We start from the raw sequence: 57671 nt of genomic DNA on the forward strand, positions 1-57671 counted from the left end.
AGAACCAATAAATAAATGGTAAATGCTGGCGAAATACTGCTTCTATCTGTTTTTAAAGGTTTTTCAGTAAAATGGCTTTAAATGCGCTACTTGTCTCGTCCTTCTATTGCACCGGATTATGCAGTTCAGAAAAGATATGGGCGGTTGGTTCGCTTATCAACTCCAAAGCTGGTTCATGTAGCTTAATGGAAGGAAGTGTAAGGTTAAGGGCATCGGCGGTATTAGGTCCAACTATTCCGTCGCTGCCTTCCAACCCGAAATTGGTGGCTTGAAAATTGAGAACTGCCATCAAGGTTCTGGGCCCGAAGTCCTTATCAAGATTGCCTTCATAGAATTTCTTCTCGCGCAGCTTTTCCTGGAGTTTGAGTACCACCTCTCCTTTTGAGCCATACCGGAGGCGCATGGTCAAAGATTTAGATTCATTAAGGGCTACTTTTTGGGCATCGCGCCCTTCCAGCAAAAGGTAAGGAAAACTGTTCTGTTCAAGCGCGTAGGCATTTGCCTGGAAAACCTTCCAGGCACCGGTACTAGGCAGGTTTTTCCTGCTCTTGCATTTTGGGTAACCCACCACCACCTGACAACCGGCACTGGAATAACCGTCGCTCACGCCCATACTCCAGGCACTATGCAGGTTATCGAAGGGGCACATAAATTCTACCCGGTCGTTGACGTCGAAATCCAGATCATCGGTGGTGCGCCGGATGGGAAGTTTGTTTACCTGCCTGAACGCCTCGTGCCCCGACTTGCTTCCGGCATGGTGCACGCCTTTGCGGTAATCGTTGTAAAAGCCGGTTAACAGCTGATTGGCCCCTACTCCGTTCCGGGCCCTCGCCTTGGAGACAAACGCCTGGCTGGGCACGGTACTTCCCGGGAAAACCGCAATTCCTTTGCCCGGCACCCATTGACCCAGCGTACATCGGGGATTGATGTAATTGAGGTTGGTGACCTGAAGCAGGTGCTTGTTACTGAACGAATAATCATCCAGGTCTATGGGTAAGCACCCCCGCAAACCGAAGAACACCATTCCCTTCAGGGGCACCTCTATACTGTTCTGCTCAAAAAGTCGCACCAGATGCTCTTCTCTAAACTCAAACATGGCCGTATGTTTTAAAGGTGTTTTTAGAAAATTAGCCTATAAATGGAAGGTGCCGTTTACCCAATCCTGAACAAAGGCCTTCCCGTTCTCAAACATAATCTGCCGTACTACCTGTTTTACCTTGTCGTCATCAATCTCGCTCCGGCTGGTAGAAGGCAGCAGCGAAGGACCTCCGTTTTCATTGCGGTAAGCTTTCTCGGCGATAGGGAGCCATTTTAGGAGTACTTTTTCTAAGTCAGGCATTTTTGAGGCATCCCGGCAGATTTTCACCGGGTCTATGAGCCCGTCAAAATCACTACCGATGCAGATGTGTTGCCAAGGGTCGGTCATCTTGGGGCTAATCTCTTCTTTGTTGCTTTTTGCTACTGAGACAATGTGCAGCAGGTTGAAGCACAAACTCAGCGGGTGGCGTTCTTCTTTGGTGGGCACCAGCCAGGACTCCATAGTCTCCATGCCCTCCAGCGGTTCAGGAGACAATCCCCTTACCTGCACGTCCGGGAAAAATGTCTTGAAATCGGGCACCGACAGGTATTCTGACTGCTCTTTGGAACTCATGCCAATCTTCGCCTGGAAGCCCAAAATTCGAACGTCCAGAGATACTCCTATGAGTCCGCCAGACCGCAGCACTTCAATAATGTCTTCGTCCATGAGGTTAATGCTCCAAGGATTGAACGTGAACTCACTGTTCAGCCCAGAGCCCCAATCACCCGCTTTTCTGCGCCGGGTCATCACTTCAACGGCCCTAATGCCAGACTGGTTAAACGCTGCAGTTTCCGTCATGCTGTCCACCCACTCAGGCAGAGAATAACCCGTAACGCCTACATGGGAAGCGATGATGGGAATGTTTTCGTTTTGGGGATTCTGTTTTCTGTAGGCATAAAAGTCCTGCCTGGATTTCAGGCCCATGTGCTTGATGTCTATCAGGATAGGGGTTGGCTTACCTCCTACCACCATGGTATAGGCGGCATCAATGACCTCTTTGCCTAAGGGCGTGATGCCGTTGCCCACCGGGTAGAAAGCGCCGTGTTTCAGCATCTTCATCCCGAAGGCGTGGGTAGCCAAAGGTTGTTCTATGATGTGCGACAGGTGGGTGAGCGTGATGTAGAAAAGGTCCATGCCCTCCTCCCAGAGCGCCTGCTGCAGCCTTTGTAGACTGGAGGTGACGGTGGCAGTATCTGGTTTGCAGAAATCATCATAAATGGCGCCCAGGGAACCGTTGCCGTTGATGGGTTGGGTGTCATAGAGGTTGGGCTTGGCTACTTTGAGGCGCGACAGGTTATGCCCGCCTTCCATGCCCAGGGCGATGAAGAACTTGGATTCATCAATCTGCGTCGGGCTTTTGCGGGTCAGAAACTGGATGTAGGGCACTTTGGCTAGGCTTCGGTACAAATCCAATTCCTTGATGAACATCCGGTAGTAAGACACCTCGCCTAACCGGATGTTCTTCAGGTACCGCTGGTCCATGGGCCGGGTCCAGCTAGACCGCAGTAGTTTTGCTATAAATCCCTCACTATCAGCAATACCGTGCTCCATGGCCACCACATTGGCAATGCCCAGACGTACCCCCCCCTTGGTCATCTGCTCCAGCGAACACTGACTTTCCAGGATATGCAGGACCTCTTCATCCACCACATCCATGAGGTCATTTTTCAGGTCCATGGGTTTGGTGAGTTCTACTGCCGCCCGGCCAGATGGGTAATTTTCTTCATAGCGGGTTATGAACTGCTTAAAAACCGGGTGAAAATGAAAGTCGAAGTAAGAAGTCTGGGCCATGGCTGCAAGGGTTGTTAGCGTCTGAAACTCTCAAAGTAGTCGTTAAGAATCTGTTTGCTCTTCAGGCTGCTGGCGGAAGCGGTTGACTCCAGCATCCCGTTATACTGGCTTTTAAGGAGAGCATTATAGGCAGTTTTGCCCCGGCCGGTCAGGTTGGCAAACTCCATTGTTTCATGATGGCCAGGCATGGACTTCCGTTTCAAGGTATTCCAAAAGAAATGAATGGCTTCGCGCACGCCTAGGTCTGCCTTGGCGGGTACGTTCTTGCCTTGGTAGGCATTGATTAATTCTTTAGGTTGAGGCAGCTCTACCTGTAGAAGGGCCTCAATATCCAGAATACCGGCCCCGTACATAGAATACATCTTCACTTTCCAGCTGGCTGGTTTACGGGCGCTTTTCCGTAAACAGTACCGAAACGCTTCTACTACCTGCCATTTCTGAGGATACAATGCCCTTAACTTTTCAACGTGAAGCGCTTTCCAGAGGGTAGCCGCAGATGCAACGTGCGGGGTGGCGTAACTGGTACCATCACCGTAGGCCATGATTTCCTGCCCGTCTTTGTCCAGGAACGGCACGTACACCGATTCACCTGGGGCGGCAATGTCAACGGCCTCGCCGTAGCTGGTACCAACCCAGGGTTTCTCATCAGGGTTGGTGGCGGCAACCGCGATGGTGCCTGGGTAAATGGCCGGGGCTACCACTACTTCTACCTCATTTCCGGCGGCACACACCCAAATCACCCCACTTTCATAGGCTATCTGGGCCACTTTCCCCATCATGGGCCGCGGGTAACTGCCCATACACATGAATATAACATCGGCACCGTTATTCACGGCGTGGGTTACCGCATCTACAATGTCTTTGGCCCGACCCAGCAACAGTACGCTTTTGGCCACCCGGTACGGAATGAGCTTCACCAAGGGTTTGTCTGTGTCATGCAGAATACCGGGGTTTCCGTCATACTCATACTCTGGCTTAATCCTTCCGCCTACTACCAGACTGGCCGTGCGGGTACCGTGGCTGGGCATCTTGAATCCCCATTTGGCTTGCTCATCGCGGGCATCGGAGTCATGGTCCACGAAGTCCATGTCCCACTGTAAGTCATAAGACTCTTTGACCTTTGAGTGGGTAGAGTATCCAGTGTCTAGTTGTACCAGCTTTATATTTTGGATGTTCTTTTTAACGGCGCTCCAGCGGCCATCTTCCTGGGCAATTCCATTAAAATTTACGGCTCGCCAGTTCCACCTTCTTACCCCCTCCAAATCATTGGCGGCAATTTGTTCTTTCGCCCACTGCGCATTTTTCCACTGCTCCAGAAACTCGTGCTCGTTCCACTTGGCGGAACCATCTGTGTAGACAAAGTCTAAAATAGATTCCTGGCCCTGCGGCATCCCGCTAGGGTTTGTGGAAGAAGTTGCCAGGTCTGAATAAACGGGCAGGTCTGGGGTACAGGCATCAATGTGGGGCATGGCCTCCAGAGCCGCCGCCATCTCCCAGGCTGTCTTGTCTGACTTTACGCTGAGGTAGAAAAAGCGCCGTTGGTCTGCATCTGAGGCGTAGGGGAAAATAGGTTCACTGCGGCTGAGTTCTGGCACCAAGGTATTGGCATTTTGCTTCCAATCGTCCTGCAAGGCTTCAATGGCCGAAAGCTCCACCTCAAATTGTTGCAGGCTGCCAGGCAGTTCTTTCTCTGGTAAAGGGGTTGTCATGGATGTTGGAGTTGGAGTGGAAGAATGAGATTGAACTTCAGTTGGCGCAGAGGGCTGGCTTTCCAGAATCTGGTGCCGGTACTTTTCCATGGATTTGGGCAGTTCCATGTTCCGGACGGCCTGTATGATGCTGCTGACCCGCACGCCTTCGTTCCCGAGCCAATCAATGACATCGTCTGGGTCGCCGGGTTCTACCAGGGTGCCGTTCTTGCGGAGCCATTGGCCCTGGTTGTTTCTTCGGGGAACGCCGCTGTGGTGCAAGGCCACTATTTCACCGGTTCCCAGTCCCACTACCATGCCTCCTGAAGACCCGGGCAAGGTATCTGACTCGTAGATGAGGAAATTATCGGTGAGGGTAAGCATCCGGATGTCTTTCAAAACCACTTTCTTGTAGTCTCCGCCGGGGTGCTGGACCACAATGCAGTTTTCTCCTTCTATGATTTTTCCGGTGGCCCCATCTAACCGCGCAGGAGTGAAAGACGAGAGAGGAATATTGTCTTCAGAGGTATCGGCTACCGCCACAATGGTAAAATCCAGTCCGCTGTTGGGGACCTCCGCTTTTTTCTGGATGGGAGAGGTCAGGTAAAAAATGTCTGGCCGAAGGGCGAAAGTGACCGGGTCTGAAGCCTGGGTGGCCCCTAATTCATACCGGAACTGGATTAATGATTTTCGGGCAATTTCTGCATCGGGCAGCACATGGTTGTTGGTAATGATGAGGTTGGGCGTGATCAAGAAACCGGTTCCGTATCCCGAGGCTCCGAAAGGACTCTTGATTATGATCCGGCAAACCGAGTCAGCGAGGTTCACGATCTTCCTGAGGATAAACACGTCCTGAAAATTAGGCACCCCATTGATCCGCTCCAGGGCTAGGTCAAGAGGTACTCCTTCCCGTTGAATCCGTTTAGAAAGGCGGTGGGCCTCCTCCGGTACCTGGATGTCTACCAACGATACCTGCCCTTTCCGGTTATGGTAAATTCCGTTCTTTATCCGCTCAATTTCCTTTAAAGAGGCCGTATAACGATCAGAAGCATAGTTGGCGATATCGGTCTGGTTCAGTTCCATAGGTTAGAGGTTGGTGTACTTCCCCGCCAACAAGGCTCTTCCGTTTTAAAGGGGTTTTTCAGAAATGAGGTCTAAAGCAACGTTCCTGTTTTCTTGAATAAATTAAGACTGACCATTCTCGCGCTTAATAGGTATAATCTGATCAAACATCAGATTGGCGATTCCTTCTCCTCTACCCGCCTGCTTGCGCCTGCCTACCCATAGATACGTTTTGCCATTGAGCCAGCGGGTACGCTGAAAGTTCCTCCTGATGATCACTCCTGCCCGGGGAATTTCTTCTTCCTCAATAAAGAAAACCGGTTTCGTTTCTGACACGATCCGACTGATAGGTCGGGTGCCCTGGGGCATTCGAGCTCGCTGTAGCCTAATCTCCCGTGCCACTTCGCCTGCGGCCGTTTCTTTCTGCACGGGTATGAAAGGGATCCAGTTATCGGGCACGGTGTTGCCCAGTACATACCTGATCTGGGCTTCGGTTTCAAAGGGGGTGAACTCGGCCAAATCCGGCACATGCCGCTTCAGCATCCTTCCGGAACCAGCCTCTGAGGATACCACCTGCTCAATGGCCCACACCATGTTGGACATCTCATCCCTGATGAAGTTTACTTTCTCCAGATCCTCGCCTTCCAGCAATTTTCCCACCGATGGAGCCATGTAAAAGACGCTCTCGTTTTGGGTGGAGTTCTGCCTTTCGGTCTGGTGGAAAACGGCAAATTCCTGCCAGTTCATCTCGGGGTCTTTGATGGAGGGCGCCACATGCATATACTGGCCAAAAACATCTTTCACCACAATGCCTTCTATCTGGCAGATGGTGTTAATGTCCAGTTCATAGGGAAGAATAAACCAGTCATTGGAATAGGTTAACCCGTACTCGGCCAGGAGCAAGTTGAGCAATGCAGTAGGCGACGCTTCAATCTTCCCGAAGTCGGTGGCTTGGTCTTCCATCTGCCACAAGCGGGGGTGCGGCATGCCGCTGAATTTAAGCGGATTTGGGATAAACGTCTGTAAAACGTCCTCGCCGGTGGTGGGTTCCTCCCGGTTTCTGTTGCTCTGGATTAATTCCTGATCGAAGTCTTTCCAGTCCAGGTGGCCCGAGCAGTACTGGTCAGCGACCAGCCGTATGCCGTTTTCCTGGTGATTGCTTTCCAGGGAGAAACTGTACTCCAGGTGTTCCGGTACCCAGGCAGACTGGTTCTTGGCAGGTTGCTGGTACAACGTCGCAAACCATTTGGTGAACGCATCGGCTACCTCCAGGAACGCAGGACGGTGGGCTTCCTCAATTTGGGCCTCACCGGAAATCCAGTCCGGAAAAGTACCCTTCTTTATGTCCTGGTGGATTTTAAAGCCGTCGGGTAGCAGGCCTTGAATTCCTTTGGTGAAAAACCTTCCTTCTTCATCATCCAGCAGTGCCTCCCCTTCCAAAGGATATTTTTCCAGCATCAGGGCCTGGTACTTCTTCAGTTTTTTGGATTTCAGAAGCATCAAAAGGTGCCTTCCCATTTGGGCCTTCAGAAACATGGTGGGGGGCAAACTCTCCTGCTCAATCAAGGTTTCCAAGGGGAATTTGTGATCATAGGGAATCCGCTCCCCGCTCTTAAGGACGATGTCCTTCGGTTTGGTGTGCTTTCCTAAAATAGAGGCCTGAAACGGAGTGCCGGCATCCTCAGCCTGGAACTCGCCAAACTGCCACTGCCGGCAAAGGGTCCAGAGGGGGTCTCTCATTTCCATGCGGAGGCTGTGTCCGAAATCCTTGGAGCGGGGACTTCCTTCCAACCGGTTGTAATTACTGATCAGGGGGAAGAGAAACTTCTCCGCCTCTAATTTCACTTTAGAAATGGGGACTAAAGGAGATGGCATGGTACGTTACTTTATAGGTGGAAAGCTGCAGAAATCAGGGCCTGAAAGCCCGGTAGAGTTCAAAATTCTGTTGCCCGATGTACTCCAGGAAGTGGTCGTTGGAGGTGAGGTAATCCAGGGAAACATTCGCTTCTTTCACGTCAAAGCGGGCCACGGTCATAGGCAACAGGTTTTCCATGCCGGGATCATCCATCAGCTGAGAAGGCTCCACCGCGCGGGTTTTGGCCCGGGAAAGCGTATCGTTCAAGATGCCTAGTAACACATCCCAGTTCCATTTGGGAGCTCCGGTGGGTTCTACGGCTAGCAACAAGGCATTGGGGGCCGAGGCGTTGGGCTGGTCATAGTTGAAGGCGATGCCGGAGATCTCCTTTTCGTTGGGAATTGCCTCGGTCCATTCATCAATCAGCAGGGCCGACTGTAGTTCTTCTACCTTCAGGGCTTTGGTTCCGTGAATGGCCATGGCAATGGTATCATCCATGATGTCGAACTTCTCGCCGGTTTTCTCATTGATTTCCGGAAACTCCACTGCCAGCCAGCTGTTGACTTCCAAGGGTGGGAACTGGGCTGCCGTAAAAAGGGTGTCGGACTCTGCCTGGGCTTCTGACAGCATTCGCACATGCTCCAGGTGCTTCATGTTCTGCCGTACGGCCGCCACTGATTCTAACCAGGTCTCCACGGAAAGTTCGTTTGTGGTGCCGTGTAGGGTATTGATGTGGCGCAGGAGCTGATCTCCCCCGTCGCTCAGTACTTCGGATACATCAGCTGGATTCAGGTACCTGAAACGGGGAATCACCAGGAAGTCATCGCCCAAAAGTGCTTTTGCCGCTTCCGTTAACCTGGTGACCTGGGTGTTGGGGTTCGTCTCGGCGTCTGCCTTGGTGATTTTATCCTTGGCGGTTTTAAGCTTCTGATCCATGCTCTTCCAAACCCCGGCCGCAGCGGTCAACAAATCCACCTGGCGGGCTTCAGGGGTGTAGCCGGAATTTTCTACAAACGTTGTTTTGATGCCGTACAAAGAAGCCTGTGACAGGAGTTGTTTCAGTTGCCGGCTACCGGTCTCCGAAACGGTGAGTTTTTCCAGGATGCCTCTTTCCGCCCCTTTTTCGTAAAACAGGTCAAAAACCTTCTGGAAAGTTGCTGCCTGCGCTCCTGATTCAGCGTTTTCATCCGGCGCTGTTTCATTGATTGTTTTCAGCACCTGAGTAAGGCTTTCGAGACTGACGCTTACCCTGGCCTTCAGATCTGCTACCTCCCATCCATACAGCAAAGCTGGGTCCTTGATTTCGGTTTTGCTACGCGGGGAGAAATCCTTTGCACTGGCCGCCCTTGCGCTGGTGAGCAGAACCCGTAAGGATCTGATCAAAGGAATGGCTTGGGCAAAGGTTCTTTTACCGGAGGCGGTTTCGGGCTCAAAACTGATTTTCAACCTGCTTTTTTCCGGTACCGGAGTGTTGTTGAGGTATACCTGTTCAATCCTGGCTTCCAGTTCCCTGGCCCCTGTCTGTAAATCTGTTCCTACGGCATAAACCAAATCAATGGGTTGCAGTCCAAGAGCCGCCAAGGAAATGCTTTCTGTCTTGGAAACCACCCCTTCCTCGTCTACCAGGGAGGCAGTTGCTATAATTTGAGTGGGATTTCCTATCATGGTGCCTAACCAATGGTTTAGCCCCGGCTCCATAGTAGAACGCTGACTTGGGTTCTCGGGCCATTTTCCGCCACCAGAGGCAGAAACTCCAGAATCGAAATGCATGGTGACCCGGTTGGTAAAGGAAAGATGGGTGGTGCGGGGTGTTTTATGGAATTCAAGTTCAGGAGGCATCTCCGCATTTTTCACGGCATTGAGCAAGGCTGCGGTTCGGTCTGTTTTACCTTGGGTGGCTTGGTAGGCGGTTTCTGAGACCATGAGGTCATTCAGGGCATCCAGGGTATCTTCCAGCCTGTTCTTCTCTTTGAGCACCAGAGCAAGGTGACCTGAGTGGGTGACCACAGCGGCAATTTGCGCCTCCTTGGCCAAGACTATTTTAAGCCCGTTTACCACAGAATAAGCCGGAACCGTCTCCTGGGCCTCAGTGCCTTGTTGCGGAATGGAGGCATGGTTGATGGGGAATGCCTCCCGAAGCGACAGGATGTATTGGTTGAGGTTGTCAGCGGGGTTTAAGCTGGTCACGTCATGCAGGGCGCGTTCAAACTGGTAACCCAGCAAAGTCTCCAGTGATTGGTTATTCTGAATGCCCTCATACACGAAAATTGCCCTTCTGACCCGTTCAGACGAGAGGTTGATGGCAAAATTACCCGGATCAGTTTTAGTGGCGTGGTTCTGGTAACCGGCCAGCAACAGCCCGGCCGCGGTAGCATGGTTGAGGGACGGCGTCTGCACGAACCCGGCGTTGGAGGGAACATGGTAGACCGGTTCGCCTCCGGTAGGTTTTAGGGCTTCGGGCACTTCAACCGCGTTTTTCTCTGCTACCCGCAGGTTCTCCACCCACCCGTAGGCGCCTATGTAAATGCCATCAGGTGCTACTGCCCTGTTGTTTTGCAGCCGTTTATGGAACAGGCCGGTCACCCAGGCATCTAAGCGGTACGTGCACAGGTCTAGATGGTCTGCGAGGTGTTTATGTAATTTTAAGGTGGGAAGTTGGGCTAGCAACTTCATGGCCTCCTGCATCTCGTTGACTATTCTGCCCTCTACGGCTCTGTTCCCCGGCTCCAGTAAATAGTCTCCAATAGGGAAGGCTACCTGCAGTTTGTCTGGGGCAATGATGGATGGGGTTCCCTGCAATACTTCCCAACTGGTGATGTCCTTGTACTCGGTACTGAAGTTGAACAAGCTTTTCTCAAAGGCAGCCTTTCTTACGGGAATATCCGCTTTATGGAAGTAATCCTCGGTGGCGGTTTGTAGTTCCTGCAAAATTGCGTGCCGAAGCATCAGGTAAAGGATACTATTAGGAGGGCGCGTTCCCAGGTTATGTACGTAGAGGTCATTTACCTTTTTGGCTTGGGCCAGCCATCCAATGAAGTTTACATTTCCGTCCCCGATTTTGTCCAGATAACGGTCGGCTGCGGGAAGAATGCCGTCCACCAATTTTTCATAGGGAATGGAGTTCAGGTATTTATAGAAGTTAAGGAAGGTAATCATGGAATCATTCTCTCCATCAGACTTCACATGCCCCAAGGTATGAAGGAAAGCCGCGGTGACATTTTGCTTGGCTTTAATTGCTTCCTCAAATCTGATCCCGTTGAACGAGGATAGAACAAGGTCTGGCAAATGGCCCAACCGTTGGCTGAAAGTCACGGAACCGGCGTCCAGCCCCAGGATCTCCAGTATGGTCTCTGAAGGGTCTCCTCCTCTGCCCACGTGCGCTACGCTGGAGGCAGTAATGGCATTCCATTTTTGCTGTAGTTTCTTTAAAACGCTTACTAAACCCTGGTCAAAAACCTCATTCGGGTTTTCCTGCCAAGCTGTGAAATCACTTGTCAGCAGCATGGAATACGGCTGGTCTCCAACCCTAAAAGCAGGCAGGGAACCGGCTGCTGTCACATGGCCCGTAAAGAAATACCGCAACAGGGTCTGCTCACGCTTGGTTAAAACAGGTGAGGCAAGCACTTCCATAAAGTACCCGATGGTGGCCGAGTACAGGGCTTTGTTCATGGCGGTCGCTTCAAACCACTCCCGCTCCGAGGCATGGTTAACCTCCTGGAAAAAAGAGGAATTAAGGCCCAAAGCTTTTGCTAGCTGAGTTGCATCCGTATTCTCCGCTTGGTTGTTCCCTTCTTGTTCCGGGCCAGCGTAATACCCTTTGGGCAGGTAATTCTCATTCTTGGTGTAAGCCGATCCGCGGGCTTGGGTGTTGTTGGTGGCGCTTCCTTGCGGCAGGATACTGAATCCTTTTCTGGAGTACAGGTGGTTTTCAAGTAACCCTTCCAGCATTTCCTGGCTGTCCTGCGGTTTTGAGGAGGAAAGCAGCCCCATCACGAGGATGCGCTCTATCTTCCCGCGCCGGAAGTGCTCAGGCTTCACCGGAATCTTGAGGCCCAGTCCTTGCTCCACCGCTTTGTCAAAATCTGCCAGCCATGCAAAGCTCTGATCCAGTTCAATGGCATTCCCCGTTTTCTTAAAGGCATTTTCGGCAAGGAAAGGATCAGGGCCGAGGAAAACCGTGTCCGGGACTACTGCTCCTACAAAGGAATCCACTACTTCATCACCATTGAGGAGGTGAACGACAAATTTATCCGGTAAGAGTTGGGTACGGGGCGCCATAGTCCAGGCATGGGTTTTGGTCTGGTCTATTTTTCTGAACTGCACCTCTGTCTCTTCTCCCGCCAGGTCAGGGGACCAGTTCAAGGGTTGGGTCTGCTTTGCAATCCAAATCGCGCGTTGGGTGCCCACTGGCTTTGAAAACGTTCCCCACGCCTCTTTTTTCAGTTCCTCGCGTTTCTCTCCGCCCTCGCGGTTGGCCTTCACCAAGCTCTTCCAGTACTGCCTTCCCGCGGTTACCTCATTGTCCGTCAGCAAAGGTTCATGGGTGTGGATATGGATGTCATCTGGGTAGATCCTTACCCAAAGCTCCAAGGCCCCGGTGGGAACGGTCACAAACCTGGTTTCGATCCGGATTGGTAAAAACAGCACCGGAACTCCGCCCTCCATTTCGGCGGCCACCAGTTTGTATTCATTCTCATCATACAATGTTTTAATGGCACCTTGGAGGTTGGTTTTCGCATTTTGATAAGCTTCGTTAGAAGCCTTTAACTGTTCCTGGATGGAGGCAAGCGTGGTGGGGTTCTCTGTTTTTTGCAGAAACGATTTGTCCAGGTACAACTGGCTGGAGGCCAGGTCCAGCTCTTTCCGGGCGTTGGCAATGTGCTGAAGGTTTTCGTCAATGGTAGCCATAGTCTGGAATTAGCGATTCATGGAAAAATGGATATGTTCCAGGAGGGTCATAAACTTGGATTTGTCTACCACCTCCGGAACTTCTACGTCCAGCATTTCAGTAGCATGAATGGCTACCATCACCGGCTTTTGAAATAGAATTGAAGCCATATCTGCGGAGCTTTTGCCCCAGGTTCCGGTTTTAGGGTCATTGGGGGCCGAGAAGTTCCCGCCAGGTTTTCCAGTATTACCGGGAACCACATCCGGGCTTAGGAACTTAATTTCCTGATCCCCAAAATTCTCCCAGGAAAGGTCGTTCCAGGTGAATTCTCCTGGTTTATTGGGTTCATAGGTGACATCCATGCCAAACCGAGGCTCACCCGGTACTTCGGCCAGAATAAAGAACCAACCATGATTATCGGAGAAGTCGGTGGTAGGTTCCAGTCCTGCGGCTTCCTCAATGGTCAAATCAAAACCGAGTAGTTTGATATCCGGTCCAATCTCGGCCTGGTACAAGGGAAACTTCACTTCTTTCTTGTAGGCATCCGGGGTGAGTTCGGTGTGGATGATTTTCTTCTCCTCCTTGGTGAAGGCTTTCTGCGCGTAGATAACCGTATTAGGGAATTTCTTCAACAAATCCCCTCGGATGACAAAGACCAGCTGTTCGGCATCTCCTTCCGCATCCCGGGCATTGTGCCGGCCCAGCAAGCTTTCTGCCGGCCAGGTATGGATGGGTTTGATGTCTTTCAGGCTGTCTGCGTCTTTGGGGGTAGTGTCTGGTGTTACAAAGCCGCTCACATCCCAGAATTGCCGGAAGTAACTTCCCCGCATATCGGTGGGGTACTCCCGCCACAGCAATTCTCTTCCCATCTCGTAGTTCAGCCCCATGAGATAGGCTTCAATGAACTTTTGGTTCGTTTTCAGAAGTGAGAGGGTGTTGTTGGGGATCAGGTGCAGGTTAGGAAGCAGGAACTCCTTGTCTAGATCTACTAAATACTTGTAGGAAGCCTCTGGAATATCTGGGTACGCCATGGCCTCTATGAATTCCTCCTCCGGCTTTTTGATGATTCCTTCCGGAAACCTGATTCGGGCATCTCTCAGTTTCTTGTAAGACATGGCAGGATTCAGGGCGTTTTTGACCTGGTTTTCCAAAGTGGCCACCTCCAGGATTGGAGCCTGTACTTTTGTCTCCTGAAACTGATATCTGATATTGGTACTCTGGTAGGCCTTTGTGACAGCATTGGAAAAAGCGGCTTTATCTAACTTGTTAATGACCACAGACGTGGCCAGAATGGGCGCGCCTCCTCCTCTTATAGGTCCAACGGCCCCTCCTCCCCGGGCTGGAGTTTCAACCCTGACGGTTCTATCTGCCGCCCCTCTCGCCCCGCCTCCTATGTTTAACGGATTAGCCTGTCTTCCTCTGGTTGGTCTGTCTCTGTCTGTTCTTAAGATATTCGGATTAGACGGCTCTTCATTTTCCCCGGTAGGTCGGGTGATAGGAACATCCAGGGTATCTCTGATGATGATGGGTCTGAAAGGGCCTTTCCAGTTTTTTACCTCGGGCAATCCTCCTTTGTAGTTGGAGATGTTGTAGGCATAGTTTTCTTCAAGGTTAGATTGCCTGCTCCACACGGTCATAGAATCAAGGTTGGTGGGCGGTTCAAAAACGGTAAGGTCGTTTAAAACCTCAATTCCCTTGTAGGTTTGCTTTGCATCGGTTGAAAGGCCGTTCACCTTATTCATTCGCTGTACCAAAGTAGAATTGGCCTTGATGAAACTCTCGGTTCCAAGCCCTTTGGCTAGGGAGGTTTTGTTTCTGGTGATACGCCGGAAGCTTCCTTCAAAGACCGCCTGGGGAAGAAGGCTTTGCTCAATGTTCCGTTTCACGGTAAGAGGCCCGGCTAAAATCCTGGCGGCAAGTGGCTGGGCAAAGCTTAAAAGATCCTCAGAGGTCCTTTTATCCACTGTTTTCCGGTACATGATCCTTGAAACGGTGGCGTTGAACTGGAAAAAACGCATCTTCTTATTCGCCTCCAGCACCTCGTTCAACTGCTTCCAGGCCCGGTCCATGAATTTCTCCTGGTTGTCTTGCACTACCCTAGCCCCGAAACCAGCGGGCACTCGGGTGCGGGGATCCCGGTTCAGGTCATTGTACCAGGCATCTGAATTGGTGTCTGCCTCAGGAATCGCTTTTTTGCCAGGAGAATCGGGGTCCATTTTCATGGCGTGGTACATCCCGTAATAAGGAATGGACACGTAGGGGTCTTCATCAGGGTTTTCCTGCTGAAAGAGGTTCAGGTTTAGCAGTTTTTCTACTTCTTCAAAGAAAGGCTGCGGAGTGTCTGGCGGAGGAAAATCGGTTGATTTGGCATTGGGGGCTTTCATGGCTCCTTCCAGCATCATGATTTGGGGAACAGGTGGGGAAACCTCTTCTTCTTTATCTGCTTGGGGAAACCCAGGTTTGGAGCAATCCATGGGCCGCAAACCAACCCGCTCATCCATGATACGAGGTTCCAGTTGCTTTACCAGGAATTCAAAATCAAAATTCTGGCCGGTCCTGAAATGCCACCGATAATAGATGGGAAGTTCTCCGTCTTTGGAGGGCCAGGAAACCTGCTGGGCCTTAATTCCGGCTGTTGGCTGGCCCAGTCCTATCAGCCTACCGGTTTCGTAACTAGGAACCAGAAAGGCATGGTAAAGTACATTGGGCTCCAGTTTTCGGGAACAAAGAATTCTGCTGTACACTCCGTCAGGATCTCGTTTGGCGTCTTCCTCCAGGTCATCTATGAACGTCTCAAAGGCGGTTTCTTCATGAGCCAGGTTAGAGTGCATGTGGGCCCATAAATGCAACTGATCAGCAGGCGGAAGGTTCGTCTGGTCCAGGACTTTGATGGAGGGCAGTGGTTGTCTTCTGGAAGTATCCTCAAATTCTCCTTCTTTTAGAACCACCAACGCCAACCAGGGTCTAAGATGATCCTTATTGGCTCCTGCCGGTGACGCGGGGGTGTATCTCCAGGGGAAGTCTTCGTCATAGAATTCAATGTAGGGCAGCAGGTTAGGTTCATAGTCAGAGATGCCCAGCAAAGGCTCCGTCCGGATGATCATGCTGTTCCGGATTCCGGTCACGTCTCCAGGGCCAATCATCAGGAAATTCTTTGTAAGCTCTGGGTCCTCTTCCATTCCGTTGACCTGTACATTTATGGAGATTTCGGCCCTTTCCACGTTGGTACCGGCTGTTGTTCCCAAAGTGTCTACTTCTTTTATATTCCTAGCGATCCCCCTGCGCGCCCAGGAAAGGAACTGGTATTTACCGAAACTCATAATTTCTGGGGTAAGGAGTTTAAAGTGCGAGTTCGAAACTTTCTACAACCTGAATTTTATCAGCTAGTGCAGGATTGCCCTTCACAAGGGAACTGACATACTCTTTGGCTTCTGCCAGGGTGCTGGCCCTATATCCACCTGCCATATCGGTTAGGGTAGATGTATCGGCAATGGCAAACCCAACAGGGTTCACCTCCACTTTGGCAGGGCTGTTGAGCGGACGGGTTTTGGTTTTAAGCCAACCAAGGTCAGATTTGGCCGCCGCCGATTGTCTGACCATATGTTTGAAGGCAAGGTCACCGATGGCGAAAAGTGCCCGGTCATCATCCTGGGTGTAATTTAACTCATAATCCATGACTACCGGATTCAGGTGGGGAATGGCCGTCAACAGTTTTCCGCTGTCTTTGAGTTTGAACCCGCTGTCCAGCATTTCAAAGGACTTGCGCGAGAGCTTTTCGCTTTCACTTAGTTTGGTGAAATGCCCCGGTGCAAACATCTCCTTCTCCGTGTCCTTGGCCTGCTCTTCCTGGTCAATCAAAATTTTGGAAATGGTAAATTGATCTTCTTTCAGCGGGAGTAAACTGCCATACTGTTCTATCTTGTAATTAAGCGGAATGGCCCGCTGGCTGAACCGCAACTCACCGTAAGGATACAGCACCAGCGGAGGGTTTTCCTCTTCCTCAAAACTTCGGTGCGACACTGCTTGGTGCTGCGTTTCGGGGAGTTCAGCCCGCCAGTTCCTGATGTCCTTCAGTTCACTTTTCACCTTACCTAACAGGTCTTCGGTGGACTTACCTATCTCAGTAGGACTGTCTCCCCAGGTGGCATCAAAGCCGATGGTGATATCAAAGAACAGCAGCCCATAGGTTACCTCTCCTTCCACATGCCAAGGGGTAGCCCCAGAGAGAACCCCTTTGAAATGAATGCCTTGAAGAATAGTGGAGTTTTTCCGGATGGCCAGGGTTGCCTCCAGGGCAATGGAGAAACTGAATGGGTCAAAAATGAAAATGGCATCGAAGGCTAGCAATCCGTACAGGTTGAATCCCATGGGCCCGTAAGCCAATAACTCCAGTTTAGCCCCAAACTGCAGGGAGTTGGTAGTGATGGCGAAATAGCACTCTATGGTAAGCCGCGGATTGTTGCCACTTAGCAAAGAAAGCCCAATCCGGGCCATATCCCGGAAGGCGGAAGGCAACGTTGGAACGTTGGGGTAATCCCGGAAATCCGGGTGGAACCCACCAACGCTGATGGCAAAAACGCTTTGATTTCCCCAGGCCACAGCAAATGCCATACTGCCCGTCAGCGGAAAACCAACCAGCATGGAGTCAAAAAGCTGGGCCTCGAAATAGATGAACTGGTTCTGGAAGTCTACTACACCCAGGAAATTAACTTGGAGTTTGAGCAGAGCCGCTTCTTCGGTGGGGAGTTTGGTGCTGATGACGCCCAAAATCAGAATCTTGGGATCTGGTATCTCCAGCATAAGGCCTAGTTCAATTTTAATGAGGGCGGGCGTTCCCCAGCCTATCTTCGCCATCAGGCCAATTAAAAACTGACCTTCCCGAATGGGGAAAATCTGTTTCAGGTCGCTGATGATCCTGGGTACGTTTCCAATCACATCCTCAGGGAACAGCACACTTTTGATGGCATTGGTCCGGAGCCCTAACCGGAGGGGCTCTACCTGTACGGTTCGGTTAAGCCCTAACAAGCCCCCCACCCCTAATAAGGTGAAACCAAAACCCAGTTGCAGGGGAGAAAACTCGGCGGTGATGATCACCATCATGGAAAAGCCTTTGGAGCCATCTGGCATGATGGTGTTGATCAACCCTACCGCTTTCAGGGTGAAGATTTCCTTGAACTGTAACTCCAGGGACCCAAAGTACTCGCCCCGGGGCTCATCTATGTACAGGAAGCCGCCCCCTTTGATCACCTCCGCGTTGACTTTGACCCCTACTCCGTTGGGCATTTTGATGCTGGGAAAAAGGTCATAGCCGGCAAGGCCGCCGTTATCGGCTCGTTTTTCCATTTCCAGGTTTATTCCCAGGCGGCTCACGGCCAAGGTCAGCACCGGTCCGAATTTCAGCCAAAAGTCCAGTGACGTTTCCAGCACCATTTTATCAAAACTGCCCTGAACCCCGGTCTTTACATTGAGCACCTCCAGCCCCATGACATTGCCAAGGTTCTTATGTAAAGGCAACCGCAGGTCAATAGCGTTTAGGATCATTTTGGCCAAACCGGCAACTAAACCGTCCTCGCCCTCTCCACTGGAAGCGGCTCCCCCGCCGTCGGCGCCCTCCCTGGAAAGCGCCGAAGTTGTGGTGCCTGTTTTGGCAGGTGTGCCGGCGCTGCTATCCCCGAAAAAGAAGTTGCGCTTAAGTGAATAGCCAAAAGAGAGCGGTATTTTCTCTTCTATTTTCTCGGGAAGTTTGTCAAAAGGGAAACCGGTGAGGCCGCCCCTTCCAAAGAAAAAAGGCATCTCTGATTTGAAATACAGGACAAAGTCATCTGGGGTAATCTTGAAGCCCAGACCATACGTACCAAAGCCGATTTTAACCGCGGGTTGGTTGAACAGAGACCACATGGACGGTTTGCTGCGTTCATGCTTGAATTCAACGCCTATCTTGTTGTTGCCTCCTAATCCTTTATCGGGCAGGTTGCCAATCCGGAAGATTCCTTCTCCGGCAGCGTCAAATGTCACGGATTTACCCTCGCTTACCGGAAGATTGTAATCCAAATCCCCAGATTGGTTCACCACCAGAGAAAGGCCGCCATGGTCACCGGGAACCCAGGTGAGGGTATTGTAGAGCGTCGTTTCTGCTTTTTCTGCCGGAATGATGGTGATGGAATAACTGAGGGTACGGTCTGTGATATTGTCTGCCACCGGCGTAGTAGAGGTTTTCACGCCCTCAAACCCGTACCAGGATTCTATCTGCACGTTTTCAATCCCGTATTTCTCCAAAACCAGCTTATCCAGAACAAAGAAGCCTGAGCCAAGCAGCAGAAAGATGCAATCTGAAACGGTTTTCGCATCTTCCTCGGTGGCAAACTTGTCAAACCCTTGGCCCAACCGCTTGAAATACCCGATGAGAATGTCTTTGACAAACTTAACGGAGCCTCCTTCCGCCGCCGTTTGCCGCCCCAGAACACTGATCAATTGAATGACGCTGTGGAACGTAGGTTTCCGTCTTCTTATGTAATCAATGACCAGGATATTGGTGAACGTATCCAAGGCTTCTGAACCGGCAAACTCGGGGTCGTCTTCTGAAGCGGCCGCAGCCCTGAAAAAGCCTTCCAGGCTCAGCATCAGGTGGGTCAGGTTGGCCATGGCATCTGCTAATTGGATGGCATCTACCTCTTTTTCTTCCTTCGCGATGTACCTGTCCAGGCTTTCGGTGGAAGTTGCTTCGGGGCTTTGGCCGGTGTCCTGCAACCCGAGGCTATTCAGGAATTCGGTGCGGGAGGCTGGGTCCTCCAACAACTTGATTCCGGGGGAGAGAATATCTTTTACGGTCCCGAGGATGGATTGGAAAAGGTCTTTGTCTTGCGTCTCTTCAGCCATGGCCGTAGAAATTATACCAGTTGAGGTCTCTTGGTCTCGTCTCCAATGGCTTTTAAAGAAACCATGTGCTTGATGTGCGCCCCGACTTTTCTTTCTGCCGGCTCCCGGTGTCCTTTTTTGAATAGGAATTCATGGTTGACTTTCCAGCTATCGCCGTCTGCCTCAAAGGTGATTTTACTCACGTTAGATGGCCAGACAAGCCTTCTGGAAACCCCGCTGGTGAAGGTATCCAGGTGCCGCTGCACAATTTTCTGGTATCCGGTTTTAAGTGACTCCTGGTTTGTTGCGTCTATGTCGGTTTTGATATGTTCGTCAGGCCTTTCCCTTTCGTCGGCTAAAAACCGTAGCCTCCAACGGTAGTCGGGCTCTACATTGACATTCGCGCCGGGCTGCCAACCCGCCGTAGGGATTACCGCTCTATCCTGCCTTAATCGATTCCTGTTCCGGATGCTTACGTTCCCGGTGACGGATAAAACTTTGCTTTTCCAGCCTAGTTTTTCCAAATCTGCCCCAATTCCGGTAAAGATTTTCTGGATGATGGCGGATTTGAAAAAAGCCAGATTTTCCATCCAGATGTTTTTGGTAGCGCTGGAGGTTAGCTGCAGAATTCTGCTGGAGGGGGTAGCGTCTGTTCCTTTCCAGTAATCCAACACCGCGGTGGAGCCAAAATGAACGTCACCTGACAACAAAATGACCTTTTTATAGGTGTTCAACCGCTCAATCAGGCGCTCAAAAGCGGGCACATTGAACGCCCAGGATTCCAAATCAAATTCAATTTCTCCGGCAACGATCCCCACCTCAGGACCCGAAGTATCTTTTATACCCACCACTGCGGCCGCGGCCGGTTGGATGAGTTCCTCAAAACTGGCCAACCCCAGCACCGGAACCGGAGAAACCACCATCACAAAAGGAGCCTCGGGATCAGGCAGGGTCTCAGGCAACTGGAGTTTGAGCTCGTCTTCGGGAATTAAGCCAGGGGGTGCGTTCAAGGAGGCGTATTCCCGGCTTGTTCTGGTGTTGAGGACATAGGTTTGAACCGGACCCGTAGGGAAGTTATAGTGCCACTTCACTTTGGAGGCTTCACTTCCCATTCCTAAAAGAACTTCCATGGGTTCAATGACCTCACTCCTTAGGGTTTGCAGCCCTGTTTGTTTGGCTACCCGGTCGCAGTATTCCGTTGCAAGTCTAAGGAACTTTGTTCTCTCGCTTAGCGCGGAGGCATCTTCCCCCGTTTCTTCAATGGCTTTGTATTCAGCGGGTACATTTCCCCAGTCCTGGAAGACGGCGTAAGCCATTAAGCCGTTTCTGATGATATCTCGCCCCAAGGGTTTAGAGTACACCTGGTTTTTCCAGCGCTGGGTTAGGTTCCAGTCATCGGTTATTTCATGGTCATCGAAGATCATGTAGCAGGGTACATTGGCCATTACCCGGCTTACCTGAGGTAACGCTTTCGCAAAGTTGGCCACCTCCCTGAGTTCACGTTCCAGTCGGTTTCTGATTCTGGTTAGCCAGGAATTGAATTTTTCTTCAGGGGCACTTCCTTGAAGGATTTCGGTTAGCTCCTTATTGTAGACGTATTTTTTTGCCTCTCCCATCAAGTTGTCTCCATCCTTCATCAAAAAGAGAAGGTTCGGGTCATCCGCCACCCCGGATCCTTCCAGGAGGTCTTTGGCTACACTGCCGATTTTCTCTTTGGTAGGTTCTTTAATGATTTCGGCAATTCTTCGGTAAAAATCCTCGTTCCAGGACCTTAAACTCCAGGAGTTCAGATATACTCCGGCGAACTCCTCAAAACTCATGAGATGGCATCCGGCCGCCCCGCTGGTGAAACCGGCATAGGTATTGAGCAAATGCTGCCGAAGGAACGGTGGGAAAGTGACATGTTCTACCGGAAGTTCTTCTGTTTCACTGGTGTTATCTTCCCTTATAGCAATGGTTTCTTCCCCTACCCTTGACATTCCTCCCTGGGTTCCGGCGTACCGCAACAAGATTCCCGCTACGTCATCGGCATAGATCTGGTCACCGGTCAGGAGAAGTTGCTGGGGTCTGTTTTTAATTTTGGGAGTGGTTTCCTTGTTGTATTCCTCCAGAATGGAATCCAGGTAAGCCAGGGCATCGTCGCCTTGCCCATGCATTTTCCGGCAAGACGCCTGAGCGATGAAAAGCTCCTCGGGTTTATCTGAGGGAATGGCGAACGAAGGAAGTACGTTGGTTTTGTAGCCTAATGCTTTATTAGGCAATTTAGGAGACTCGGCATCTTCCAGCAGCCCTTCGGTGCGTAAATCTCCCTTCTCAGAAGCCTCCTGCATGTTCTCGATCAGGAGGTTATAGCTGTAGGTTTTTCCGGCTTGCAGAGGAATGGTACCAATCTCTGCAGTGACGAGGGCTACCCAGAGATTCTTCCCGAACTGAACGGTAAGAGCTGCATTTTTGACGGTTTCAATAAGGGTTGCACTGGTGGTGGACCCAGTCTCCCCGGCGGCTTCAACCTCTACATGATCTCCGTCATATAAATTGAGCGTACAATGGAAATTACTGGAACAGGCCAGCCAAACCGAAACAGATTTTTTTTCGGTTCTCCGTAGAATAGGACCGGCAATGATTCTCGGAACTGACATAGAAACTTTTTAGGGGTTGCGGGTGGATGAAGTACAGAAGACTGGTTTCTACCTTTCGCGAGGCGTTTTTGGATCAAAACACCTGTACCGTTTCAGCCGAATCGCATCGAAAACCTACTGTTTCACCTGTAGCAATTCCCCGAGGTTTCTAAGTCGGTTTTCAGTTACCGACCTTTATTATTAGATGTGAAGAGTGAAGTAAGTAAAATGTTGGGTATTAAGCAATACTTAATAAGTATTAAAACCTGAAAACCTTATAAAATACTTAGGTATTATATCGCATATCCATTCCCTTAGAAGCAAACCCAAATCTTCAAATGCCAAAAACACCTTCTACATCCAGGTAATCTCTGATTCTTTTGGATTTTTGAAGACTACTATGTTAAATAGATAACCAGATCAGCCCAGAACTGGAAGAATTCATAAACCTGAATGAAACTTTGAAAGCATTTCGCTGGAAAGTTCTTCTCGTGGTTTGCAGGTGTTTTCATCAAAACAGCCACAAAACACCTAAAGGCAAGATTGACCGGTATTTTTCAAAAGGCCGTGACACATGGTAGAGTTTGCGTAATTTTGAGGCTTCGTTTTGTCACAGACTTACCCTAGCGCATATTTACATGAAATTTGACACCGCCTCGCTTACACGACTTTCCATTCACCATGTGGGCAACAAAGGATTGGAACAGAAAGTAACCTTGTCAGAGAATGAGTTCGATTTTGGCGATGGCCTCACCCAAAAATTAGAGAAGTTCTTCCTGGGGAAATTCGTGCAGGCGCACGAGCGGTTCAAATTCAGCCACCCGTCTTCGTTGCAGTTTAATGAAGTCTACAGCTACGCCGAGAACATCTTCGCCGACAAAGAGGCTTTCCATGAGAACACCCGCAACATTGCGCGCCATCTTTTTGAGAACACCACTCACCCGAAAATAAAACCCGGCGAGCTGTACGTGTGCCATTTCATCAACTGTGAGATTGAGGAACGCGTGGTGGAAGCCGTTGGCATCTTCAAAACCGAGGTCAAAAGCGGGTATTTTGATGTGACCCGCAAAAACCGCGACTTCTCCATGACCTACCTGGAGGGCATTGACAGCAACAAGTTTGACAAGGGTTGCCTCATCTTCAACACCAAACCCGAGGAAGGATTTCTGGTGGCCATTATGGACAACCAGAACCGCGGCGAGGAAGCCAAATACTGGAGTGAAAATTTCCTGGGCCTCACTCAGATCAACAACGAGTTCCATCAGACCAATCACCTGCTCAACCTCACCAAAGAATTCATCTCTGAGCGAATGTCTGAGGAGTTTGAGGTAGAGAAAACCGACCAGATTGTGCTCTTGAACCGATCGGTGGAATACTTCAACAAACATGAGACCTTTGACAAGGAGGAGTTCGTCACCGAGGTATTCGGGCAACCCGATCTTATTGAGTCCTTCAACAACTATGACACCGAATATCGCCAGAATTATGACATTGAACTGGAAGACAGCTTTGACATCTCACCACAGGCCGTGAAGAAGCAGGCGCGGGTATTCAAGAGCGTGCTCAAGCTGGACAAGAACTTTCACGTATACATCCACGGAAACAAAGACATGATTGAAAAAGGCGTAGACGAAGATGGCCGCAAATACTACAAACTTTATTTTGAGGACGAGGAGTAATCGGGTTTAAGGCTTCTTTTCAGAAAACAGGCCAAAAACAATGAAACTCCTCACTCCTGCTTGGCAGAAGCATTCAGGAACACCTTGTTACCGCCTCTACTTAACCCAAATTCAAAGCTTCCACGTTATTCCGTTTACTGTCTCTTTTTGGTTAATCTTACCCTATGCAACTGTTTATTTATTCAGACCTGGATTCACAGGGTCAACGTTATTTAGAAGAAAATCTACCTCAAGGCGTAATTCCCTATTTCAGTAACGGCTCCTCAGAAGAGGAAAATAAAGGGGCTTTTACCCAAACCGAAGTTATTTTCGGGAACCCTCCCTCCTCTTGGTTTTCTCTGGACAACTCCGCCTTAAAATTCTGGCAACTTGATTCAGCCGGTTTTGACCAATACCAACAACTGCAGGTGAACGCGATTGTCTCCAACATGGGCGACTTCTTTGCCGAAGCCTGTGCCGAAACCATGGTAGCCGGAATCCTTGCTTTTTACCGCGGCTTACCGGAACTGATGCGTATTCAGCAAAAGAGTGAATGGAAAGGAAAGGCGGTACGGTTCACCCTGGAACGGCTGGGACAAAAATCAGCGATTGTGTTAGGGGCCGGTACCATCGGCAAAGCGGTAAAGAGGATGCTTGAAGGCTTCGGAACGGAAGTGAAAATGATGGCCCGGACAAACCCAGCCGCCCATATCCACTCCAGTGAAGAACTGTTTCAGCTTTTGCCCCTAACAGACCTGGTCATCAATACCCTTCCCGGCAACCTAGATAGATATGTATCGGCGGAATTCCTGGAACAGATGAAAAAAGGCAGCCTGTACGCAAACGTGGGTCGCGGTAACACCACCGATGAAGAAGCCTTGATAGCTGCCCTGAAATCGGGGCATTTGGCGGGAGCGGTTTTGGATGTCACCCAGGTTGAACCGTTGCCTAAAGAAAGCCCGCTTTGGGGTTTGGAGAACGTCATCCTCACCCAGCACACCGGCGGCGGACAAGCCCAGGAAACGCAAGGTAAAATTGACCGGTTCCTCTCCAATCTACAACATTACATATCCGGGCAGCAAGTAGCAGATCAGATTACACTAGGTCAGGGGTATTAGTCACCTAAAGACAGACCCTTGGTTAAGCTGCTTTTCAGAAAACAAGCCCTAAAACACATCCTGATTGTTTCGTAGTTGAAGTAGAAGTAAGCGTGGGTAAATGTTTCGTTCACCAAGATACCTACTTTCACAAAGCTTAACTTAAACAAAAGCGCCAGATTCTAATCAAAGAACCTGGCGCTCTCAAGTTTATAAAAGAACAGCTTTTAGCTCAATAACGGTTTTGGTGCCGCAGAAACTAAGGAAGATTGCTGGTACTCTGCGCTGTCATATTCCTCGTCGTTGCTTTCCAGAAGCGTACTGGCTACGGCCAGGGCAATGGCAATCACCAACGCTGGCCAGAACCCCCTTACCTCAAAGTTTTTAAGCAGTTTGTCTACCAGTTTGATGATGATGGCGGTCACCACCAGTCGTACCACAAACTGCAGAAAGAACAAGGTTACCAGGTTTAAAGGGAATCTGAGAAGCAACCCGATGGTGGCATTCAGGATTCCTACCAAAAAGGCTACCCACAGGGCCGTCCAGAAACTCTTAATATGTACCTGGGGCATCAGGTAAGACAACAGCATCAGAACCCCGGCACTCACGAGAAGGTTGATTAAAAAATCCATTCGTTTTTCATAGTTAGGTAGAACAGTACATTTGAATTTCCAGAACCATTGGGATTCTGGTTTTGCAGATATACTGTGAAAATTGGATTTAGGTTAAAGCGCGCGCGAAAATGTCTGGATCAGGTCTGTTTTGAGTTGTTGCCACTCATCAGTACCTTTTATCGGAAACCGCTGATTTACTTCTAGTTCTAACCCCGCGTATTGTTCGTTTGTATAGTTTTTTCTGACTTGGGTGATGAAACCGTCGGCGGTGCCTTTGTAAGGATAATTGTACCTAATCTTGAGGTCCGGGGAAACCATTTGCATCTGTTGGCGCCATCGGGCGGCTAAAAGTTGCTCCCGTTCCCGTTTGGGGTCATACAACAGCCCCACGTCGGCTTTGCGCACTTTCCCGTTAAGCTCGGGGGTGAAACTGTGTACCGAAACATGTACTACCGTAAAATCATGTTGCACCCAATCGGCAATCTGAGCTTCGGCTTTCTGGCGGTAAGGGTAATAGTGTTCGGCCAGCACCTTCTCTGCCTGGGTGGTAGTGAGGGGCTGCATAAATTCCGAGAAGAGCTTTGGATGGTGCAGCGACCTGTTTAATTCCACTACCAGGCGGCTGGTGGTACTGTAGATAGAAAAGTCTGCGATGGAAGAGAATTGCTGGTAAAGGTCTAGGGCGCCAATGTCATAACCCCGATGCGTGTTCAGTACTTGTTTGGCATTCTTGAAGGCTGTAGAATAACCTGCAGGGACTTTATTCCCGCCGTGCTCACACGTCACGATCACCTTCAACCTTTCGTCCTTCACGGCTCATAGACTTTATTTAAAGCTAAGCAGGTGGCCAGTTGTTTATATACGGTTTTGATCTCTTCTGAGGAAGGCGTATTCCCTAAAATTTTTAACATTCGTTTAGAAAGTGGCCCTTTTCGAAGCAAAGTCTCTAAACATTGCCTCATTTGAGGAGAAAAGCAGGCTTCTTTTTGCACGTTTTGCCAAAAATGAGCCCAAATCTCCTGCAGGGTAACCGAGGCCCAAGGCAAACCCAGAAGCTTTAGATATCCAGCATCAGTCACCACCGTTTCTGGGCCGTTTTTCAAAGAAGACCTGAAAACCGAGGCCAGCATGGAAGTCTCCGCTTTCTGCTGATCCTCATAGCTACTCCACTTCTCTGCCACCAGATACTTCAGCACCTCCGTGACCAGCGCGACAATGGAAATATCCGCCAGGGGACATTCCTGGTTGTCAATAATCCTGATCTCAATGGCTCCCCTGCTGAACCGGGCAATGGCCCCGCGGGAATTCAAAAATTCCTCCTGCAGGTCTCCGGCGGGATCATACGGGGCGATGGCCTGGAACATCGGCTGGAAAATACGGGCATCGTACTCCGCTTGGAAGAAAACCGCCTCGGGGATTACCTCGCCTGCAATGAGCGGGATTTTCTGTTGGTTTGTGCGGTACACCTCCAGCCGTGTGTCGAGAAGACCAGTAACTTTCCCGTCCAGGACCGGGGAAGCGGCGCTCAAGGCAGGAATCAAAGGTAGCACCAGTCGGATGGCGGCATGCAGGCGTCCAAACTCTTCATCATTACTGAACGGAAGGTTCAGGTGCGTGCTCTGTAGATTAGACCATCCATGGCCTTGGCAATTAAAGATGCGGTTATAGGCTTCGTAGATTTCGCTGGCTTCGTGGGGCCACAGTTTTGTTTCAGAGAAAGGGTCCATGAAGGGATGCGCACCCGTAGGCAGCAACATGGCATTGAACGGCTCCAATAAGGCGTTTACCCGAAGAACCTCGGCATGGAATTGTTCGGCTAATTGCGGGAGTTCCTTCGCGGGGCCATTGGTTTTGAGTTCCAGCACGTGCAATACCAACTCATTAGACCAGGCCATGGAACCGCGTTCCACATCTGAGGTAATCTCCCCGGCCTCGGCCTTCAGGACTTCGTCAGCGATGGGTTTTACCTGAAGGGTGTCCTGGTCTACAATCATGTATTCCATTTCCACGCCAAAGCCTTCAAACAAACGTAGTTTATGCGATTCGCTCATGGCCGTTTAAGTTCTTTTGGTTGTCAATTCGCCGTTTGATGGATTTCAGAATCGTCATGTACAGGTCCTTCTTCAGGATACGGTCCTCCACGCCATGGTCTATGTTGGGATTATCGTTCACCTCAATCACATAAGCCTTTCCCTCTATTTCTTTTACATCCACGCCATAAAGCCCATCCCCGATCAGGTTTGCTGCTTTCAGGGCAGTGTGCAGCACAAAGAAGGGAACCTCCTCAAACGGAACCGTTTCAAAATTGCCGGTCACATCTTTCTTTTTGCCTTCCCAGTTGTAGATCTGCCAGTGGTCTTTAGCCATGAAATATTTGCAGGCATAAAGCGGCTGTTTGTCCAGGACTCCAATGCGCCAATCAAATTCGGTAGGTATGAACTCCTGCCCGATGATCAGGTCAGATTCTGAAAGCATCTCCTGCAATTGATCGGCTAGCTCTTCCTCGGTTTTCACCTTCACTACGCCTTGTGAGAAGGAGGAATCAGGCTTCTTTAGCACACAGGGCAATCCCAGTTCCTGAACCACTTTGCAGCAATTATCGCGGTGAATAATCATGCTTTTGGGGATGTTCACCTTGGCCTTGGAAAGCAGCTCGGCTAAGTACACCTTATTGGTGCACCGGAGAATGGATACCGGGTCATCAATCACTACCAGTCCCTCGGCATGGGCCCGGCGGGCAAACCGATAGGTGTGGTGGTTTACCGAGGTGGTTTCCCTGATAAACAAGGCATCAAACTCAGAAAGGCGGCGGTAATCTTCTTTGGTGATTAGTTCAGTATAAAAGCCCAGACTCTCGGCGGCATCTATGAAATTCTGGATGGCTTTGTCATTGGAAGGCGGATCACTATCGGCGTGATTCACCAGAATGGCCAGGTCATAAATTTTTTTGTTCGTCCGGATATTGGAGAACCGGTTTCGGGCAAAATAGGCCTTCGCGAAATTGTACAGGTCCCGGAGGTGGTGTTCGGGCACCTCATTCACCGGAATTGGATTGATGCTTTCCAACATCCATTCTTTGTTGTACACGAACTGGGCGCGGAGCAAGGGAGCCTGGAACAGGTCATGCAGTTGCTTGCTCAGCTTTTCGTACTGTTTGGCCACGTTCTGCCCAAAGTAAATGCTTAAGGTAAAATTCCTGGATTTTAGCTTAGACAAACTCTTCTGGATGGTCTCGTTGATCTCATCGGTGATGGCCCGCACAATGGTCTGGGATTTCAGGTCCTGGATGGTGGTCACGTTGGGAATGGCCCGGTGCCCCCGGGCTTCGGCCAGAAGCGAGACGTAATAGCCGCTGCTCTGGTATTTGTAAGACCGGCACAGGTTGAAGATACGGGCGCTCTTGATTTCAGTGTAAGCAGGATCTGTGAGATACCGTTGCGCGTCTACTACTTCTACATCCTCAATGTCTAAATCCCAGTCTTTGGGATTATTGACCACTACTAGTTTGCGCATGAAGGTTGGTCTGTTCTTGGATATGTTTGGTCTTTTCCTGCGGTTCAATGGCCAGCAGGTTGGCGTCATAGGTGACAATGCCCAGCATAATGGAGTTGATTAGCCGGGAAATAGGCACATTGTAATAATTGTTCCCGAAAAGGGGGTTTTCCTGGTACGGATCGGCCACGATCACGTGCTCCTTTTCCTGTTCATTGTCAAACCCCGCAAGTACCACAAAATGCCCCAGGGCCTCACCCCGGACATCGTCATAAATGGCCTCGCCCCGTTCGTTGGTGCGCTCCCTGGCGCAATTATAAAGGTAAGTGGCACTGAGCCCAGTCAGGAGCGGAATTCCGCGGGAAAAGTAATGGTCCAGTAAGCTGAGGGTTAGGTCTTTGTGAAGGATCTCGCCCCCCAGTTCCAGAAATTCAATGTACGCGTGGGTAGCCACGTGCAGTTTGGCATCTGATTTATAGATGAGCTGTTCCCGAAGGTTGGAAATCAACTTATCCTTACCCAGTTTAAACCAGGTAGGGTCGAAAACATGCAGGTTATATGTGTAGATGCGGGCTTTGTAACCCCGGCGCAAGGCATGGCACCCCAACATGACCGCTAGTGTACCACCTTCCTCCAGAAAGGAAACCTCAGAGATAACCTGCTCCAGCGGCACCACATCCTGAAAATACTGGTACACCGCATGCAGACTGGTAGGTCCGCAGGTGGAGTCATCCGGCTGGGTTAGTATTTTAAGGGAATTGAGTAAAGTAACTGGAAGCACTTTCTGGTCTTTTTTGTGCTTCTTATACGTGTTTTTACCAGTGAGTTACCTTATTATAAAGTATATTGTAGAAACAAGAAGGGCTGGCGCTTCTTTGAAATTAAGGTAAACCCCTCTTTCATAACTATTTCAAGTTTCACCCTTAAGCCTTTTTTTTATTTTAAGACCTGTGCAATTCATGTTTTGATTAATATATTTGGCTTTATATACCAGACTCACACGTTTTCCTTAACCTAAAAGGATTTGAAAAAGGATAGCCCCCTCCGCACGATTATTATTGATGATGATGAACTAAGCCGGATGATTCTGGAGCGTCATATCAAAGCCACCCCCACCCTTGACCTGGTGCAAACTTTCTGTTCCAGTGTTGAAGGTTTGGCCTGGCTTCTCAAGAATGACCATATAGATGTTCTTTTCCTTGATGTGGAGATGCCGGAAATGACGGGACTTGAATTACTCAAGACCCTACCCCATAAACCGCAAACCATCCTGATCACTTCCCACAAAGACTTTGCTTTACAGGCCTTTGAACTACAGGTAGCCGATTACCTTTTGAAACCGGTTGACTTTACCCGTTTTACCCAGGCAGTACTCAATGTTTCCAAGAAACTGGAAAACAACCACACTCCTGCGCAGCCTACGTCACCCGATGAGCTGTTTGTTAAAGTTGACAACAAGATCATCAAGCTGAACCTGAACAACGTCTCGTTCATAGAGGCCCGCGGCGATTATGTGGTCATCAACACAGATTCTAAAAAGCACATCGTCTACACCACCATGAGCGGCATTGAACAGAAACTTCCCCAAGACCAGTTTTTGCGCATTCACCGTTCCTTCATCATCAACCTGAAAAAGATTGAGCTCATTGAAGATGACTCGGTTTTGATGCAGGACAAGTACATTCCTATTGGCGGTTCTTACCAATCTAAATTCTACGGCCGCATCAACAAGCTTTAGGAGAAAGCCAGATATCAAAAACTCCCCTTTTAGGCTCTTTTCTGAAAAAGATCCTAAAAGGGGAGTTTTTGATATGAAAACCAATAGAAAGTAGTCACTTGAACATACGTTCAATCAATGATCAAGTTGAACGTCTAGTTCTAGGTCTAAAAGAAAGGTCCAACGCGAAACCTCTTCCCAGAACATCCTGGTTACAGGTTTGGCTTTGTTTGCTGAACATGGATTACCCGCTACCTTAAACAACTCAGAAGTTACCCTTTAGATCTATGGATTGAGGGATTTAAAAGTCAGTATCTCCTTTTTTAAGGATGCCTTTCTCCACTGAACTATCCATAAGCGCAATGGCGAAATCAAAAATGGATTGGGAACCCTTTTGCATCCCTACCGTTTTTTCCATTACCCTCTCGTAGGACACATTATACTCCATCCAGGTACCTCCTTCATTGGATACATTCTGCAGGAGAGGCTCCAAACGGTCCATGACGCGGGCAAATTTTGCTTCGGGTGTTTCTCCAGCTTCGAACTCTTCCCAGATATGCAGAAACTCTTCCCCTTGTTTTTGGGGCAACAACCCGAAAATCCTTTCGGCCGCTTTACGTTCTGCTTCGGTGTTGGTATGGTTGAGTACCGTGTCAAATAAAAAGGTATCACCGGCATCAATCTCTACCAGATCATGTATCAGCAGCATCTTCAATACCTTAAGCACATCCACGGGTTCATTGGAATGCTCTGCTAACACCAGGGCCATCATGGCCAGATGCCAACTGTGTTCCGCATCATTTTCGTGGCGGTCGCTATTGAAAAGGCGGGTTTTACGGGTGATAAACTTCAGCTTGTCTATCTCGTGGATGAAAGCAATTTGCTGGAGCAGTATATCAAAAGAGGCCATACTCAAATGGAAAGTAAAGAGTAAGAGTATTAAACAGATTGTTTGAAATTAGGGAGTGTCCAACTCTTTTAAAAATTCTAGCCCCTGAGGCCATGCACCAAAACCCGCTTCCTTATTAATGTGGCCCGCTGCCCCGATGCTCAGGAAGCGGCTTCCCCAATGCAGGGCCAGTGATTCGGCTCGTTCTAAAGCCATATAAGGATCATCAGAACTAGCCACTAGTATAGAACTGAAAGGCAGTTTTTGGTGGGGAATAGGCGTGAATCCGGTGGTACCCTTCGGGAAAAAAGGAGTTTCGGTGTCGCTGGGGGCAACAAGCAATGCTCCTTTGATGCTCCTTTTGTATTTAGCGGCCCAAAACGCAATGGTGATACAGGCCAGGCTATGCCCCACCAAAATAAGGTTTTCAGGATTGTGCTTGATCACCGCAGCATCCAAGGTCTCTACCCAATCTTCCCGATTTGGGGTTTCCCAATCTTTCTGATGAATCCTGGCAAAGTTAAAGTGCTTTTCCCAAAGCGATTGCCAATGGTCCTCCTTAGAATTGCCCAGTCCGGGAACGATAAGAATGGTAGAAGTGAAGTCCATGGCCTGTAATTTTAACTACTCCCGCGGTTTGTGGCGGCTTTCCAGCACCTGCACCACTTCAGCAAGGGAAAGCCCGCTTGCCTCCAGCAACACAAGTAAATGAAAAAGCAGATCGGCGGCCTCGCCTTTCATGGTCTCGGTTTTACCAGCCACGGCGTCAATAACCACCTCAACCGCTTCTTCTCCTACTTTTTGGGCCATTTTGTTTAAACCCTTGTCAAACAGGAAATTGGTGTAAGAACCTTCAATGGGGTTTTTCCGGCGTTCTTTGATGGTTTGTTCTAGTTTAGAGATAAACTGAAGGGCCTGCTCAGTAGGGGTAAAATTCTGGAAGCTTCTCAGGTGGTAAGAGGCGCTGTCTCCTTCGGTGTCAAAGCAGGTTTCGGTGTTGCGGTGACAGGCCGGACCGGTTGGATCAACCAATACTAACAGAGTGTCCTGGTCGCAGTCCAGTTCCATGTTCACTACCTTCAACGTATTGCCCGAGGTCTCCCCTTTGGTCCAGAGCCGGTTTTTGGAACGCGAAAAGAAGGTCACCAATCCGGTTTTCTGGGTTTGCTCAAATGCTTCCTGGTTCATGTAGCCCAACATCAGGACCTTCCCGGAAGTGGCGTTCTGTACGATGGCAGGAACCAGCCCTTCGCCTTTCTGAAAATCTATGCTTAGCATCTGATATCAATTTTATGTTGCGCTAAAAATTGCTTTAGGTCCGGAATGGGTACCTCCTGGAAATGGAAGATACTGGCGGCTAAAGCGGCATCGGCGCCTACCTCAAACACATCCAGGAAATGTTGCCGATTACCCGCACCACCTGAGGCTATGACCGGCACAATCACGTTACGGGAGATCTCGCCCGTGATGTCCAGGGCAAAGCCGCCTTTGGTGCCGTCGTTGCTCATGGAGGTAAGTAGAATTTCACCAGCCCCCCGTTGCACCACTTCCTTTGCCCAGTCCAAAGCCCCTAAGCCGGTATCTATCGTGCCCGCTTTGCTGAATACCTTCCATCCCTCAGGGGTGTGTTTAGTGTCAATGGCTACGGTCACACATTGGCTCCCAAACCGGTTCGCCAACTCAGAAATCAATTCTGGCCGGTGAATAGCCGATGAGTTCACTGAGACTTTATCGGCTCCGTTCTGCAACAGCACCTCCACATCTTCCACGGCACTGATACCCCCTCCTACGGTGAACGGAATATCAATGTGGCGAGCCACTTCCCGCACCAACTCGCGCAGGGTTTTGCGTTTCTCATTGGTGGCGGTGATGTCCAGGAAAACCAGTTCATCGGCGCCTTGTTTCGCGTACAGCGCGGCCAATTCAACCGGATCACCGGCATCCTTGATATCTTCAAACCGAACCCCTTTCACAGTACGTCCGTTCCGGATATCAAGACAAGGTATTATTCGTTTTGTAAGCATGTTATAAATGCTGGTATTTAGATTTTAGAAGCCAAACGGCTACTCCTTACGGATGAATTAAACAGCCTTTGTTGTTGTCCTATGATTGCCGCTTTTAACTTGGTTTTCAGAAAACAGGCCATAAACGGAAATGTACGGAACTACATTCCGCTATCCTTTCACAACTTTTTCCTAGCAAGACCCTTTAGGAGAACAAAAGAAAAGAAGGCATTCTTTTTACTACCTAGTTTCTAATTCTATCTGACTTCCTTCACCAATTCCTCCAGGGAGATCGTGCCTTCATAGATGGCTTTGCCGATGATGGCGCCGTACAAACCAGCCTGCCTCAACTGCCGAACCTCTTCTATGGTGGTTACGCCTCCGCTGGCGATGAACTGAAGGTCCGGAAACTTTTTCAGTAACTCCTTATATACCTCCAGTGAGGAACCCTGCAGTTTCCCGTCCTTACTTACATCGGTGCAGATGAACGTTTTAGCCCCCATCTGGGCAAAAGAGCTCAAAAACGATTCCAGAGTTAAGTCACTCTGCTCGGCCCAGGCATTAATGGCGATGCGGTTGTCTTTGAAATCCGCGCCGATGATGATGCGATCGGCCCCGTATTCTTTCAGCCACTTCTGAACCGTCTTAGGCTCGCGCACCGCAATGCTGCCCGCGGTGATTTGCTGGGCTCCGGCATCAAACGCCTGCCGAACGGCTTCTGAGCTTTGCAGCCCTCCGCCGTAGTCAATGTGAAGTTTGGTTTCACGGGCGATTCTGGCAAGTACGGGCAAATTCACGGGCTCCTTGGCGCGGGCTCCATCCAAATCCACCAAATGCAAACGTCGAAGACCGAGGCCTTCAAACTGCTTTGCTACTTCTACCGGATCTGAATGGTAGGTGGTTTGTTGGGCGAAGTCGCCTTCTGTGAGACGCACACACTGGCCGCCAATAAGGTCAATAGCCGGGATGATTTCCATGGCTTACAGGTTTAGAAAGTTTTGGAGAATGTGCGCTCCCGCCGGGCCGCTTTTTTCGGTATGGAACTGCACCGCGTAGAAGTTCTTGTACTGCAAGGCCGCGCTGAATGGCTCTGGATAAGAGCTTTGTGCGATGGTGTGCTCCGTAACCGGGGCATAATAGCTGTGCACGAAGTAAGCGTACTCATCTTCCTGGATGCCACTGAATAAACCACTCTTAAGATGATGCAGGTTGTTCCAGCCCATATGCGGAACTTTCACCGCAGCCTCAAACTTTTTCACCTGTACCGGAATAATGCCCAGCATTGGGGTATCGCCCTCCTCAGAGTGTTGACACAGCAACTGCATGCCCAGGCAAACTCCCAAAAACGGTTGGGTAAGGGTTGGCAGTAGTTGATCCAGGTTATTGGCTTTCAGCGCACGCATGGCCGAAGAAGCCTCACCAACACCCGGGAAAATCACCTTATCAGCTGATTTAATTTCCTCGGCATTGGCCGTAACGGTGGCATGAGCGCCCAGGCGTTCTAAGGCGAACAGCACACTCTGCACATTTCCGGCTTTGTAATCTACGATGACGATTTTCATTACAGAACGCCTTTGGTGCTGGGAATTTCCATTTTGTTCACGTCGCGAACCAGGGCCATTTTGATGGATTTGGCTACCGCTTTGAAGATGGCTTCTATTTTATGGTGTTCGTTTTCACCCTCGGCTTTGATGTTGAGGTTGGCCTTAGAGGTGTCTGAAAACGACTTGAAGAAGTGCAGGAACATCTCAGTAGGCATATCACCCACTTTCTCCCGGGTAAACTTAGCATCCCAAACCAACCAAGGCCTACCCGAAAAGTCAATGGCAGCATGCACCAGAGCATCGTCCATGGGCAGCAGAAAGCCGTAACGATTTATACCACGCTTATCCCCGATTGCCTGTGCAAAAGCTTCTCCTAGGGCTAAGGCCGTATCTTCAATGGTGTGGTGTTCATCAATGTGTAGGTCGCCCTTTACCTGAATGCGCATGTCAACGCCCGAGTGGCGGGCCAGTTGGTCCAGCATGTGGTCAAAGAAGCCCAACCCGGTCTGCATGTCAGATTTTCCTTCGCCGTCCAGGTTAATTTCTACACTGATTTGCGTCTCATTGGTGTTCCGCTGGATGGTTGCGGTTCGGGCCGGGAGGCGCAGGTAATTGTAAATCTCGTCCCAGTCAGTTGAGGTAAACGTGGCCTCCTCATTGGCTACTTCCTGTAACAAGATGCTCTTAGCACCAAGGTTCTTCGCCATCTGAACATCCGTCATACGGTCCCCGATTACGTAGGAGTTCGCCAAATCATAGTCGCCTGTCAGGTATTGGCCCAGCATACCCAGGCGCGGCTTCCGGTTAGGACTGTTCTCGTGTTCAAAGCTGCGGTCAATGTGGATGTGCGCGAAGGTGATGCCTTCCCCCTCTAAGATCTCCAACATCTTGTTTTGGTACGGCCAGAAGGTATCCTCCGGGTAAGAATCTGTGCCGAGGCCGTCCTGGTTGGTAACCATAACGAACTCATAATCCAGCTCTGAATATATTTTGAAGAGGTTCCGGATGACCTTCGGGTAAAAAGAAAACTTCTCAAAGGAGTCTACCTGGTAATCGGTAGGTGGTTCCAGGAGAATGGTACCGTCACGGTCAATAAATAAAACTTTTTTCATGTTGTATGTTAGTAGCAGGCAACCCGGAGCCTAAGGCTAAAGGACCTTTTATTTGTTTATCCGGCCACAAGTAAAAACTGGAGCCAATTTTTTGAGGTTGTTAATAGCCAATTTTCAGAAAACAACCGTTAAACGCCATTATACCAGATTAGCCTGCGCAGCGAAGGTCTGCAAGGATTCTAAAAGATGGTCATTCTCTGCCGGGGTACCGATGGTAATGCGCAAACAGTTGGCACAACCCGGCTGGGTTGAACGGTTCCGAACTACCACCCCGCGGTCCAACAAATACCCGTACAGTTCATTGGCATTTGGCACCTGTACCAGCACGAAGTTAGCATCTGAGGGATAAACTTTCTCAATCAGGGGAAGCGATGCAAAAGCCTCTACCAAACGGGCACGCTCTTGAACAATAACCTGCAGCATATCCGCTAGTTGAGCCGTTTTGTCTAAAGCGGCACTTACCAGTTCCTGGGTGACCACGTTAATGTTGTAAGGTGGCTTTATTTTGTTTAGGTACCCGATGATCTCAGGTGAAGCAAAGGCCATTCCTAACCGTAGGCCAGCCATTCCCCATGCCTTGGAAAGTGTTTGCAGGACTATCAGGTTAGGGAATTCATCTAATCTGGTGCTCCAGCTTGGGCTTTGAGTAAAATCGATGTAGGCCTCGTCTACCACAACCAACCCGTTAAATGATTTAATCAGCTTCTCTACCGTGGCAGATTCCAGCAGATTACCCGTGGGGTTGTTGGGGGAACACAGAAACAGGATCTTGGTACGCTCGTTCTGTTTTTCGGCTATTTTCTCGAAAACAGGTTGAAAATGCTCGTCTAAAGGTACCCGCTGAATAGCTACGTTGTGGATGTTAGCACTCACCTCATACATGCCGTAAGTGGGTGGCAATAACAGCACCTCGTCACGGCCGGGTTCACACACCAGGCGCACCAGCAAATCGATGGCTTCATCAGAGCCGTTGCCAATGAAGATCTGCTCCGGCCGTACGCCTTTAAGTGTAGCTAGCTTTTCCTTGATGGTTTTCTGGTACGGGTCTGGGTAACGGTTGTAATCCACGCCCCCGGCCAGGCTGCCCAGGTTGTTCTCATTGGCGTCTAAGTACACGCTGGCTTCCCCTTCAAACTCATCTCTAGCCGATGAATACGGCTTCAGAGATAAGAGGTGCGGACGGATGAAAGTTTCTAAAGAAAACATTGGCTTAAGTGCTAATTTGGTCATGTGCTGATGTACAAATTCACTCATCAACGCACTTCTATATTTTTATTTGAATAAACAGCTTCTTCTCTTTTTTGTCATCCTAAAAGAATCTTGTGAGCGAGCAATATTAGCGTTTACTACAAGGCTTTTCTCGTTCGCCCACAAGATTCTTTTCAGGATGACAAAGAGGGGTTCATTTTCCTCAACCTAACAGTTACCGCGTTCTTGTGTGCGTGCAACCCTTCGGCTTCCGCCATGGTTTCAACGGCTGGTCCAATGCGCTCTAATCCTTCACGGGTTAATTGCTGGAACGTGATCTTTTTCACGAAGCTATCCAGAGAAACACCGCTGTAGTTACGGGCATAACCGTTGGTAGGCAAGGTGTGGTTAGTCCCTGACGCATAGTCACCTACAGACTCCGGGCTAAAGTGGCCCATGAAGACCGAACCAGCCTGGATTACCTGCTCAGCCAACGGCTCTGGTTGATCTACCGAAAGAATCAAGTGCTCCGGCGCATACAGGTTTGAGAAGTGGATGGCTTCCTCCAGCGTAGGCAATACGACTCCAATGCTGTTGTTCAGGGCTTGTTCTGCAACTGTTTGGCGCGGGAGTTGGGCAACTTGTTGGGCTACGGCAGCCTGTACGTTTTGGAGTTGCTTTTCAGAATTCGTCACGAAAACAACCTGTGAGTCGGGGCCGTGTTCGGCTTGAGAAAGCAAGTCAGCGGCTACAAAATTGGCATCGGCAGAATCATCAGCGATGACGAGCACCTCAGAAGGACCCGCGGGCATGTCAATGGCTACTCCCATCTGTGTCACCATTTGTTTGGCCGCCGTCACATATTGGTTTCCAGGCCCGAAGATTTTGTCTACTGCGGGCACAGTCTCTGTCCCGAAAGCCAAAGCCGCTATGGCTTGGGCGCCACCTGCTTTCAGAATACGTTTAATGCCCAGGCGGTTGGCGGTATAAAGGATAGTGCCATTTATGGTTCCATCAGCGGAGGGCGGGGTAGCCAGAATGATTTCACGGCACCCGGCAATCTGAGCCGGTATTCCCAGCATCAGGAGGGTGGAAAACAATGGGGCCGTGCCACCTGGAATGTACAAACCTACTTTCTGGATGCCTACTGATTTCCGCCAGCAGGTCACGCCAGGCATGGTTTCTACTTGCTTTACCTGCTCTTGCTGCGCATTATGGAACCGATATATGTTGTTGTAAGCTAATTCTATAGCGGCTTTTAATTCTTCAGATACCTGCGGTAAGGCGGCTGTGATTTCTTCCGGTGAAACCCACACGTTTTGCAGGGCTGCCTTGTCAAATTTAACCGCAAGTTCCATTAGTGCCGAATCACCGCGTTGTTGCACCAGGTCAAAGGTTTGCTGAACCCCAGCCCGTAATTGGTCTAGTTTCTGGACGGGACGTTGGGTTAGTGCCCCCCATTCCGCTTGATCAGGATATAAATAGATCTTCATCTCAGCCAATCATCTTTTCAATTGGAACCACCAGAATACCCTCGGCACCGGCTTCTTTCAGTTTCTGGATGATGTCCCAGAAATCATCTTCGTTGACAACTGAGTGCAGCGAACTCCAACCTTCTTCGGCTAACGGGATGATGGTTGGGGATTTGATGCCGGGCAACAGCTTCTTGATCTCGGGGATGGCCGAATTAGGAGCGTTCAGCACCACGTATTTTGATTTCTGGGCCTTCTGCACCGCCTCCATCCGGAACAAGAGCTGCTGGAGCAAGCGGTTTTTCTCCTGGCCCAGGTTTTGGTTCGCAATTAAGACGGCCTCAGATTTAAACACGGTTTCTACTTCGCGTAGACCGTTGCTGATCAAGGTGGAACCGGAGGAGACAATGTCGCAAACAGCATCAGCTAAGCCAATGCTGGGTGCAATCTCCACCGAACCGCTGATGGTATGGATATCGGCCTCCACTCCTTTAGAGGTCAGGAACTCCTGAAGCAGGTTGGGGTAAGAGGTGGCAATGCTTTTGCCTTGAAGGGTGGTGACATCCTGGTACTCGGCTCCTTTGGAAACCGCCAGCGACAGGCGGCATTTGCTAAAGCCCAGGTTCTTCACCGATAGTTTCTGCAGGCCCTCCTCCACTAACACGTTCTGACCAACAATACCAATATCGGCTACGCCGTCGGCCACATAGCCGGGAATGTCATCGTCGCGAAGGAACAGAATTTCAAGGGGGAAGTTGGTGGCTTCGGTTTTCAGTTTAGATGACGTACTGATAAACGAGATGCCGCACTCACGGATAAGTTTCAAAGAGTCCTCAGAAAGGCGCCCGGATTTCTGGATGGCTAACCGGATCATAATGTATACTGGTGCTTTAGAAAGCGTGAAGTGAAAAACAAAGATAGTAGCTGAAACACTGATCTCTTAGAAAAGCGACGGCTTAAATGGGGCCCAGCCCCGAACGGACGATATAATGATATGATTCCTCCTAGGAGGAATGATGGAAAAGATGGCAATGCACCCCGTGCACCGCGGTTGCGGCGTTAGAATGGGAAAAATTTTTGTAGGTGCTGCTCATAATGTAGACCAAAGGTAGTACGTTCTCTCCAATAACAAACAGGAACGGCATCTTTTTTGATTTGTTTTGTTTCAGGAAAAATGCAATATTTGTAATTTACAATACAAACATAGAAAAAGGCTATTTTAAAATAAATGCCCCCTTTTTAGATGTAGTGCCTTTTTTTAAGAATTCTGGTTCCTGTTTTTAAAGCACCATTACAATATGCGTAAATACCTGATTGCGGCTGTATTCCTGTTGATTTCTGTTGCGGCTTTCTCCCAAACCATGCTGAAACTGCCTCAGGTAAGTCCCAGAGCAAATCTTACCTATACCATAGGCGTAACAGATATCACCGTCAACTACGGGGCCCCCGGCGTAAAGAACCGCGAGGTTTGGGGTAAACTGGTTCCTTACGGAAAGGTTTGGCGGGCTGGCGCCAACGAGGCCACCACTATTAAATTCAGCACTGATGTTCGGATCTCCCAGGAGAATATCCCGGCCGGAACCTACCTACTGTATGTCTTACCGGTGGATTCCTCAAACTGGACCTTTATCTTAAGCAAGCAAAAAGGGCTTTGGGGTTCCGATGGATATGATGAAAAGCAAGACCTAGTACGGCTTCCTTTCAGCCCGAAAGCTTCCTCTTTTCACGAAACGCTTCAGTATTCCATCCAGGATATAACTCCAAACAGCGGCCGTCTGGTGTTGAACTGGGCAAACAAACAACTGGAGGTTCCTATCAGGGTAGATTCCCATAGCCAGACAATGAAACTGATAAAAGAATCTCTTCAGGCCGCAAAGCCCACTGATTGGACGGTTCTAGCTCAGGCCGTCAATTACCTTATTCAGCAGAATCTAGACCATGAGCAAGCCCTGCAATGGGTTAATAAATCCATTAGTATTGAAGAGAACTTCTACAACACCTGGCTCAAGGCCAAATTGCTGGCCCAGAAAAACGAATATGCTGAAGCCCTGGAACTGAACAAGAAAGCCCAGCGGCTGGGAAAGCAATCAAAAGAATCTTATCAGGCATACGCTACTGAAATTGAAGACGCTGCCGTGCTTTGGAAAGAGAAGCGTTTTGCCACCAATTAACTTAAAATACGCTTAAAACATAAACAAAGAGGCCGCCTTAATAAGCGGCCTCTTTGTTTTAGGAGGAAAGAAAGGGGACCTGATACAGCTTCTTGAGTCTCGTTCTTATCTTTCCGTTTACAGGCTAATTTCTATAATCTGGCAATAAAACGGAGGTTGATCAACCTACCTGTTAAGTAATTTGGAACGGCGTAGGTGATTCCATTCAAATCCCTGACGTAGTTATAAGAAACCACATTGTTAGCGGAAATCAAATTCAGGACCTCCAGGCTCAGCCACAAACTTTTAAGACCTACTTTGTTGGTGTTCTCGGTTCCTCTGATAGTAATCAGCTTTGAGAAGCCAATATCTACCCGTTTGTAGGACGGCCCGGGAAAACCGGTTCTAAGGCTGAGGTTCCCCGGCGGGCTAAAAGGTAGGCCGGTACTGAACACCATGTTCAGGTACATGCGTAAGGTGGGGTTATTCGGCAGGTGGTCCTGGAAGAAAACACCGAGGTTCAATAACTGGTCGGTAGGTCTCCGGATATACCCACGCGGTTCTTTTTTTACGACCTGTCCCGTTGCGGGGTCTCGGGTGATGGTTGAATCGCCCTTTAGGTTCTCCCGGGTCCTTAACAGTCCCAAACTAAACCATGACTCTTCTCCTTTGATGAATTCACCGTTCACCCGCACATCTATCCCCATGGCATAAGCGTTTGCTTGTATTTGGGGCAGGTACCTGATGCGCATGTTGTCCTGGTCATAAGGAATCACCGAAGGCAGGTATTTGTAATAAGCTTCGGCGGTAAGCTTGAAAGGCCTACCCCACTTTTTAAACCGGTATTCGGTTCCCGTGATAAAGTGCCATGATTGCTGATTAGAGAGATCAGTTACCAGGTTGCCTTGTGCATTACGCAACTCTCTATAAAGGGGGGCCTGAACGTATAGACCCGTGGCCATTTTAAATGACCAGTCGGGCAGGCGGGGAAACTGGACGGCGTACTGCAACCGGGGACTGATGGAAAGTTGTTTGTTCACCGACCAATAGTGAAATCGAACCCCATACGTCAGGGTCTTTAGACTATCCAGGTTCCATTGGTGCTGGGCAAATGCTTGGTAGCGCCAGGAAGCAAGGTCCTGTTGGTTTTGGAGACTGGAGAGGTTGTAGACGTAATCTGAGGAATCCTGAAAGGAGTATTCGTTCAGGACGTCGGTAATGTTCTCCCGCCCGCCTTTAACCCCGGCACTGAACTGATTTTTTGGGGAAGGTGTCCAGGTAGTCCTGAATTCCAGGGTTTGTAAGGCTGCCCTTAACCGGTTTCGGGAGTATTCATATCTAGTGCCTAAGCCTCGTTCGCCGGCACACCGGTTGAAGGGTGAAACGCCCGGTACAGGCAAGGCATCACAAAACCGGTAACCCGATTCTAAATCCCGGAACTCACGTTCCTGGCTGTAAAGTCCCGAGTAGATGACTTCGGTGCGCAAATCAGAGTTGAAATCATGCTGCAGTCTGAGTCCGCCCTGGTACGTGGTGTAGCGCATCTGCTCCTGTCCATCATACCCCACCAATAGCTGCATCATTTGAAACTGATTCCCGAAAGTAGTTTCACGGGTTTCGGGCCTTACCTGGTAATTGTTGTATGCCAGGTTCCCTAGGAAGCTGAGCTGGGTTTTCGGTTCAAGCCCCGATGCGCGATGGGTTTTAGAGGATAAGTCATAGGTGAGATACGTCTGCACATCGGCGAACTTGGGTCGATAATCACCCTCCACTTCCAGGCTGTTCAGCACGTAGGCAGCCGTTTTGTAGCGGGTTCCCACTAGAAAACCCAGCCTGCCATTAGCCCCGGTTCCCTCGGCATGTACTGAACCTCCGGTGAGGCTTCCAGATACAGTTCCCGCAAATTTGGTGGGGGCTCGGTATTGGATGTCCAGGACGGACGATAGCTTATCGCCGTACTTAGGTTGCCAACCGCCCGAGGAGAAGGTGACGCCTTCCACCAGGTCGGGGTTTACAAAGCTAAGCCCTTCCTGCTGTCCGCTGATGTTTAGGAAAGGCCGGTACACCTCTATCCCGTTTACGTAGACCAGGTTTTCATCAAAACTGCCGCCCCGCACCGAATAACTGGAGGAGAGTTCATTGTTGCTGGTGACCCCTGGAAGCGTAAGCAGGATTTTGTTGAACTCCTGAAAAGGGGAAGGCAGGGTTTGGGTAAGGCGTGGATCCAGCCGGGTAATGCTGACCACTTCGCGGGTATCATTCAGGTTTCGGCCCCTGATCTTAACTTCAGTTAACTGGCTGCTTTCTTCCATTAATTCAACAGTCACAAACCGGTTCTCTTGCGGCAAAAGCTGTACTTCCTCTCTTTTAGTCTGATACCCGATATAGCTGACCACTAACTCATAACGGATATTGGGTTCAAGCTTCATTGTAAACCTACCCCGGGTATCTGAGGCGGTGGAAATCCCTTTGCCTTGAAGGGAAATAGTAGCGCCAATTAAGGGTTTTTGCTGGGCATCCTGAACCACACCCTGGAGAAAGGCTTGCTGCGCTATGGCTTGAAAATTCAATAAGAGCAGCAACGCCAACCCCCACAAACCAAAGCTCTTGCCCATATAACGTTAAAAGGAAAGTTGTTTCAGATCCTGAATGGTTTGCACCGGATCCTTAGAATTGAACACGAAAGAACCCGCCACCAACACATCGGCCCCGGCGGAAAGTAACAAAGGTGCATTTTCAAGGTTTACTCCCCCATCAATCTCAATCAAACACCTAGATTCTCTTTCCTGAATCATTGATTTTAATTCTTTGATCTTCTGATAGGTGTGAGGAATGAATTTTTGCCCCCCAAAACCAGGGTTCACCGACATAAGACAAACCAGATCTATGTCCTGGATCACATCTGCTAACAAAGCAACCGGGGTATGCGGGTTCAATGCTACTCCAGTTTTGGCGCCTGCGGCTTTTATCTGCTGAAGCGTCCTGTGCAGGTGCGGACATGCTTCATAATGAACGGTGATATTTTCAGCGCCAGCCTCCCGAAACTGCTCAATGTAGCGTTCCGGCTGCTCGATCATCAAATGCACGTCCAAAGGCTTTTGAGCCACTTTTTGAATGGCATGCACCACCGGAAACCCAAAGGAGATATTAGGAACAAAACGTCCGTCCATCACATCTACGTGAATCCAATCTGTGGCGCTTTGGTTAAGCATTTCAACATCATGGTCCATCTGGCCAAAATTGGCAGCCAGAACTGAAGGGGCTATTAAATGTGGCATTGGAAAGAGATTTTCTAATAGTACAAAGCAACGGTTTCTTGCTGCAAAAAGCAATTTGAAGTGATCTTCGAAGAATTAACCAGCAAAAAGATGTCTGTTTTAAAGTCGTTTTCGCAAAAACTTGCCAAAACCTTCTTCCATGTTAAAGTTTGATGTAAGTTGATTTAGTACTAAAAGGTTATTCTTAAGGGTGAAAAGAAAACATTTATGAAACACTTAAATTTGTTTTGAAGCTTTTACTTAAATCGGCTGTAAAAACAAGACCTCGCCATGGAGATCATAGCGAGGTCATTGATTTGTTTAGATATAAGTTTATTCCGTTTTACCAGAACTCTCCAGGACTTCAATCTTTTCGGTACCGTTGACAATAAAACCGGTTCCAACCTCACAGATACCTACATCACTTGTATTACAATAATCGAAAGAAACTAAACTCCTTTTTATTGGACCTAAATTGAAAGATAAAATTTCAGACTGTTCTCTCAAGTCATATAATTTTTCAAAATCCTCTTGGATGACAGTTAGGGTATTATCATAGGTAGTTCCATTTTCAAAAATAGTCTTACCTAAATCGGAATAGGTCAAATAAACATAGTCATATGTTACGGCATCTACAAAACCATTTGTCACAAATGAATACCCTTTTTTAACTGGGAAAACCATTTTAACAAATGTTTGGTTGTTTTCCTGGATCCGGAGATCTGAAGAAGACATAGAAATCAGTTTAACACCGCTTACCACCCAACTGGCTTCTGGGTTAGACCGCCGGCTTAGTTCCACACGGTACCATTCACGGCCGGTCTGGTCGGTAATGGTGCCATCTATCCGTTCGCGGGACTGGTACGTGGTGGTTTGGGTAATCACGTTCAGGGTGTACTTGTTCTCGGTGACATTGAAGATCCAGTAATTACCAATGGCTAAAGGATAGTACTGGTAGCCCAGACTATCAGGGTCTCTGGTAATTTCCTCATCTCCGCAGGAAGAAAGCAGGCTGGTCAACAAGACCACAAAGAGCAAGATTCTTTTCATAAAACGTACGTACTTCTTAGTCTACTATAAAGCTGGTTTCAATCCAGCCGCCGCCAATTACATCGTCTCCTTCGTAGAAAACGGCAGCCTGGCCGGGGGCAATGGCATTCACACCTGCATGAAACTTCACCAGCATTTTATCGCCCACCTGTTCAATGATGGCAGGGGTACCAGGATCGTTGTACCGAACTTTGGTAATGGTTTCGGTGGGAAGTCCGTGCAGGTTCTCGTATTTCACCATGCTAAGTTTGCCTACGTTCATGCCATTTTTTGCCAACTGCTCGTAATTCCCTAGCACTACCCTATTCGTTTCTTTCTCGATGCGGGTTACAAATGCCGGATAACCCAATGCTACGCCTAAGCCTTTGCGCTGCCCGATGGTGTAGAACGGGTAGCCTTCGTGTTTGCCTACCACGGTGCCATCTTCCAGCACAAACTCACCACCGGCAACTTCGGCCTGCAGGGTTGGCACTCTTCTTTTCAGGAATCCCCGGTAATCATTGTCTGGGATAAAGCAGATTTCATAAGACTCGGCTTTCTTCACCAAGGCATCGAACCCACGGTCCATGGCCATTTGCCGGATCTCGGTTTTATGCAGTTGACCCAGCGGGAAAATGGTACGGCTCAGGCTTTCCTGTGAAATCCCCCAAAGGGCATACGACTGGTCTTTGTGGTGGTCTTTTCCTTTGGAAATCACAAAACGGCCGTTCTCCTCACGGATGTTGGCATAGTGTCCGGTAGCAATAAAATCGCAACCTAGTTTATCAGCGCGGCGCAACAAGGCATCCCATTTGATGTGGGTGTTACACAGCACGCACGGGTTTGGCGTACGTCCGGCAATATATTCATCGGTGAAGTGGTTGATGACGTAATCCCCGAACTCTTCCCGGATGTCAATGATATAGTGCGGGAACCCTAGTTGCACCGCAATGTCGCGGGCATCGTTGATAGAATCAAGGCTGCAGCAGCCCGTTTCCTTTTTACTTCCGCCGGAACTGGAGTAGTCCCAGGTTTTCATGGTCATGCCCACTACTTCGTATCCCTGCTCGTGCAACAACACTGCTGCAACGGAGGAATCAATGCCGCCACTCATAGCGACGAGTACTCTTCCTTTTGAACTCATTTTTTCTAAAATAAAACGGGATTCACAGTCCCGCCGAAAAACAATGTGCAAATATAGTGAATTCCAAGCGCTTTTGCTCCCGTTGAGCATCAGGCACTTAAGGATTGTACCTTTTCAAACCCTAGGGCTGAAAAATAAGTTTAATGTGAATACGATGGCGTTTATGGGAAGAAAACCGCTTTTTTTACCTCCTCTTTAGGCTGCCTAAGTGAAACAGATTACTTTTGGCCCGGAAACCTGCTTTTTAGCACTGTTTCCCAGAAAACAAGCAAAAAACACGCATGGCACTAAACACAATTGTTCTTGTCAATCAGATTACCAATTTAAGTGATGCCCGTTATTGCGCCGGAATGGGCGTAGAAATGCTGGGCTTTTCGTTACAGCAGGGCCAAGCGAATCACCTCACTCCGGCGGCCTTCAAAGAAATCTCAGGATGGGTTTCAGGGGTGAAACTAGTGGGCGAAGTCACCAATTTACCAATTCAGGAATTAGAGGAGCTTCTCTTAGAATACAAGGTAGACATGCTTCAATTGAACAGCCTCTACTTCATAGAAGAGATGGATGATTTGCCATTGCCTATTATTTTGCGGGTGCTCATTGATAAAGACACCGTGGAGGAAAACCTGATCAGTACCCTGGAGACTTACCATCAGCATGTAGAGTATTTCCTGATTGATTCAGAAGACTTCTCCTTTATCGACGATACCAACCTCCGTTTTCTGCGGGATATTTCTAAAAAGTACCCAATCCTCTTAGGCTTCGGGCTCACCAAAGACAACACCCGCCAAGCTTTAGACAAAATACACCCTGCAGGCATCGCCCTGAAAGGCGGGCAGGAAATCAGACCAGGCTTCAAGAACTTCGATGAACTGGAAGAGATCTTTGAACAGTTAGAAGATTAGGGTAAGGTGCAAATTGTTAAATGTGCTGATTTTATTGATAATTTATAATAGGTAAGCCCCCTTAGGGTTCGCAGCATTTCATCTATTGACCAACTTTTTCAAAAAAAGCGGAATCCCTTTTGGGCTTGTTTTTCAGAAAACAGGCTCAAAAGGGATTCCGCTTTTAATTTAGGTCTAAGGTATTTCAGAAGGTTAAGCGAACTAGAGCAAATTTCCTAATAAGAAATTTATCATTCAGCACATTTACAAATAAGCACATTAAAAAACGTACTGAAGGTACTTGATAGGCACGCCTAGATCCAGGTACTTTTTCTCGAAGGTAGTGTAGATGCCCATGGTGTGCTCCTGCAAGTCGGACTCGTATAAATCCTTAGTAAATAATAAATTAGACGAAGTACGTTCCTGCAGAACTTCCAAAGAATAATCAAACAGGAGCTCACTGTCTGTTTTAAGGTGGAGTTTACCGCCAGGCTTCAGGATGCGTTCGTACATCTGCAGGAAGCGAGGAGAAGTAAGCCGTCGTTTGATGTCTCGTTTACGGGGTTGAGGATCGGGGAAGGTGATCCAGAGCTCGTCTACTTCGTTCTCCCCGAAATGCTGGTCCAGATTCTCCAGGAAGATGCGCAGGAACCCAACGTTGTACAAACCGGCTTCCTCAGCCAGGGAACTCCCCTTCCAGATTCGGTTCCCTTTAATATCAATTCCAATGTAATTGTTGTGGGGGAACATTTGGGCCATGCCCACAGTGTATTCGCCTTTGCCGCATCCTACTTCCAAAATGAGGGGTTGCTCCTTTAGAAAGAAGTCGCGGTTCCAGTGCCCCTTCAATTTTTCAAAATTCTCTTTTCCCGGTTCCACCACGTTAGCCCGGGTGGCGTTTACCGCAAATTTTTCTAGTTTACCTCTGCCCATCAATTATAGTTCGGGAATTTCTGCGACCACAAAGGTACTACCGCCAATGAAAATTACCTCATCTTCCTGGGCAAAGGCTTTAGCGGCCAAAATAGCATCTTCTACCGTGGGATAAGCAGCGCCTTTCAGGCCGGCAAACTGCGCCTCCTCCCAAAGTTTCTGGACCGGTAATGCCCTAGGTATTTGGGCCTCGCAGAAGTAGTATCGGTAACTCACGGGCAATAGCCGCAACACACTCTGGATGTCTTTGTCATTGACCGCCCCGAAAACAAAGTGAACTTGCCGAGGCTGCAAAGCCAGTAACTGCTTCACCACCTCCCGCAAGCCATCTACATTGTGCCCGGTATCACAGATCGTCAACGGATTCTGTCCTAAAATCTGCCACCGCCCTTTAAGACCGGTTAACTCCTGTACTTTCCGTAATCCTTGCCGCAGGTGTTCTTCTGATATGGTGAAACCTTGCTTTCTCAATTGATCAATAGTGGCCAAAACACCCGGCAAATTGAACCGTTGGTAACTGCCCAATAGGGAAAGTTCCAGTTGATCTTGGTACAGGGCATTTCCTTTGTAGACAGCGTAGTAAGAAGCAAGGCCGGAGCTTTCCTGAAGCTCCACTTTATAGGTTTGATCGGCGAATAAAAGGGAACTTCCTGTTTCAAGGCTCTTTTGGGTAAATACCCCCGAAACGGCTTTCTGGGTTAAGCTGATGACGGCGGGAACACCAGATTTGATGATCCCGGCTTTCTCTCCGGCAATCTCCTGCACCGTGTTACCTAAAAGCGCCTGATGGTCTAAGCCGATGTTAGTAATTAAAGAAACCAGCGGGGTAATGATATTGGTGGAATCTAAGCGCCCGCCCAACCCTACTTCAATAATGGCAATGTCAACCTGCTCTTCCACGAAATGGTCAAAAGCTAAGGCAACCGTCATTTCAAAGAAGGATGGTTTCACCTCCTCAAATAAAGCTTGGTGCTGCTGGGTGAAGGAAGCGACTTTCTCGCGGGAAATCATTTGGCCGTTTACACGAATGCGTTCGGTAAATTCCTTCAGGTGCGGAGAAGTGTACAGACCCGTTTTGTAACCTGCTGCCTGCAGAACGGCGGCAAGCATGGAAGAGGAACTTCCCTTGCCGTTGGTGCCGCCCACATGAACGGTTTTAAACTTGTGCTGGGGGTTGTCTAAGGCGCTGGTCAGGGCAATGATATTGTCCAGGGTCTTCGTAAAAGCAGCGTTGCCGATGCGGTGAAACATCGGCAACTGCTGGTATAGGTATTCCAAGGCTTGTTCGTACGTCACGAAGGTTGTCTTTAGTTTGATCTGATGATAAAGGTGATGGTTCCGGTGGCTCCGTTGGCCGAGTTGCCATTGCTGGTCCGGCTGAAGGAGGTTCTTTGCACTTGCTCTTTGTACCAGTTCACCACTTTTGGGCTTACGTTACTTTCAATGACTTTCACGCTCACCAAATCTCCGTTCCCGTCAATCTTGATCTGGAATTTTACGACCCCGGTTTCATTATCAAAAGGATCTGGCTTGGGTGCCACATCGTAGCGCCAGCCAGGCATGTTCAAACCACCACCTCCACTTCCGCCCGTACCTTTGCCCGGAGTACCATATAAGGCTCTAGAATCAAGGGAGCCATTTGGATCGCCCTGATCTCCTACTTTGCCTGGACGGTCGCCGTTGTTATTACCGGTAGGGTTGTTGCTGGTGCCGTTTCGTCCATTCGCGCCATCTGTGGTGCTTTTTCCTGGGTAAAGGGCTTTGGGTTTCTCAACAACAGGAGCAGGTTTTGCTGGTTCAGCCTTGGCGATTTCTCTGGCTGGTGTGGGTACCGGCTTAGCTACTTCTTTGACTGGAATAGAAACAGGGCCTTCATCCTCGGTAGTGATAACCTTTTCCTGAGGAGCCTCTGCCGCTGGTTGCTGGGGTGTTGGGACTGGCGGAGTAGGTTGTTGCTGTTCCTGTTGCCGGGCAGGTTTGCTGTCCTCGGTGTTAGTGGAAGCATTGGCACTGGCCAGCGTTTGGATGTCACCGAAACCTTCGGCATCAAGCCCATAGTTCAAGACAATTCCCTCGCCGCCGCCCAAAGGCGGATTAGGCGTTTTAAAGATAATAAAGTAGAAAACCGCAAAAAGCAGAACATGGAAGAGCACTGCTCCTACCAAGGCTTTGATGCGGTCTTTTGATTCTACGGTTGTCTGCATACTATAATTAAGAAGCGCCGCTAGGACTTTGCGTGGCCATGATCATTTTCACCTTCAACTTTGACCCCACTTCCAAAACGTCTACCAGTTTCTGAACATTCAAAGAAGAATCTACCCGCAGGACTACCGTGGCTTTTTCAAGGTTAGAACCAGCCAGCTCTTTGGCAAGCTCCACCTCCAGGTTCTCTGGGGCCACTGGGCGCTTGTTGATGAAGTACTCCCCAGTAGCCGTTACCGATACGTTGATGGGCTCCTGCGCCACTTCCTTAGAGGATTTTGCGCTGGGCAGCAGTAACTTTATGGCGTTAGGGTTCGCCATGGTGGAGGCAATCAGAAAGAATAGTAACAGGAAGAACATGATGTCGTTCATGGCCCCTGTTTCTACGTGTGAGGTGGACCCTCTTTTACGGCGTAGCTGCATGAGTTTAGTTCTCCTGTAGTAAGTCGGTGAATTCTAATGCGTTGTTTTCAATCTTGTAGACTACGCGCTCCACCATTAAGCTTAGGTAATGGTAGCCAACGTGGGCGATAATCCCCACGATAAGACCCGCGGCAGAAGTCACCAGTTTTTCATACAAACCACCAGAGATTTGGTTTATCCCGAAGTCATTGGAAACCGAAATCTGGTAGAAGATCTTGATTACCCCTGAGATGGTACCCACGAAACCTAACATAGGCGCGATACCAGCAATGATCCCCAATACGCTGATATTCTTTTCAAGTCTGGAGATTTCAAGCCTTCCTACTGCCTCAATAGAAGTTTCAATGTCCTTCAAAGGCGACCCGATCCGGCGGATACCTTTTTCAATCATGCGGCTCAACGGAGTACCTGTTTGGATGCACAGCATTTTGGCTCCTTGCAGATCACCTTTCAAAACCATGTTCTTCACGGTGTCCATGAAGTTATTGGGCTCGCGGCTGGCACGCTTAATAGCCAGGTAGCGTTCAATCATGATATATACGGCGGCGAAGGCCAGTACGAAGATGGGCACCATTACCCAACCGCCTCGCCAAACCATATCTAACAAAGAAATTGAAGGAGCTGCCTCCGGGGCTGCGGCAGCAGAAGTTGCTACATTAAGTGCGGTATCTGTGGTGGTGGTAATCTGAAGAAGGAAAGCGTTCATGTTAATAGTTATATACCCAAAGTTCATTGCTGATTTTAGAGCGCAGCGCCGGCAAAGCAGCGAAGGCCTCGGCCTCAGAAGCAAAATCTGCTACAGAAACCCGTTGATGTTTGGTGTCATACATAGAGTTGATGATCTTAGAGTTCAACCCTCTCTTAGCAAAGCGCTTCTGGTGCATGGTAGCGTACCCGTTTGAAGAAGAGAACACGCCCATGATGATGTAAAAACGGCCCGTTTTGCGTTTAATTGTAGCAGCCTCCGCAACTTCCGTCTTTTTAACCGCTGAGGCTATTTCTACCTTCTTTTCAGAAACCACCGGTTTTTCTGGCGCTTTTGGTGCAACGGCGGCAACTTCAGGTTTCGCTACTTCAACCTTTGGTTGAGGCTCTGGTGTAGTAGTTTCAACCGTTTCTGTTTCCGGGCTGGTTTTAGGAAAAGAGGCTAAAAGCGAGTCCTCGGCGGCTAACTCAGCTTCCAGGGAAGGTTCCACAGGCAGCGCTGATTTATACTGTTCCGTTAGCTGAGCCTGTTCAAAAGCGTCTACGTCAGGAGTTTGGCTAGCAGGCTCTTGAACGGAATTGGTAGTCTCAGGACCTGATAGTAGAGTTACCGGGTTAAGGGAACTTAAGGCCACATCACCTTGCAGAGACAACAGGTAAATGGTAGCCACAGAAACACAACCTATTACCAGGCTGGCACCAACGCGGTACAGCTTCCGGAAACGTGAACCTGTTTTTTTGCCTTCTTTGGTTTGTCCGGGTTGGTCCTGGTACTTGCCTCTTAGGATGAGGGTTTCTTTTCCGGCTATTGGTTTGGCCACCAACTCGGGTAACCCGAAAGCCTGCTCCAGGAAGTTGTCGCTTTCCAGGTTCTCGAATACCAGCTTGCGCTCGGCATTATAGCGGAACACGCCCACATCCTGCAGTTCAAAGCGGTGTTGGGTCCTCAGCTGCTCTTTCAACTCCAACACAAACTCGGCCACGGCCATTTGCGCCTGCGGCATAGGCCACTTTTGCTTTTGAGCCAGGGTGGAGATCAAAAGTCCATCGTTCGCCTTCAGTTGCTCATTAAAAGCAATCCGTTTGGAAGGTGGCGAAAACATGTGTTTCACCGGATGGAGTTTGGCAGGCGTATAATGCGTGATCAAACCTCCGAAATTGGGGATAATCACGCAATCATAGGCGTACAGCAGTGATTTTATGTGGCTTTGAACCATAGTAACTTAGAAGGAATAAGTCACCCCACCAATAAAGGAAATCCCTTGGTTAGGGTAATTCACAAAACGTTCGTACTTGCTGCCCAAGAGGTTGTTCCCCATCAGGAACGCCGAGAACCGTGGCGAAAAGCGGTAATCGCCTTTCAGGTTGAGGTCAACGATGGTATCTGTCTCGCGCAGCACTTTCGTACCATCTGTACGGGTTATTTCCCCGAACGAACTGCTAATATAGTAAAGTTCACTGTTCAAGAGAATCTTGTCAGAAAGATTATATGAGGCGAAAGCCGTCGCCCGCATGTCTGGCCGGTGGAAAGCTTCTTGTAATGAGGTAGTTCTGTAATTATTGTTTTCCACCTTTACCCCCAGCCTAAGGTCATCTGACTGGTTAAAGGTCAATTGCCCAAAAAACTGGAACACCTTGGTCACTCCATCATCATACAAGAGGTCGAATTTGGAGGAATCAGCCACCGAGTTGTTGTAGAAATACAGGTTGCGGTAATTCTGGAGGGCCACCCGGCCGGTAAACTGCACAAACTTGCTGATGCTTCCGTTCACCCCGGCGTAAACTTCCAGGCTTTTGTTTACGTCGGCTACTTGCAGGTTCTGGTTCAGCCATGGATTCTCTTTGCTTAAGGAATACAAAGTGGTACGTTCCAAATCACCGCCGGCGCCAACAAACAAAGCCAACTTGTTCTGGATTACCTGGTAATTGGCCTCTAGGGACGGGTACACGTTAAACTTACGGGCATCGTTGATGGTGTCCCCGGTGTACGCGATGGTAGCTCCCAGGATCAGTCCTAAACGGTCCATTTGTAAGGCGTAAGCCGGACGAACTTTAAAGAAGCCGCGGGAGTTTGTCTCCACATCTTTCAGGCTTGTATAGGCAAGGTCAAGGTCAACCAGAACTTTAGATACATCGCTGAGCGCAAAACTGGTTTCCACGTTGCCAAACAAGTGGGTTTCCTTAGCATTGTAGTCATCGCCGGTATAGTTCAGGCCCACTTTGCCTTCGTAATGGAAAGGGGTTTTGACATCGGTGAGGTTATTCAAGTTCCCCTCTACCACAAAGCGGTTATATACCTGTTTGATAGCGTTTTTATCTACTTCTGCTACATTGCTGCCCCCATAGAAATTGTTCTGGTCACGCTCATACCGCAGGCGGCCGCCCACTGTCACCGGACCGGAATAAAGCTCTCCGTTGGCCTGCAGGTAACTGCTCGCCGAACCTGAGTTCTCAATGGGTCCCATAGAAGAGGAAAGGTGCCCAACCTGCGCCCCGAAGGAAGCTTTGTCGCTGCGTTTGTTGTGGAAATAACCCTTGGCGTACACCGTGCCGTAATTCCCGATGCCGCCTTTAAGATAGTTGCCATACAGCTTGGAGAGGTCTTCCTGCTCAATGGTGAGTACTTTCATGGGCAGGTTAATGTAATGCTCAGGCAAACGGTACTCATTGAACCGATAAGTCACTTTGCGGTCGCCCAGTTTAGGGGGTTGGATCAGAAACTTCTGGAAATTCCGGTTGGCTTCAGGCAATTCCAGGGTACGGTTCTTTTCTACCACGATCTCGGTACTTTCCAGTTTAGTGCCTTCTCCCCAACCGGTCTGGGCCTGAGCAGCCGGTAACAAGCCTAACAGAATAAGTGCAGAAACACCCGCCCATTTAGTTGTATATCTCATAGTCTTATTCTTTAGGAGTGCTGGTAGAAGGTGTAACACTGTTTTCTAATTCTGCCAGCTTGGCTTTTGCTTCGGTTTTGATTTCTTCCAGCGGGGAGTTCTCAATAATTGAATTCAAAGTGGCTTTCGCCTGGAAGGCTTCGTTCTGCGCCACATAGATGTCTGAGATGAGCAGGAAGGTTTTGCCTAACCAAAGTTCATAATCACCAAAAGTCTTCGGGAAATTTAGGGCATGTTCCAGGGCTTCCTTGTTTTTCTTTTGTTTGAAGTAAATCTCAGAAAGCATGTAATGCGCTTCGGCCCCGTTGATGTCGGTTGCTGAGGTCGCTGCTGCCGCGAATTCTTTTTCAGCCTGGTCTAAACGCCCCAAGGCGTAGCTAGCCTTCGCTCTGAAAAGCAAGGCGGAGTTATAGGCGTTCAGGGTAGCGTTGCCCCGCGCAATCAGGTCATCGGCAATTAAGATGGTGTTGTTATAGTCGCTGGTGAAGTAAAAGCTCTTCATCAGACCCATCAAGGCATTGGCCTGCTCCTTCTTGTTTGTGGCCAAATCGCGCAAACGAGAGTAGAAATTGGCCGCCTCGGTGAAATTGCCGTTCTCAAACTCCATATCGGCTACCCGTTGCACGGCTTTGGTCAGGTACTCCGATTTCCCTTCAATGGCTACCTCTTTCAGGCTGTGTAAGGCATTTGCTTTGTCATCGCTCCGGAAGTAAGAATCTCCCAGGAAATAACGGGCATTTGCCCCCGAGGCGCTTGCGGGGTAGTTTTTCAAAAAGGCCTCAAATTTAGGAATAGCTTGCTTGTACTTCTCGTTAAAGTAAAGAGACTTAGCTGCTTCAAACTCTACACTTTCTAAAGCACCGCTTTCAGGATTGGCGGTTTTAAATTTCGTCAGGTACGTATCTAGCTGTTCCGTTTGGTTAGCGGCTCCCAATGCTTCCTGTAAACTGTACAGGGCACTGTTAGCAACTTCATGGGTTGGGTACTGGTCAATTACCCTTTTGAAATCAGCTACCGCTTCATCTTGTCTCCTTAAATTCAGGTAAGCGACCCCGCGTTTCTGCAAGGCATTTGGCACCAGGGTACTGGAAGAGTAACTATCTACCAATTGGGTAAATGACGCAATGGCCGGAGCGTAGTTGGAGTTTTCGAAATCGATGATCCCTTTCTGGTACACAGCATCATCGGCGTAACGGGATTTAGGGTATGACTTCAGCAAGGTGTTCAAACTCTGGATGGCCTGGTCTCTTCTGCCGGTCAGGTTATAAACCACCGACTTTTGGAAGTTCACGTAATCTGCATCCGGTGTTTTGTTGGACAAGGCCTGGTCGTAGTAACTCAAAGCCGAGTTGTAATCCTTAGTCACATAGTAACAGTCTGCCAGACGGATCATGGCATCAGCATAGTTTGGGTTGCCTGCTTTGATGGTGTTGTCGTTCAGGTACGCTTTGAAGTGCACTAAGGCTTTGTCGTACTGCTTCTCATTATAATAAGCATATCCAATGCCATACCGCGACTTCACGTAGAACTCGGTTCTGCCAGAGTTCACCGTCTGGAAAACTGCACCGTAGCTATTGATCGCCTGCGGCCAACGCTGCCCAATGGAATACGCCTCGCCTTTCAGGAAATTACTGCCTGCTTCAATCTCTTTGTTGTAAGGAAAACCCAGGGATTTGTCCAGCATGGCAACGGCTTGTTGGAACAACTGGTCGTTGTAGAGTTTCACCGCTTGGTAATAGGTTACCCGCTGGTAAGTTTCGTTGATCCGGTGGCTGCGCTTAGGCAGTTTCTCAATGTGCTGGATAGCCTCCAGATAGTTGGTGGAGTTCAGGTAAGCCTCGCTGAGGATATCGTCTACCTCGCCGCCGAACCTTGAATCGGGGAAGTCTTTGTTGAACGAGGCCAGGGAGTTGATTACCTCCGAGTTGTTCCCCAGTTCATAGTTTAGCTGCGCGTATTTCACGGTAGCCCCTTCCTTCACATTCTTGTCAATGTTAAGCTTGCGGGCTTGGTCAAAGGCACCCAAGGCAAATTGCTTGTTGTTGTCCTTGAGGTAGCTCAAGCCTAAATGGTACGACGCATTCTGCCCTAGGGAATCTGATTGGAACGCAACCGCTTTCAGGTTCTGGATGGCGCTCTTGAAATCATTGTTCTTGAAATCAGTGATCCCCATTTTGTACTGCACCGTTTTGTCCAGGGTCTTTTTCCCCTCGGCGTAGCTCTTGAAGTATTTCGCGGCGTTTTTGAAGTCGTTTCGCTGAAAGTAGGCATCACCTACCAGAACCTCAATCTCTTTGGGGTTCTGCACCGGCGGGCTCAACTGCAATGATTTCTCGCCGTAGCTGATCACCTCCTGAAAGTTCTTCTCTTTATAGAGCACCTCTGTGAGCATGTACGGCACTACCGGACGGTAATTTTCGTCTTTCTCGGCTACCTGAAGGTCCAGTTTAGCCCCAATGTAGTCTCCCTCGCGGTAAGCCAGGTAACCGGCGTAGTAGCTGGAGGCGTACGTGTATTTGTGGTTTCCTTTTTTGTTTCGGTCGAAAAGCTCCTTTGCCTTGGCGAAGTTCTTCTTGGAGAAATAGGAATACCCCAGTTTGAAGTCTGATTCTTTCAACTGCGCGTCATTCAGACGATCGGCCGGGGCTTTCTCCAGGTACTCAATGGCCTTGTCGTATTTTTTGCTGTCAAAGAAGGAAGAGCCTAATTCAAAGTAAGCCGTAGCTGCCTTGGGGTGCGCCGGGTACCGTGAAGCAAACTGCAACACCAATTGCTCAGCATCTGGGTGAAAGAGGTGTAGGCCGCTCACCGCGTAATAATACTGGGCATCTGCGGTCTTCTGCGGATCACCGATTAGTCGGATGTACTCAGCAAAGGCTTGCTGGGCAGCCCCAAACTTCTCACGGTCATATAACTCCAACCCTTCCTGGAAGAAGCGCTCCTCAGAACGGAAGGTCAGCGGCTGCTGTGCGTGCGCCACCTGAGATCCTCCCAGCAAGGCGGTTGCCAAGGCTAACTTGTGCGGTAGTTTCATAGTGAATTAGACTTAAGGCCGCCGGGTCTGGCTCGGCAGTAAAATTCTGCTTCGCTCCGACTGGCCTGTCCTTCAAAATTAGAAAAAATGCGTGGAAGCGACAGTTTATTTTAATTGCCCGCTCCTACGTCCGAACGATAATATAGTAGTTTTAGCATGAAGCTCGGCTACAAAAATTCCTGTTTTAGAGCCTTCTTTTCCAAAACAGCCCCGAAACGGAATTTAGGTTAGCACCGGCACCGGATGCAGCATCTTGAACACCAATTCTTTCAGGATGGCTGCATCTGACATGGCGCCTCCCTCAATGCCTTTGCTCTGTAAATCTGCCTGATGGATAAACCCGATGATCTGCAGCACGCGGCGGTACGGGTACACCCGAAGGGCCTGCAGGTACTCTT

The 57671-nt window shown here is 49.3% G+C and carries 41 protein-coding genes (1 of these 41 cut by a window edge); 5 read left to right on the forward strand and 36 right to left on the reverse strand.

Going from position 1 to position 57671, the window contains the following annotated elements; genetic code table 11:
* Positions 1 to 103: 103 nt before the first annotated feature.
* From EFB08_RS23755 to EFB08_RS05440, 8 genes are all read right to left on the reverse strand, one after another.
* Positions 104 to 1096, reverse strand: a complete 993-nt coding sequence (locus tag EFB08_RS23755) for a peptidoglycan-binding domain-containing protein (RefSeq protein ID WP_227006227.1) — start codon at positions 1094 to 1096, stop codon at positions 104 to 106.
* Between the two features lie 36 nt (positions 1097 to 1132).
* Positions 1133 to 2869, reverse strand: a complete 1737-nt coding sequence (locus EFB08_RS05410; RefSeq protein ID WP_123125900.1) for an amidohydrolase family protein — start codon at positions 2867 to 2869, stop codon at positions 1133 to 1135.
* A 14-nt stretch (positions 2870 to 2883) separates the two neighbouring features.
* Positions 2884 to 5640, reverse strand: a complete 2757-nt coding sequence (locus tag EFB08_RS05415; RefSeq protein ID WP_123125901.1) for a S8 family serine peptidase — start codon at positions 5638 to 5640, stop codon at positions 2884 to 2886.
* Between the two features lie 102 nt (positions 5641 to 5742).
* Positions 5743 to 7494, reverse strand: a complete 1752-nt coding sequence (locus EFB08_RS05420) for a hypothetical protein (RefSeq protein WP_123125902.1) — start codon at positions 7492 to 7494, stop codon at positions 5743 to 5745.
* 34 nt (positions 7495 to 7528) lie between these two features.
* On the reverse strand, positions 7529 to 12382 hold the full coding sequence (locus EFB08_RS05425) for a hypothetical protein (protein ID WP_123125903.1): 4854 nt from the start codon (positions 12380 to 12382) through the stop codon (positions 7529 to 7531).
* A 9-nt stretch (positions 12383 to 12391) separates the two neighbouring features.
* Entirely contained in the window at positions 12392 to 15682 is a 3291-nt protein-coding gene (locus tag EFB08_RS05430) for a hypothetical protein (protein WP_123125904.1), read from the reverse strand.
* Positions 15683 to 15701: 19 nt separating this feature from the next.
* A complete protein-coding gene (locus tag EFB08_RS05435) occupies positions 15702 to 19238 on the reverse strand; it encodes a DUF6603 domain-containing protein (protein ID WP_123125905.1) in 3537 nt (1178 codons plus the stop codon).
* A gap of 11 nt (positions 19239 to 19249) precedes the next feature.
* Positions 19250 to 21856, reverse strand: coding sequence for a metallophosphoesterase family protein (locus EFB08_RS05440; protein WP_123125906.1), 2607 nt, complete (start codon positions 21854 to 21856; stop codon positions 19250 to 19252).
* 617 nt (positions 21857 to 22473) lie between these two features.
* Here EFB08_RS05440 and EFB08_RS05445 point away from each other — a divergent pair.
* Both EFB08_RS05445 and EFB08_RS05450 read left to right on the forward strand, forming a co-directional pair.
* Complete coding sequence (locus EFB08_RS05445; RefSeq protein WP_123125907.1) at positions 22474 to 23514, forward strand: nucleoid-associated protein; 1041 nt, start codon at positions 22474 to 22476, stop codon at positions 23512 to 23514.
* Positions 23515 to 23678: 164 nt separating this feature from the next.
* Complete coding sequence (locus EFB08_RS05450; protein ID WP_123125908.1) at positions 23679 to 24611, forward strand: D-2-hydroxyacid dehydrogenase; 933 nt, start codon at positions 23679 to 23681, stop codon at positions 24609 to 24611.
* A gap of 206 nt (positions 24612 to 24817) precedes the next feature.
* On the opposite strand, the gene EFB08_RS05455 is transcribed toward EFB08_RS05450, so the two are convergent.
* The 5 genes from EFB08_RS05455 to EFB08_RS05475 form a co-directional block, all read right to left on the reverse strand.
* Entirely contained in the window at positions 24818 to 25222 is a 405-nt protein-coding gene (locus EFB08_RS05455) for a phage holin family protein (RefSeq protein WP_123125909.1), read from the reverse strand.
* 93 nt (positions 25223 to 25315) lie between these two features.
* Positions 25316 to 26017, reverse strand: a complete 702-nt coding sequence (locus EFB08_RS05460; protein WP_227006228.1) for an N-formylglutamate amidohydrolase — start codon at positions 26015 to 26017, stop codon at positions 25316 to 25318.
* Positions 26014 to 27255, reverse strand: coding sequence for a carboxylate-amine ligase (locus EFB08_RS05465; protein ID WP_123125910.1), 1242 nt, complete (start codon positions 27253 to 27255; stop codon positions 26014 to 26016). The genes EFB08_RS05460 and EFB08_RS05465 overlap by 4 nt, the downstream gene beginning before the upstream one ends.
* A complete protein-coding gene (locus tag EFB08_RS05470; RefSeq protein WP_123125911.1) occupies positions 27239 to 28717 on the reverse strand; it encodes a RimK family protein in 1479 nt (492 codons plus the stop codon). The genes EFB08_RS05465 and EFB08_RS05470 overlap by 17 nt, the downstream gene beginning before the upstream one ends.
* Positions 28692 to 29477 carry a peptidase-C39 like family protein gene (locus EFB08_RS05475; protein ID WP_123125912.1) on the reverse strand — a complete coding sequence of 262 codons (786 nt, stop codon included), beginning with the start codon at positions 29475 to 29477 and terminating at the stop codon, positions 28692 to 28694. Before EFB08_RS05475 ends, EFB08_RS05470 begins: the two co-directional genes overlap by 26 nt.
* Positions 29478 to 29720: 243 nt before the next feature.
* Between EFB08_RS05475 and EFB08_RS05480 the strand changes: the two genes are divergently transcribed.
* Positions 29721 to 30434, forward strand: coding sequence for a LytR/AlgR family response regulator transcription factor (locus tag EFB08_RS05480; protein ID WP_123125913.1), 714 nt, complete (start codon positions 29721 to 29723; stop codon positions 30432 to 30434).
* A gap of 280 nt (positions 30435 to 30714) precedes the next feature.
* Here the strand turns inward: EFB08_RS05480 and EFB08_RS05485 are convergent, their stop codons facing one another.
* The 10 genes from EFB08_RS05485 to hisG all read right to left on the reverse strand — a co-directional run bounded on the left by EFB08_RS05485 (position 30715) and on the right by hisG (position 39495).
* On the reverse strand, positions 30715 to 31323 hold the full coding sequence (locus tag EFB08_RS05485) for an HD domain-containing protein (RefSeq protein WP_123125982.1): 609 nt from the start codon (positions 31321 to 31323) through the stop codon (positions 30715 to 30717).
* Between the two features lie 48 nt (positions 31324 to 31371).
* Positions 31372 to 31911 carry an RBBP9/YdeN family alpha/beta hydrolase gene (locus EFB08_RS05490; RefSeq protein ID WP_123125914.1) on the reverse strand — a complete coding sequence of 180 codons (540 nt, stop codon included), beginning with the start codon at positions 31909 to 31911 and terminating at the stop codon, positions 31372 to 31374.
* A gap of 15 nt (positions 31912 to 31926) precedes the next feature.
* Positions 31927 to 32580: a bifunctional phosphoribosyl-AMP cyclohydrolase/phosphoribosyl-ATP diphosphatase HisIE gene (gene hisIE / locus EFB08_RS05495; protein ID WP_123125915.1), complete on the reverse strand. Its 654-nt coding sequence runs from the start codon at positions 32578 to 32580 to the stop codon at positions 31927 to 31929.
* The gene (gene hisF / locus EFB08_RS05500) at positions 32574 to 33326 is read right to left on the reverse strand and encodes an imidazole glycerol phosphate synthase subunit HisF (RefSeq protein ID WP_123125916.1); all 753 of its coding nucleotides are present in this window, start codon (positions 33324 to 33326) and stop codon (positions 32574 to 32576) included. The genes hisIE and hisF overlap by 7 nt, the downstream gene beginning before the upstream one ends.
* Before the next feature lie 236 nt (positions 33327 to 33562).
* A complete protein-coding gene (gene hisA, locus EFB08_RS05505; RefSeq protein WP_123125917.1) occupies positions 33563 to 34282 on the reverse strand; it encodes a 1-(5-phosphoribosyl)-5-[(5-phosphoribosylamino)methylideneamino]imidazole-4-carboxamide isomerase in 720 nt (239 codons plus the stop codon).
* Between the two features lie 3 nt (positions 34283 to 34285).
* Positions 34286 to 34867: an imidazole glycerol phosphate synthase subunit HisH gene (gene hisH / locus EFB08_RS05510; RefSeq protein WP_123125918.1), complete on the reverse strand. Its 582-nt coding sequence runs from the start codon at positions 34865 to 34867 to the stop codon at positions 34286 to 34288.
* Positions 34867 to 35961 (reverse strand): bifunctional histidinol-phosphatase/imidazoleglycerol-phosphate dehydratase HisB, encoded by a 1095-nt coding sequence (gene hisB / locus EFB08_RS05515; protein WP_123125919.1) that lies wholly within the window; start codon positions 35959 to 35961, stop codon positions 34867 to 34869. The genes hisH and hisB overlap by 1 nt, the downstream gene beginning before the upstream one ends.
* 138 nt (positions 35962 to 36099) lie before the next feature.
* Positions 36100 to 37167 carry a histidinol-phosphate transaminase gene (hisC, locus tag EFB08_RS05520; protein WP_123125920.1) on the reverse strand — a complete coding sequence of 356 codons (1068 nt, stop codon included), beginning with the start codon at positions 37165 to 37167 and terminating at the stop codon, positions 36100 to 36102.
* A 176-nt stretch (positions 37168 to 37343) separates the two neighbouring features.
* Entirely contained in the window at positions 37344 to 38642 is a 1299-nt protein-coding gene (gene hisD / locus EFB08_RS05525) for a histidinol dehydrogenase (RefSeq protein WP_123125921.1), read from the reverse strand.
* A gap of 1 nt (position 38643) precedes the next feature.
* Positions 38644 to 39495, reverse strand: coding sequence for an ATP phosphoribosyltransferase (gene hisG, locus EFB08_RS05530; RefSeq protein ID WP_123125922.1), 852 nt, complete (start codon positions 39493 to 39495; stop codon positions 38644 to 38646).
* A 424-nt stretch (positions 39496 to 39919) separates the two neighbouring features.
* On the opposite strand from hisG, the gene EFB08_RS05535 reads away from it, so the two are divergent.
* Positions 39920 to 40792 carry a DUF2911 domain-containing protein gene (locus EFB08_RS05535; protein ID WP_123125923.1) on the forward strand — a complete coding sequence of 291 codons (873 nt, stop codon included), beginning with the start codon at positions 39920 to 39922 and terminating at the stop codon, positions 40790 to 40792.
* 131 nt (positions 40793 to 40923) lie between these two features.
* On the opposite strand, the gene EFB08_RS05540 is transcribed toward EFB08_RS05535, so the two are convergent.
* From EFB08_RS05540 to mnmA, 4 genes are all read right to left on the reverse strand, one after another.
* Positions 40924 to 43386 (reverse strand): TonB-dependent receptor, encoded by a 2463-nt coding sequence (locus tag EFB08_RS05540; protein ID WP_123125924.1) that lies wholly within the window; start codon positions 43384 to 43386, stop codon positions 40924 to 40926.
* Between the two features lie 6 nt (positions 43387 to 43392).
* A complete protein-coding gene (gene rpe / locus EFB08_RS05545; protein WP_123125925.1) occupies positions 43393 to 44049 on the reverse strand; it encodes a ribulose-phosphate 3-epimerase in 657 nt (218 codons plus the stop codon).
* Between the two features lie 312 nt (positions 44050 to 44361).
* Entirely contained in the window at positions 44362 to 45078 is a 717-nt protein-coding gene (locus tag EFB08_RS05550; RefSeq protein ID WP_123125926.1) for a hypothetical protein, read from the reverse strand.
* A 16-nt stretch (positions 45079 to 45094) separates the two neighbouring features.
* Complete coding sequence (mnmA, locus tag EFB08_RS05555) at positions 45095 to 46201, reverse strand: tRNA 2-thiouridine(34) synthase MnmA (RefSeq protein WP_123125927.1); 1107 nt, start codon at positions 46199 to 46201, stop codon at positions 45095 to 45097.
* A 281-nt stretch (positions 46202 to 46482) separates the two neighbouring features.
* Here mnmA and trpF point away from each other — a divergent pair, with 281 nt between their 5' ends.
* Entirely contained in the window at positions 46483 to 47103 is a 621-nt protein-coding gene (trpF, locus tag EFB08_RS05560; RefSeq protein ID WP_123125928.1) for a phosphoribosylanthranilate isomerase, read from the forward strand.
* Positions 47104 to 47361: 258 nt separating this feature from the next.
* Here the strand turns inward: trpF and trmB are convergent, their stop codons facing one another.
* From trmB to holA, 9 genes are all read right to left on the reverse strand, one after another.
* Positions 47362 to 48015: a tRNA (guanosine(46)-N7)-methyltransferase TrmB gene (gene trmB / locus EFB08_RS05565; protein WP_123125929.1), complete on the reverse strand. Its 654-nt coding sequence runs from the start codon at positions 48013 to 48015 to the stop codon at positions 47362 to 47364.
* A 3-nt stretch (positions 48016 to 48018) separates the two neighbouring features.
* Positions 48019 to 49311 (reverse strand): bifunctional folylpolyglutamate synthase/dihydrofolate synthase, encoded by a 1293-nt coding sequence (locus EFB08_RS05570; protein WP_227006229.1) that lies wholly within the window; start codon positions 49309 to 49311, stop codon positions 48019 to 48021.
* Between the two features lie 11 nt (positions 49312 to 49322).
* Positions 49323 to 50219 (reverse strand): hypothetical protein, encoded by an 897-nt coding sequence (locus EFB08_RS05575; RefSeq protein WP_123125930.1) that lies wholly within the window; start codon positions 50217 to 50219, stop codon positions 49323 to 49325.
* 7 nt (positions 50220 to 50226) lie between these two features.
* A complete protein-coding gene (locus EFB08_RS05580; RefSeq protein ID WP_123125931.1) occupies positions 50227 to 50640 on the reverse strand; it encodes an ExbD/TolR family protein in 414 nt (137 codons plus the stop codon).
* A 4-nt stretch (positions 50641 to 50644) separates the two neighbouring features.
* Positions 50645 to 51346, reverse strand: a complete 702-nt coding sequence (locus EFB08_RS05585; protein ID WP_227006230.1) for a MotA/TolQ/ExbB proton channel family protein — start codon at positions 51344 to 51346, stop codon at positions 50645 to 50647.
* A gap of 1 nt (position 51347) precedes the next feature.
* The gene (locus EFB08_RS05590; RefSeq protein WP_123125933.1) at positions 51348 to 52562 is read right to left on the reverse strand and encodes an HU domain-containing protein; all 1215 of its coding nucleotides are present in this window, start codon (positions 52560 to 52562) and stop codon (positions 51348 to 51350) included.
* A gap of 6 nt (positions 52563 to 52568) precedes the next feature.
* Positions 52569 to 54239: a TonB-dependent receptor gene (locus EFB08_RS05595; RefSeq protein WP_123125934.1), complete on the reverse strand. Its 1671-nt coding sequence runs from the start codon at positions 54237 to 54239 to the stop codon at positions 52569 to 52571.
* Between the two features lie 4 nt (positions 54240 to 54243).
* A complete protein-coding gene (locus tag EFB08_RS05600) occupies positions 54244 to 57273 on the reverse strand; it encodes a tetratricopeptide repeat protein (protein ID WP_123125935.1) in 3030 nt (1009 codons plus the stop codon).
* A gap of 222 nt (positions 57274 to 57495) precedes the next feature.
* Positions 57496 to 57671, reverse strand: the 3' end of a protein-coding gene (gene holA, locus EFB08_RS05605) for a DNA polymerase III subunit delta (RefSeq protein ID WP_123125936.1). It continues 877 nt past the right edge of the window; only the last 176 of its 1053 coding nucleotides appear in the window; its start codon lies off the right edge, out of view — the gene reads right to left on this strand; the stop codon is at positions 57496 to 57498.

This window comes from Rufibacter latericius, from assembly GCF_003721515.1.
Classification (GTDB): Bacteria; Bacteroidota; Bacteroidia; order Cytophagales; family Hymenobacteraceae; genus Nibribacter; species Nibribacter latericius.

What these genes read in the sequence shown, in the direction of transcription:
- EFB08_RS05535 (WP_123125923.1), top strand. Translation starts at nt 39,920, where the DNA reads ATGCGTAAATACCTGATTGCGGCTGTATTCCTGTTGATTTCTGTTGCG.
- EFB08_RS05585 (WP_227006230.1), bottom strand. Translation starts at nt 51,346, where the DNA reads ATGAACGCTTTCCTTCTTCAGATTACCACCACCACAGATACCGCACTT.
- EFB08_RS05450 (WP_123125908.1), top strand. Translation starts at nt 23,679, where the DNA reads ATGCAACTGTTTATTTATTCAGACCTGGATTCACAGGGTCAACGTTAT.
- EFB08_RS05470 (WP_123125911.1), bottom strand. Translation starts at nt 28,717, where the DNA reads ATGCGCAAACTAGTAGTGGTCAATAATCCCAAAGACTGGGATTTAGAC.
- EFB08_RS05435 (WP_123125905.1), bottom strand. Translation starts at nt 19,238, where the DNA reads ATGGCTGAAGAGACGCAAGACAAAGACCTTTTCCAATCCATCCTCGGG.
- EFB08_RS05595 (WP_123125934.1), bottom strand. Translation starts at nt 54,239, where the DNA reads ATGAGATATACAACTAAATGGGCGGGTGTTTCTGCACTTATTCTGTTA.
- EFB08_RS05590 (WP_123125933.1), bottom strand. Translation starts at nt 52,562, where the DNA reads ATGGTTCAAAGCCACATAAAATCACTGCTGTACGCCTATGATTGCGTG.
- EFB08_RS05550 (WP_123125926.1), bottom strand. Translation starts at nt 45,078, where the DNA reads ATGAAAAGAATCTTGCTCTTTGTGGTCTTGTTGACCAGCCTGCTTTCT.
- EFB08_RS05580 (WP_123125931.1), bottom strand. Translation starts at nt 50,640, where the DNA reads ATGCAGCTACGCCGTAAAAGAGGGTCCACCTCACACGTAGAAACAGGG.
- EFB08_RS05440 (WP_123125906.1), bottom strand. Translation starts at nt 21,856, where the DNA reads ATGTCAGTTCCGAGAATCATTGCCGGTCCTATTCTACGGAGAACCGAA.
- EFB08_RS05420 (WP_123125902.1), bottom strand. Translation starts at nt 7,494, where the DNA reads ATGCCATCTCCTTTAGTCCCCATTTCTAAAGTGAAATTAGAGGCGGAG.
- hisF (WP_123125916.1), bottom strand. Translation starts at nt 33,326, where the DNA reads ATGCTTACAAAACGAATAATACCTTGTCTTGATATCCGGAACGGACGT.
- EFB08_RS05600 (WP_123125935.1), bottom strand. Translation starts at nt 57,273, where the DNA reads ATGAAACTACCGCACAAGTTAGCCTTGGCAACCGCCTTGCTGGGAGGA.
- EFB08_RS05445 (WP_123125907.1), top strand. Translation starts at nt 22,474, where the DNA reads ATGAAATTTGACACCGCCTCGCTTACACGACTTTCCATTCACCATGTG.
- EFB08_RS05455 (WP_123125909.1), bottom strand. Translation starts at nt 25,222, where the DNA reads ATGGATTTTTTAATCAACCTTCTCGTGAGTGCCGGGGTTCTGATGCTG.
- EFB08_RS05415 (WP_123125901.1), bottom strand. Translation starts at nt 5,640, where the DNA reads ATGGAACTGAACCAGACCGATATCGCCAACTATGCTTCTGATCGTTAT.
- trpF (WP_123125928.1), top strand. Translation starts at nt 46,483, where the DNA reads ATGGCACTAAACACAATTGTTCTTGTCAATCAGATTACCAATTTAAGT.
- EFB08_RS05485 (WP_123125982.1), bottom strand. Translation starts at nt 31,323, where the DNA reads ATGGCCTCTTTTGATATACTGCTCCAGCAAATTGCTTTCATCCACGAG.
- EFB08_RS05430 (WP_123125904.1), bottom strand. Translation starts at nt 15,682, where the DNA reads ATGAGTTTCGGTAAATACCAGTTCCTTTCCTGGGCGCGCAGGGGGATC.
- rpe (WP_123125925.1), bottom strand. Translation starts at nt 44,049, where the DNA reads ATGCCACATTTAATAGCCCCTTCAGTTCTGGCTGCCAATTTTGGCCAG.
- EFB08_RS05540 (WP_123125924.1), bottom strand. Translation starts at nt 43,386, where the DNA reads ATGGGCAAGAGCTTTGGTTTGTGGGGGTTGGCGTTGCTGCTCTTATTG.
- hisC (WP_123125920.1), bottom strand. Translation starts at nt 37,167, where the DNA reads ATGTTTTCTTTAGAAACTTTCATCCGTCCGCACCTCTTATCTCTGAAG.
- hisIE (WP_123125915.1), bottom strand. Translation starts at nt 32,580, where the DNA reads ATGCTAAGCATAGATTTTCAGAAAGGCGAAGGGCTGGTTCCTGCCATC.
- EFB08_RS05410 (WP_123125900.1), bottom strand. Translation starts at nt 2,869, where the DNA reads ATGGCCCAGACTTCTTACTTCGACTTTCATTTTCACCCGGTTTTTAAG.
- EFB08_RS23755 (WP_227006227.1), bottom strand. Translation starts at nt 1,096, where the DNA reads ATGTTTGAGTTTAGAGAAGAGCATCTGGTGCGACTTTTTGAGCAGAAC.
- mnmA (WP_123125927.1), bottom strand. Translation starts at nt 46,201, where the DNA reads ATGAGTTCAAAAGGAAGAGTACTCGTCGCTATGAGTGGCGGCATTGAT.
- EFB08_RS05575 (WP_123125930.1), bottom strand. Translation starts at nt 50,219, where the DNA reads ATGCAGACAACCGTAGAATCAAAAGACCGCATCAAAGCCTTGGTAGGA.
- EFB08_RS05425 (WP_123125903.1), bottom strand. Translation starts at nt 12,382, where the DNA reads ATGGCTACCATTGACGAAAACCTTCAGCACATTGCCAACGCCCGGAAA.
- hisG (WP_123125922.1), bottom strand. Translation starts at nt 39,495, where the DNA reads ATGATCCGGTTAGCCATCCAGAAATCCGGGCGCCTTTCTGAGGACTCT.
- EFB08_RS05490 (WP_123125914.1), bottom strand. Translation starts at nt 31,911, where the DNA reads ATGGACTTCACTTCTACCATTCTTATCGTTCCCGGACTGGGCAATTCT.
- hisB (WP_123125919.1), bottom strand. Translation starts at nt 35,961, where the DNA reads ATGAAAAAAGTTTTATTTATTGACCGTGACGGTACCATTCTCCTGGAA.
- hisH (WP_123125918.1), bottom strand. Translation starts at nt 34,867, where the DNA reads ATGAAAATCGTCATCGTAGATTACAAAGCCGGAAATGTGCAGAGTGTG.
- EFB08_RS05465 (WP_123125910.1), bottom strand. Translation starts at nt 27,255, where the DNA reads ATGAGCGAATCGCATAAACTACGTTTGTTTGAAGGCTTTGGCGTGGAA.
- trmB (WP_123125929.1), bottom strand. Translation starts at nt 48,015, where the DNA reads ATGGGCAGAGGTAAACTAGAAAAATTTGCGGTAAACGCCACCCGGGCT.
- hisA (WP_123125917.1), bottom strand. Translation starts at nt 34,282, where the DNA reads ATGGAAATCATCCCGGCTATTGACCTTATTGGCGGCCAGTGTGTGCGT.
- hisD (WP_123125921.1), bottom strand. Translation starts at nt 38,642, where the DNA reads ATGAAGATCTATTTATATCCTGATCAAGCGGAATGGGGGGCACTAACC.